This window comes from Larkinella sp. VNQ87 (assembly GCF_049445795.1).
In the GTDB taxonomy this organism is placed as follows: Bacteria; Bacteroidota; Bacteroidia; order Cytophagales; family Spirosomataceae; genus Larkinella.
The window spans coordinates 1-57671 of sequence record NZ_JBMSDT010000022.1; the positions used below are offsets into that span (position 1 = coordinate 1).

Below are 57671 nucleotides of genomic sequence, written 5' to 3' on the forward strand. Positions count from 1 at the left end.
AGCACGATGGCGCTAAATCTGCACCGCAAGGCAGGCCACAACTCGATTACCGAGGGGCAACTAAAATTTGGCAGTAATGTCAAAGAACTCATCAAACTCATCAGAACTTAACACCCCTGCCCTAAAGGGGGTTGGGGGTAAAGTATCTAGGCCCGCCCCAGGTACAGGCCCGCCAGCGAGGCCAGCAGACACAGCACCACGTTCAGCACCACATTGGACGCTGCGGCCAGCCAGCGCCCGGTTTGCAGTAACAACAACGTCTCCGTACTGAAGGTCGAAAAGGTGCTCAACCCGCCACAAAAACCGACCCCGATCAACAGCCGATACGTTTCCCGTTCGGTGGCGCGGGCCGTCAGCCAGCCCATCAGAAAGCCCAGAACCAGGCTGGCGATCACATTGACCAGCAGCGTCGAAGCCGGGTAAGCGGTTTTGAACAGCGGCTGCACGTAGCGACTCACCGCAAACCGGGCCACGCTCCCCAAACCGCCCCCAAGAAAAACCAGCCAAAACGGATTCGTCATCATTTCTGCCAAATGAAGCTGTAAAAATAGCCGGTTTTTGGCGGAAAAGCCTATTATTGTGGAATGACACCTCCCGAACCCAACCGTTCTTCCCAACTCCTGCGTCTTTTGGGCGTCGGTTTTGGCGTCGCCGTCACCATCGGTGGCACCATCGGCACCGGTATTCTTCGCCGACCGGGTACCATCGCCCAGGAGCTGGGGCAGCCTTCGCTGGCGTTGCTGGTGTGGGCGCTGGTGGGTGTTTACGCGCTGATCGGTTCGTTGCAGGTGGTTGAACTGGGCACGATGATTCCGAAAGCCGGGGCCTGGTACGTGTTTGCGCGCCGGGCGTTCGGTGATTACGTCGGGTTTGTGATCGGCATCAGTAGCTGGCTGGGCAGCATTGCAGCGATGGCCTTCGGCGCGGCTGTCATGGGTGAATACATTGCACTGCTGGTTCCGGCCTTATCGAATTTTATCAAGCTAATGGCGATTGGTATCCTGCTGGTCTTCACAGCCTTTCACCTGATTGGTGTCCGGCTGGCGAGTCGCGCGCAGGAAGTCATGAGTTTCATCAAAGCCATTGGTCTGCTGGCTTTTGTGATTGTCTGCTTTGCCTATACGCCCGACGAGCCGCTCAAGTTTTCCGGCGATAACACGATTCCCATCGAAGGATCGCTTTTTCTGGGCATTCTGGCGGCTTTGCAGTCGGTTTTTTACACCTACGATGGCTGGCACACGGCGGCTTATTTCACGGAAGAAGATATCAATCCGAACAAAAACCTGCCGCGCTCGATGATGATCGGGGTGCTGCTGATCATCGGAATTTACCTGCTGGTCAACCTGGCCCTGTTTCACGTTCTGCCCATCGAACAACTGGCCCAATCCAAACTCCCGGCTGCCGACGCCGTTCAGGTGCTTTTCGGACCGGCCAGCGCCAAGGTCGTGACACTTTTGCTAATGATTTCGATCATGGGGATTATCAACGCCCAGATCATGTTCAACCCCCGGGTGTTGTTCGCCATCAGCCGCGACGGGCTGTTTTCGCAGTATTTTACGCAGGTCAACGCGGGTGGCACCCCGGCCCGGGCCATGTTTCTGACGGCTGGTATGTCCATTCTGATGATCATTACCGGTACCTACAGCAAGCTGTCGGACGTGGCTTCGTTCTTTTTCGTGCTTTGTTACGCAGCCGCGTTTGCATCGCTCATTCGCTTACGCAAAACCGCCCCCGACTTGCCACGCCCGGTGCGGGCCTGGGGTTACCCGCTCACGACCTGGCTCATGCTCCTAGCGTCGCTGGCCTTCCTGGTCGGCGTCATTTACAGCGATTTGTATAGCAGCGCCTACGCTGTCGGGTTTATTGCACTAAGTTATCCGCTGTTTTTGTGGGTCAAACGGTTGAATCAATAACTGATATGCTGAAAACCTTGAAAACATTGTTTGCCCGTGACCTCGGGCGGTTACGGCGCGAAATTGAGCTGTATCAAACCGAATCGAACCTGTGGGCCATCGACCAACAGATTGCCAATTCGACCGGGAACCTGTGTTTGCATTTGGTCGGCAACCTAAATACCTACATCGGAGCGGTTTTGGGAAAAACCGGGTACATTCGGCACCGCGAACTGGAATTCTCGCTCCGGGATGTGCCGCGCGACGAATTACTCCGGAAAATTGACGAGACGATGGCCGTTGTTCAAACTTCCCTGAATCAAATCAGTGAAGAGCAACTTCCGGACGAATACCCGATGCTGGTCTTCGACGAACCCACCACTACAGAGTTCCTGCTCGTCCACCTGACAACCCATTTAACCTATCACCTCGGCCAGATCAATTACCATCGCAGATTATTGGATCGCAAGCTTTTCTGAACGCGTGAATCTCCGTTTGTTTTTTCCTGCCTGGCGAACGGTCAGCGCCAGCACCGACCAGGCAATCAGGGAATAACCGTTGGAAACGTGTAACCCAACAGCGGTTTGGCGTAAGGCCATCGATAGGGGAAGCCAGAGCCCCACGGCCAACGGCACCCAGCGTTGCAGGCCGCTTAACCGATGGGCTCGTAACACCGCAATGCCCAATGGAAGCATCAGAAGGTTACTCAGGGGCCAGGCTGTGTCGAGAATCCAGAAGAAGTCCGGCTTATAAGAAGGGGCGACTAACTGCCAGACGTTTGACGCGTTAGCAACGATTAACCCGATCTGGATACTCCAAACATTGCCAGTCCCAAAGCGATCGGTGCCTGCTAACTCCAAGCGTCGCAGGGCCTCCAGACTGCCCATCCAGCCCGTACAATACAGCAGCCCCCAAAGACCCGTCCACCAGGAACTGCTCAACGCAGGGAAATAAACTTCGGTGTATACGCCAACGGCCAGAAAGGGAGCGCCCAGGAAGGCGATTATGGTTAAAAACTTCAAATTCATGACGATAGCTGCCAAATGGTGATAGAGGGTTAAACAGGTTCGATGTCCCTATGGAATCGTGCTCGGCACTCCCCGAAAGCGGGCCGACACGGCAATAGAATTTTTGCGGTCATCGAAGTAACTACCGGCTATCGTACCGCGCATCGCTTTGCCAGGGCCACCATATTCGGTAATGGTCAACGTGATATTTCCGGAGACCCAGAAGTTACCCGGAAATTCCCAGTAACCCTGCACGTAGCCCGTTCCCGACGGAACTGAAGCAACGGTTATATTGGGACCCTTCTGCGGAAAATCATACGTGCCTTTGCCCTTGAAGTTTTCAACCGTGAATGTAACCATCGGGCGTGCTGTCGGCGAAGCCGACATAATGGCTCCCATCAATTTGGTTCCCATGACCGTAAGGGCTACGTTCGGATTGGAGTCGACGATTCCGCCCACGCTTAGCATCGCCACCGACTCAATCCGAATGGTCTTGACAACCGTCAACCGCCCAAACGATTTTAGGTCGAGTTCGGCCCCAATGGCGACGGGGTTGCTGTCCGGCTCACGGCCCGGGGCGTCATAGGTACCTTTGGCCCACGTACGGTCTTCGGTGATTTGCCCTACGTTGGCGTAGTTATCGCCCTGGGTTGTGCCATCGGTGACGCCATTGATGGTCCAGCGCACCAACCGACTGGCCGAAACGACTTCCAGCGGAGTCAGGGGTGCGAGCAGGTCATCGTCGTCGGCACTGCCCAGTTGGTAATAAACCGTCAGCGCAGCCTGTTCGAGGGGAGCCATGACATTCTTGTTGCTTCGGAGGGTAAACTGTTCGTAGAAGGCGTATGGGGCTAGCCGGTCGATCGGCACGGTGACGGTTTTCTTCGCTTTGTCTAACTGAACCTTCTTCCTACCCTGCCACACGCCTTTCTGGTCTTGGTAAGCAATGCCAAGTGCTTCCGGTGCCGACCCATCGATGTCGTCAGGCGTGTAGGTCAGGGTTAGTTGAGCTTCGGTCAGCAGGGGCGGCTCACCGGCCAGCCGTCCGCCCGGTACGGATGCATTGAGCGCGTAGGCCAGACCCGTGCCACCGTGTACTTTATTCTCGACGGGCTGGGCCGTAATGGGCGTTTCGTTCGACAGTGCCCCAGCGGGTATAACCAGTTTAAACCGGCCATCGGGGGTTGCAAGTGTCCCACCTGCGGGGCCAATGGTTTTGGTAACAGGCGCACCGGCGGGTTGTCCTCTTTCGGTCGGTGTGCCCACAGCGGGGACCGGTGGGGTGGTCGGGTCGGTGGGCGTGATTTCCGTCGTGGATTTGCTACAGGCCAACAGGCCGAAAAGGAGTAAAGGCAAAAAGCGGGATGTGTTCATGACGTATTGTTGTTATCTGGTTGTTGGCAGCAGGGTAAGCCATCAGCAAGTGAAGCTCATCCCTTTGCTGGCTCAAAGTTGATCGCCTGGCTCCGCGTTAAAAAGATGAATCAGACTGGGTTGTGGGTTGCGGTGCATCAACTGTAGGGGACTGAGTTTGAGTTGTGTTGCCTACAGGCGCACACAGCCAAGGAAAAGCAGATAAGCAACTATTAATACGGGGAACATCATTCGTCTCGTACCATACGACACTAAACCGGCAGATTAGAAGGAATAGGCGGGAGAAGGAATACTGACCTACTTCAAACCCCAGGCGGCCTTTTTGGCGTTACAGCCGTTCGTTTACCATTTTCAAAATGCGTCATGAAATAGTAAATCAGAATTTTAATGGATGGGTAGGACGCGCCTGGTGGTTGATTTTTGGTTTTTTGAGCAGGATAAAATCGTTACCGACGATGGTAGTGAAAATCCCAAAACCATTATGACGCTCACCGCTTTCAGGAAAAAGGGGACCTGACAATCAAATCTTCTATCGCGAAACCTTTGCCTTTTTAATAAGCGTAATTTAGGAAGCGTAGAATTAAGTTATGCTAGTGTGTAATAGTTTATCCCGTTTACCTTGATTTGAGCCAATCGCCGATTTTTAACGGGTACAGACTAAGCGTTGTCGCACCGGTTGGTTGGTGGAAAGCATTTTTGCAATTCAATCCGGATGCTCTCATGTCCCGTGCTAAATCGGACATTCAATGGCCTATAAAAAGCGAAAAGGCCATACTTCCGTATGACCTGTCCTCTTGGGTAGCGGGAGCTGGACTCGAACCAGCGACCTTTGGGTTATGAGCCCAACGAGCTACCAACTGCTCCATCCCGCGATGTTTGGACTGCAAAGGTACGACGGTTTTCATAAAAAACAATTACCTTTGTGAAAAATTTTACCCCTCCCGCTAAAAATAACAGCCCGGAGGGGAGTTTTTTTCTGTAGTCCCTGGTTATCAAGTCCATGAATAGCTCCATTGAAACCTATGCGCCGGATCACAAAGCCGGGTATGTCAGCATCGTCGGTAAACCGAACGTTGGGAAGTCGACACTGATGAACCAGTTGGTGGGTGAGCGGCTTTCCATTATCACCTCGAAGGCCCAAACCACCCGTCACCGGATTATGGGCATCCTGAACGGGGTACATAACGGACAGGAGTTTCAACTGGTCTATTCCGACACGCCGGGCATTATCAAACCGCAATACCGCCTGCACGAGTCGATGATGAGCTTCGTGCGCGGTTCGCTGGAAGACGCCGACGTGATTCTGTTCGTGACCGACATTTTCGAGAAGCACGACGAAAACGACGTCATCGAGCGGTTACAGAAAACGCAGACGCCGGTTTTGTTGCTGATCAACAAAATCGACTTGGCCACGCCCGAGCAAATCGAGGAAAAAATCCAGTACTGGCAGGCGAATTTCAAAGCCGAAACCATCCTTCCGATTTCGGCCCTGAACGCCCAGAACATTGACCCACTGTTTGAAGCGATCGTAAACCGCCTGCCCGTACACCCGCCCTATTTCCCGAAAGACGAGCTAACCGACCGGCCCGAACGCTTCTTTGCGTCGGAAATCATTCGCGAGAAAATCTTTCTGAATTACAAGAAAGAGGTTCCGTACAGTTGTGAGGTAGTTATCATCGGTTTTAAAGAAAAGGACGACATCATTGTGATTCAGTCGGAAATTCTGGTCGAGCGGGCGACGCAACGGGCGATTTTGCTCGGTGAAGGCGGAAAAATGATTAAAAAAACGGGCATTATGGCCCGCGAAGAGCTGGAACGCTTCTTCGGAAAAAAGGTGTTCCTTGAGCAATTTGTAAAAGTTGAACCGGAGTGGCGCACCAAGGAACGCGCGTTGAAACGGTTTGGGTACGAAGAATAGCGATGGTCCGGAAACCGGCTGAACGAGGAATGGCGAACAATGCTATCCGTTCCTGCTGAAAACCGGCTTTTACGACCGCCCTGTTCTCCTCTTTTTTTGATTATGGCAAATATTGTAGCAATTGTAGGCCGCCCGAACGTGGGTAAATCGACGCTGTTTAACAAACTGGTAGAACAGCGCCAGGCCATTATGGATAATCAGCCGGGGGTCACGCGCGACCGCCATTACGGTTACGCGGATTGGACGGAGAAATATTTTACGGTGATCGATACCGGCGGTTATGTGGTCGGCTCGGATGACGTATTCGAAGAATCGATTCGGGAACAGGTTCAGATTGCCATCGACGAAGCTTCGGTTGTTTTGTTTATGGTCGATGCTATGAGCGGCTTGACGGACCTGGACAAGGATTTTGCCGATGTGCTGCGTCGGTCGAAGAAACCGGTTATCGTCGTAGCGAATAAATCCGAGACGGTTTTGCGGCAGAATTCCGTAGGCGAATTTTATGCCTTAGGGTTGGGCGATCCGTTCCCGATTTCCTCGCTGACCGGTACCGGCACGGGCGATTTGCTCGATGAAGTGGTAAAACACTTCCCTTCGCCGGGCGTCGAAGACCCCAATGCCGGGATTCCGCGCATCGCCATTCTGGGCCGTCCGAACGTGGGCAAATCCTCGTTTCTGAACGTGCTGATCGGCGAAGAACGCAGCATCGTGACCGACATTGCTGGAACGACGCGCGACGCCATCGATACGCGGTACAAAGCGTTCGGCAAAGACTTTATTCTGACCGACACAGCCGGTATCCGGCGTAAATCGAAGGTGAAGGACAACATTGAGTTTTACTCAGTGATGCGGTCCCTGAAGGCGCTGGAGGAATCGGATGTGGTCATTGTGATGCTGGATGCCACCCGGGGTCTGGAAGCGCAGGACATGAATATTATCGGACAGGCGGTCCGGGCCAAGAAAGGCGTCGTGCTGATGGTCAATAAATGGGATGCCATCGAGAAGGATTCCAAAACCGCCGATCAGTGGAAGAAGGAAATCGTGCAACGCATGGCCCCGATCGATTACCTGCCGGTCATTTTTGCATCAGTCCTGGAGAAACAGCGGATTTTTCAAGTGATGGAAAAAGCCATGCAGGTGTTCGAGAACAAAACCATGCGCATCCCGACTTCGAAGCTGAACGACGCCATGCAGCCGGAAATTAACGCGTATCCGCCCCCGGCGACGAAAGGCAAGCAGATCAAGATCAAGTACATGGTTCAGTTGCCGACGCCCTCGCCGACGTTTGTGTTTTTCTGTAACCTGCCGCAGTATATCAAAGAACCGTATAGCCGGTATCTGGAGAATAAAATCCGTGAGCACTTCGATTTTGAAGGAGCGCCGATTACCTTATTTTTCAGACAAAAATGATGAGTACAGGTTCTACCTCGTCCTCCCGGGTGCGGTATTGGATCGGAGCGCTGCTGGTTTTTCTGGCAGCGTTTTGTTTTGCCCTTAAAGGTGTGCTGATCAAATTGGCTTACCAGTATGCTGTCGATTCAATTTCGCTGCTGACCTTACGGATGGTCTTCGCCCTGCCGTTTTATATTGTTATTGCTATCCGTTTATCGCATCAGCTTCCTCCGGCCCAATTATCCCTGCAAAAATGGTTGAAACTGGCTATGCTGGGAATCACGGGCTATTACATCGCCAGTTTTTTTAATTTTCTGGGCCTGGTTTATATCACTGCCAGTTTGGAACGAATTCTACTGTTTGTCTATCCAACCTTTGTCCTCTTGCTGGGTACGGTAGTATTTGGTCGCCGGATCAGCCGGTTACAGGGCGTGGCCCTGTTGCTGACGTATGCCGGTATTTTACTCGCTTTTGTACCTAACATTCAGGCCGGACAGCATAAAGACGTATTTCTCGGGGCTGTTTGGGTCATTCTGAGCGGTTTGGTATACGCGGTTTATCTGGTCGGCAGCGATACCATGATTGCCAAAGTGGGATCACAACGCTACACGTGTTACGCTATGATAGCCGCAACGGCCGTTACGGTAGTTCATTGCGCCGTAGCGAACGGTCTGGATCTGTTTCGGTTTCCGGCTCCGGTGTATGGACTGGCGTTGCTAATGGCGATTGTCGTTACCGTAATTCCAACCTTTTTTATGGCCGAGGGGATCAAACGAATTGGATCGGGGAATACCTCAATCGTTGCCAGCATCGGTCCTATCTTTACCATTGGGCTGGCAACGACGTTTTTGAACGAAACCATTTCGTTATTTCAGTTTTTGGGAACGTTCCTGGTTTTGCTTGGCGTCTTCTTGATTGGATGGAAAGGTCGTAAATAAAGAAAATTTTGCACATTCTTAACCAGAAAATATACTTATGTGCTACAAATTGCTACCGTTTAATTTAAATAATTTAATATATCAATCTTAGCATTGACATTTTTTTGCATAATATTTATAAATAACTAAATTTCAGTTACTTTACGAACCTAAAATGCACTGTGAATCATGAACAAGGAAACATTGACTACCGACGAAAAAAAAATCGAGCGGGCGGCCTATGTCTTAAAGGCCGTTGCTCACCCTTTGCGCATTAAAATCATTCAAATGTTAAATGAGCAAAAGGAACTAAATGTATCTACCATCTATAAAAACCTAAACGCGGAACAGTCATTGATTTCCCATCATTTGATCAATATGCGGGACAAGGGGATTCTGGAAATCCGCCGGAGTGGCAAAAATATTTACTACTTCCTGGTCGACGATTCCATCGCTGAGATCATTGATTGTATTTATCGCAGCAAAGTGCTGGCGTAACAGAAAAGGGAAGCTAAAGCTTCCCTTTTTCATTTTTTATGAGAACAACTCCCCATCCCGATACACAGGAACTACTCCCAGATGTCGATACGCTTTCTCTGTGGCTTCCCGTCCGCGTGACGTACGCTTCAGATAACCCTCCTGAATCAAAAATGGCTCGTACACTTCTTCAATGGTTTCGGCTTCGTCACCACAAGCTGTTGCAATCGTCGACAAACCGACCGGCCCACCCTTGAATTTATCGATAATGGTCGTCAAAATCCGGTTGTCCATCTCATCCAGGCCGTTCTGGTCCACATCAAGCGCCCGCAAGGCAATTTCGGCAATCTCGACCGTAATGATTCCCTTTCCTTTCACCTGGGCAAAATCGCGGGTCCGGCGCAGGAGGTTGTTGGCAATCCGTGGGGTTCCCCGACTCCGGCGGGCAATTTCGTAAGCGCCTTCTTCATCGATGGGCGTTCCGAGAATCGCCGACGACCGCTTGACAATCGAGGTCAGCAAGGCCGCATCGTAGTACTCCAGCCGGGCGTTGATCCCGAACCGGGCCCGCAGGGGCGACGTCAGCAGACCGGCCCGTGTCGTGGCTCCAATCAGCGTAAACGGATTCAGTTTGATCTGGACGGTCCGGGCATTGGGGCCGGAATCCAGCATGATGTCGATTTTGTAATCCTCCATCGCCGAATAGAGATACTCCTCCACCACCGGGTTGAGCCGGTGGATTTCGTCGATGAACAGCACATCGTTCTCCTGCAAATTGGTCAGTAAACCGGCCAGATCACTGGGCTTATCGAGCACCGGCCCGGAGGTCATTTTGATGCTGGCGTTCAGCTCGTTGGCGATGATGTGCGAGAGGGTGGTTTTGCCCAAACCCGGAGGGCCGTGGAGCAGAACGTGATCGAGAGCCTCCCCGCGCTGGGTTGCTGCCTGCACGAAAACCCGCAGGTTTTCAAGGACTTTTGCCTGGCCCGTAAAGTCCTCGAACGACAACGGCCGTAAGGCGCGTTCGATCTCCTTTTCCGTCGCGGTCATGCCCTCGCCGGTTCCTTTCAGAATATCTTTCCGCATGGTTCTTTGAATGAACGTATTTGTTGTTTTTCACGCAAAACCGTATTGATTTTCAATCGGTTACACAAACACTGATTTCATTCAAATATACACATTTCCAGGCATATTTCCGCTATCGAATCAGCAGAATCGAACCCCGTTTTACGGTTTTTGGCCGATCTGGATAATACAGGCTTTTGTAATTGATTATATACGGATACAGCATCGACGGGTAGGCCTGGCCCCGGTATTTTCCGTCCCATTTTTGTTCCGGATCGTTCGAGACAAAGATCACCTCGCCCCAGCGGTTGAAGACGCGAAGTTCAAAATCCGTCACATAGGCCGTAAACACATCCAGCAGGTCGTTGTTCCCATCACCGTTGGGCGTGAAAGCATCCGGTATCAATACACGCGGTTCGCACTTATCCACCACCAGGGCCGTATCGATTACTGTACACCCGTTGGCACCGGTTACCCGCACCGGATACTGGCCAATTTCCAGTACCGTAATTTGGGGCGTCGTATCACCCGAGCGCAGCCATAAGTAGGACTGGTTGGTGCTTCCCGACACTTGCAGTGTTGCCCGGCCATTATCACCCACGCAGAGCGGCACTTCACGGGTCAGACTAAAAGTGGGTAACGGCAGGAAGGTCAACCGAACCTCGTCATTGACCGTACAGGCCCCGGATCTGGCCACGACGGAGTACGTACCCGAAACGGTCGGCTGAATGGACGAAGTCGTGGCACCCGTCGACCATTGATAGGTTGCACCCGCCGTAGCCGTTACTTCCAGCCGGAAGCCCGGCGTTGGGCACAAGGTCGTATCGGGGCCCAGACTCACCGTCGGCGGCACCTGAACGAACACAATTTTCCGGTCGGAAGCCACGCAGCCGCCCTGTGAAGCCGAATACGTCAACGCAATGGGGTTTATACCTGCCAGGCTATCTGCTGGCGTAAAACGGCCCGTGCTATCAACACCCCTACCTGTCCAGAAACCACCCAGCGGAGTAGCACCCGTCAGCGTGACTACGGGGGAGTTGGCGCACACTTCGAGCGGAGGTCCTGCTTCGACCGCCGGTGGGGGGTTAAAACTCAGCACTACTTCATCCGAGCCCTGGCAACCGGTCAGCGGATTCCGAACCGTCAGCCGGTATGGCCCTGCCGTTTCTACGATAATCGAAGGCGTAGTTTGTCCGGTATTCCACTGGTAAATATCGCCGGGCGTTTGCACCAGCGCCGAAAGTTGAATCGTATCGCCGATGCATTTGCCCCGGTCTGGCCCAAGCGATACAAAACCGGTGGTATCGACCGGTATCCGCACATTGTTCAAGGTATCCAGACAACCGCCCGCATCCCGTGCTTCGACGCTATACACCCCACCGTTGACGCCAGTGAGTCCGGAGCCGTTCCCGACCACAGCTCCGCTGGCATCGCGCCAGATGAATTCCGTCGGTCGCCCGCGCACAATGTTTAGTCGGATGGAACCACTCAGCGGAACCGTACACAAGGCAGTTTGTGGTTGAGCTTGTATCTCAATACTGTTGTTGGATCGCAGCGTCAGGGTGGTATCTACCGTACAAGCATTGCTGCTGATGATGCGCACCGTGTACTCACCATCCCGAATTCCCTGCAACAGAGCCGTCGTATCGCCGATGGGCTGTCCACCCTGGCTCCATTCGTACCGTTGCACCGTTGCCGAACCCACGCTGAGCCGAATGCTGCCATCGGTGGTTGTACAGCCGGAGGGGGGCGTCATGAAAGCTGTCACGGCCGGTTTTGGCAAGGCAACCACGGCAATGGTATCGGTATTTTCACAACCGTTGGCATCCCGGACAATCACCGAATAGGTACCGGCCTGCGCAACCGTCGTCGTTCGTTCGGTTGAACCGTTGCTCCACTGGAAGCTGGTCCAGGCATTGCCGCGCGCGGTCAACGTAATCGAGCCGTTCAAACAAACCGTCGTATCGGGCCCCAGCGTAAAATTCGGCGGGGTGCGCAGCGTCACGTTGATGGTGTCGCTCTGAAAACAGCCGCCATTGGCCGCAATCACGATGAACCGTCCTGGGGTAATGCCGTTGTACCCCGGCCTACCCGGGGTCGTTACGGTCAACGTTCGTTCGTTAAACCCTCGAAGTACCTGGCCATTTCGGAGCCAGATGTAGGTGCTGGCCTCCACTTTGGCATCCAGGGTGTGCGTATTCTTACATTCGCTTACATCCGGCCCTAATTCAATCGGATCCGGCGTTCGAACAATGGTTACATCCTGAGTAATCACCGTGTCTTTACAAACACTCCCATCCGAGCGCAGCGTCACAATCCGCAAACTGACGGAATAGGTGCCGGGTTCGTTGTAGGTATGCGTGGCTTGAGTGGCCGTCGTGCTGAACGGGGCACTGCTGTCGCCCCAGTTCCAGGTGTAATTATCCTTCAACGGCGGACACATGGGCGTGGCCGTAAACTGGGTTGGCGAACCGGCGCAGGTGTCGGCATAGGAAAAACCGGGAGAACTCGACGGCTCATTGAAATTGGTTACCATGTTCGGCAAGCCTAATTGGCTGGTATTTCCGCCCAGATCGACCCCATTCGGATCGAAGGTCGCCGGAGCTAGCAGTTCGTCGTTCGGATTTTCGATCACGCCCAACGTCGGCGAGTCTTTAATGGCGACATAAATTCGCCCGTCTGAGCCGATCTGTAAGGCTCCGTATTCTTTCCCTTGCGTACTATCCAAAACCGTCTTGGAGGCTTCGATGGCGGCTGGGTCAGGGTTGCTGATGTCGTAAATTAAAATCTGGGACGCATGGGCCGAGTCACCCTGCAAGGTGACATAAAGTTTCGATCCATCCGGCGAAAACTCGACCCCGTAGGCCTTGGGCGGGGCCGGGCCGACGTCGATGCGTGGTCCGGCTGTCATTACGCCCGTAGAGTCGTTAAAGGTAAAAAGTTCGACGTAGTTGGTCGGCGGACCGGGGACGACCACGGCGAGCGGGCGGTTTCCGTTGCCGGTGGTATCAGCCGGGCCGATTTTCATGTATCCTTCGCCTTCGGTAGTCGTATCGTGGGGCATCCCGAGCGCATATTCCTCCGGCCCTTCTACCCCGGCTTTCGTGACGTGGTAAACCTGAAACTTGTTGTTGCCATAATCGTGCGAAATCACCCAATACGTTGTATCACGGTCGTTCCGAACCGACGCCAGCCGCTCGGTCGTCGTTGTATCGACCAGGGTATTTTTCTCCACGATAGCCCCGGTTCCCTGGTTATAGCGCATATCGACAACACTGACGCTCAGGATTTGTTGCCCATTGATTTCAGAGGTGGTATACACCCGGTAGAGGTATTCACAACCACGACAGGTTGGTTGGGGGACAATCAAGGCCGACTGGGTCGAGTTCTGACTTCCCTGCAACTGGGCTGTATCGGCCGGGTTGAGCGGTTTCATCGGGTTCCCGTTCTTGTCGTAAATGGTAATGCCTTCGGTGTAGAACAGCAACTCCCCTTTAGTATTGGAGATGGACGATGAGCCTTCGATGGTATTCAGCTTGCCATCGTCAAGGGCCGTTGGGCTACCGCCCGAGAAGTCGAGCCCGGCATTGTTTCCGAAATACCATTTAGCACCCTGCTGCTGCGGCCTCTGCCCGCAGACCTGCACATTGATGCGGTTTTCGACCGAACAGGCATTCTGCTTGTCGGCCTGGGTACCGAACCATACTTCGACGGAATAACACCCGGCGCTATCGACCTGAATGGTTTGGGTCGTGTCACCTTTCGGATACCAAAGATAACTGACGCCCGGAGGAGCCCCGTTCGGGTACGGATCGAGCGTGATTTTCTGGCCGTTACAGAGCATTGTATCCGTCCGCCAGTTCTGAAACTGATCGGGCGGTGTACCAATCGTAACCGATTCCGTGGCCGTTTGCGTCGTTCCGTCTTGTAAGGTCCGGGTAAGTGAAACTGTATAAGTACCGGGATTTGTGTAGGTATATTGGGGTTTTGTTGCCGTGGACGTATCCTGGTTACTGAATTGATCGCCAAAATCCCAGACACGCGATCGCACATTTGGGACCGAATCTTCAAACGTAAGAGCCGTTGCGTTCTCGCAGGATGGATCGGGCACACATCGCTTTCCACTAATCTTGATACCCGACTGCGCGTGGGCCATGCCGGCAAAGAGCCCCCAACACAGAAGCATCCACCCCAACCGTCGTACCATACCTGTATAGGTTGTCATTTGCTGCTAATAAAACCGAGTACGTTGCCGACATGCTTTTCGTTGCATACTGTATAAACTAATAGCCGGGCAATCCGTTACATAAACGAATAGGTTGCGGTAAAAATTTTATCGGTAACGTTTCAGGCGATCATTGTTGGCTGCTATCTTTATACAACCCGGTCAATGCAATTTTACGTCAAAAAATCGTTTATGCTTTAGTGTTTGGCCGGAACAAATTTGGCAGGTTGTTTGCACTGAAAGATACAGTTATGTTGAAGCGTTACTTTTTTCTCTTCCTCGGCTTGCTGAACGTCATCACGGTTTGGGCACAGGACCCGCAATTTTCGCAATTTTACGCGGCTCCCCTGTATTTGAACCCGGCTTTTGCCGGTTCGGCCCTGGCGCCCCGGGTGATGGTCAATTATCGTAACCAGTGGCCCGCCGTGACCAATTACGTCACGTCGATGGTGAGCGTCGATCATTACTTCGATCGCTACAACAGTGGCGTGGGTTTGATGCTTCAAAGTGATAATCAAGGCCAGGGGCGTATTCGTTCTACCGATATTGGCCTGCAATACGCGTACCAGATTCAGGTTGCCGAACAGGCTTTTGTTCGGTTGGGTGTGCAGGCGTCGTATGTAAACCGCTCCCTCAACTGGTTTGGCCTGACGTTTGGCGATCAATACACCAATGGCGGTTTTACCGGCAACCCAACGACGGACCCGGTAGTTTCCCAAGGCTCTCCCAGGCTCTCTTACCTGGATTTCTCGACGGGCGGTTTGTTGTATTCCGACTGGTACTGGATTGGTGTCGCAGCCCACCATCTCAGCCGCCCCAATCAGGGCGTATTTGTCCTGAGCGACGAAAGCCGTCTTCCCCTGAAGGGAAGTGTACACGCCGGATTACGAATTCCCTTTGCCGGTTTTACGGGCCTGGGCGACGAATGGGACCGCGAAAAAACGATTTCTCCGGCTGTCAACTACCGGTTTCAGGGCAAATACGATCAACTGGACCTGGGCGTTTACATGACGTATTCACCGATGGTCGTGGGACTTTGGTACCGCGGGCTACCGTTGAAGAAATACGCTCCGAACATTACCAACCGCGAGTCGCTCGTGGCGCTGGTCGGTTTTCGGCAGGATGCGTTCTCCATTGGATACAGTTATGATGCAACGATTTCCTCACTCGGACCCGGCAGCGGAGGGGCTCACGAAATCTCCTTGTCGTATACGTTTGAAAACTGGCCTCCCGGCAAACCCAAAAACCGCAAAGCCCGCAAGCAACTCTCCTGCCCGAAATTCTGACGTATCCACGGACTTCAGTCCGTGTTTTGGGAGCTTAACCACTCTGGATGTTGATACTAACTCACACGGACTAAAGTCCGTGGGTACTAACTAACCTAAGTCTTTCACAACGAGTTGCACCGTATACCGGCTTTTCTGCTCAACCAGCAGCTTTTTATTGACCAATACCCGGTCGATGGTTTTCTCGTCGTAATGGCGGATAGTAATCAGTTCCAGGTCTGCATTGTAGGTGATTTTAAATTCCTCCCGCAACAAAGGCATCAGCTTTGCCAGCCGCTCCGATTGCGTATCCACCACGACCGAGAAGCTGATGGCGGTATTTTGCATCAGGTTGATCTTGACGCCATATTCGGCGAAATGCCCGAAAATTCTGCTCAGATTTTCTTCCGCAATAAACGAAAAGTCTTTGGGGTGGAGCGAAATCAGGGTCTGTTTCATCTTGAAGATGAACGACGGAATCGGCAGGTGTTTTTCAAACTGACCAATCACCGTTCCCGGTTCCTGCGGATGCAGAAACGACCGGACGTACAACGGAATGGTACGGTTTTGCAGCGGTTTGATGGTCTTCGGATGAATCACCGTCGCGCCGTAATAAGCCAGTTCGATGGCATCCTGATAGGTTAGCTGGTCGATCTTGACGGTTTCGTCAAACCACTTCGGATCGGCATTCAATACACCCGGAACATCTTTCCAGATGGTAACTCCCTCCGCCTGAAGGCAGTGGGCAAAAATAGCCGCCGTGTAATCCGAACCGTCCCGGCCCAGCGTCGTCGTGTGCCCTTCTTCCGTACTGCCGATAAAGCCCTGGGTGATGACCACGCTGTTTTCCAGCAACTCCGCCAGCGAGTCAGTAATGTATTCGCAGGTTTGTTCCCAATCTACTTTCCCTTCCCGGTACGTATCGTCGGTTCGAACCAGCCGCCGGGCGTCTACCCAATACGAATCCAGTCCGGTATGGTTCAGGTAGGCATTCACGATGCGGGTCGACAGGAGTTCGCCATACGAAACCAACCGGTCGTATACCTGATCGGGCAGGCTGGATGCATCGGGCTCTTCGTTCAAAACCGCTTCAATGTCGGCCAGCAAATCATAAACCGGCCGGAACGGTTCCTGATCCGAACCGGTTAGTTCATACATAATTTGCTCATGATAGGCCCGAATCTGCTCCCAAAGCTGGCTTTTGTCGCCCTGCCGACGCAGATACGCCCAGGTCAACTGTTCCAGCGCATTCGTTGTCTCGCCCATGGCCGAAATGACAACCAGCAATTGACGGGGACTGTGAGCCTGAATAATACCGGCCACATTACGAACACCCTGAGCACTTTTTACGGAGGCTCCACCGAATTTAAATACGTGCATTGGATACTTTTCTACTGAACAACAGCGCGGTCGGTTTGCTGGTGGTTCCGGGAAGCGAAGCGGTTTTACGCTTGTTGCTCACCCAGCCACCGACAACCCGACCGCGCCTTCTGTTCTAAATTCTTACGCTGTTACGGTTCGTTCCGTATAGATCAGTTCGCGAACGGCATCGGCAATCCCCTGCGGGTCAAAACCGCATTCCCGGTGCAGATCAATCTGTTCGCCATGCTCAATGATGGCATCCGGAATACCCAGACGCTTCACGCGGGCCAGGTAACCGTGGTCAGTCATGAATTCGAGCACCGCGCTGCCAAAACCGCCCATCAGACAACCGTCTTCCACCGTCAGCACTTTGTCGTAGCGCCGGAAGATTTCGTGCAGCATGGCTTCATCGAGCGGCTTCACGAAACGCATGTCGTAATGCGCCGGTTGAATCGTCTCTTTTTCGAGCAATTCGCAGGCCGTCACGGCATAATTCCCGATATGACCGATGGTCAGAATGGCAACTTCCTTTCCATCCCGGATTTTGCGGCCTTTGCCGATTTCGATTTCTTCGAGCGGAGTCTTCCAGTTCGGCATGACGCCTTCACCGCGCGGATACCGGATCGTAAACGCCTGCTTTCCGTTCTGAACCGTATCTGACTGAGCCGTAAACATGAGGTTACGAAGCTCCTGCTCATTCATGGGGCTTGCCACAATCATATTCGGAACGCAGCGCATAAAGGCCAGATCATAGGCTCCATGGTGCGTCGGTCCGTCGGCTCCGGCAAAACCGGCCCGGTCGAGGCAGAAAACAACCGGCAATTCCTGAATACAAACGTCATGAATCACCTGATCGTAAGCCCGCTGCATGAACGTCGAGTAGATGTTACAGAACACCACCTGACCCTGCGTCGCCATGCCGGCGGAGAACGTGACAGCGTGTTGTTCAGCAATGCCCACGTCGAACGCCCGGTCCGGCATGGCCTTCATCATGATATTCATCGACGAACCGGAAGGCATGGCGGGCGTTACACCCACAATTTTCTCATTTTCCCCGGCCAGTTCCACCAGCGTATGCCCGAACACATCCTGGTATTTGGGTGGCTGGGGCGTGTCGTAGACTTTTTTCTTGATTTCACCGGTCACCTTGTCGAACAAACCGGGCGCGTGCCACTTGGTCTGGTCTTTTTCTGCCGGGCCGTAGCCTTTGCCCTTCACCGTCAGGACGTGGAGCAGCTTTGGCCCCGGAATATCCTTGAGGTCATTCATGACGCTGACCAGATGATCGATATCGTGGCCGTCGATGGGACCGAAATAGCGTAGGTGCAGCGACTCGAACAGATTGCTTTGCTTCAGCAGTGACGCTTTCAAACCGGTTTCCAGCTTTGAAACAATCTCCTGGGCACTTTTGCCGAAGTTGCTCATTTTGCCCAACAGGTTCCAAACCTCGTCTTTGACCTTGTTGTAGGTCGGCGAAGTGGTAATATCGGTCAGGTATTCGCGCAACGCCCCTACGTTGGGGTCGATCGACATGCAATTGTCATTCAGAATAATGAGCAGGTCGGCTTCGGTAGAACCGGCATGATTCATGCCTTCAAAAGCCAGCCCAGCCGTCATCGCGCCATCGCCGATGACGGCAATATGGTGTCGTTTCGGATTGTTTTGCAGTTGAGAGGCCACGGCCATTCCCAGGGCCGCCGAAATGGAGGTCGACGAATGGCCCACACCAAACGAATCGTACGGGCTTTCCTTCCGCTTCGGAAAACCCGACAGTCCTTTGTAAAACCGGTTGGTATGGAAATTATCGCGCCGTCCGGTCAGGATTTTGTGACCATAGGCCTGGTGGCCCACATCCCAGACCAGTTGATCATCCGGGGTGTTAAAAATATAGTGCAGCGCCACCGTCAGCTCAACAACGCCCAGACTCGCGCCAAAATGGCCTCCGTACACCGAAACGTTGTCAATAATGAATTGCCGGAGTTCGGCGCAAACTTGTGGAAGTGCGGTTTGATCCAGATTTCGGAGGTCGTCCGGGGTGTTAATCTTGGCGAGTAATTTGCCGGGCGTGATCAACATAGTGAGTCGGATGGTCTAAATATATTTCCCATAAACTGCCTGTACGAACAAACTGTTTTACCGGTTTTGTTCATGGGAGATTTGACGCGCAAAAGTACAAAAAAAATAGCAACTGCCTATTGCTCACCCCAATTCTACGGCACGCATTATCCTTCTCCTAATAGGCAAAAAACACGCCGAACCGGGTTTCCAGCGTGCTTTTTTTAGTAATAATCTCTCTATTATTTTTTTCGCAGTTTCTTTTGGCAAAGCACTGCCGCAAAAAAAATACAATTTAACAGATTCAACCCCGCTGGCTGGCCCGAAACAATTTCTGTTTTTCTTCCCGGGTCAGGCTTTCGTACCCCGAACGCGAGATCTTATCCAGAATAGCATCAATTTCGTCCTGATCCGGCATCGCTACGGCCGAGGAGGAAGACGTAGCCGCATACGATCCGGCGCTCATGCTGGCGCTACTGCGTTGCCGGTACGAGACTTTCACCGGCGGTTTTTTACGGAACAGGCTCTGCCAGCCGTCCATGACCCAATAAATCGGTTGTCCGAGGTCCGTGCCATTCTGGAGCATCTTTACAAACAGAAAACCGACCAAAGCTCCCCCCAGGTGCGACAATTCGCCCCCGGCATTCGGACCAATTGACCGGGCCAGGGACAAAACGATGTAGAAAAAAGCAATGTATTTGATCCGGACCGGACCAAAGAAAAGAAGATGAAAGGTATAATTGGGCAACAGCGTAGATGCCCCAACTGCTACGGAAAAAGCGGCTGCCGAAGCGCCCAGCATTCGGGAAGAGCCGACCTGCCCGTGAAAATACGGGAACAGATTGTAAATTGCCATATAGGCCAGACCGCCCGCCAATCCGCCGAGCATGTACAAGGCCACCAGCCGCCGATTGCCCAGGTATTCGTCCACGAGCCGCCCGAACCAGTACAGGAAGAGCATGTTGAACAGAATGTGAAACACATCTTCGTGGGTAAAGAAGTAGGTGATCATGGTCCACGGCTTCGTAATGAAAGCACCCAATGAAGCAGGCAACTGCAGTTGACTGACAATTAACCCATAAACACCCGACATCTCGGCTACTGTCAGAACCACTTTCAGAATCAGCAGCAGCAGGAAGACAATCGTATTAATCAGAATCAACTGCACCAACGTGTTGTTGGGCTTGTTGAATTCGCTTCGGAAGTCGTCTAACAGTCCACTCATTACTCAATAAAATTTATTTCGTTGCTTCCCCCAATATTTGACCAAAATAAAAGCAAAGAGCATCCCGCCAATGTGCGCAAAGTGCGCGACGTTGTCGGACTGGGCCCGATAGACACCTGAATACAATTCATACGCACCATAAAACGCCACCAAATACTTGGCTTTGATGGGAATCGGTGGAAATAACAGGAAAAGTTCGGTATTTGGGAATAATAATCCAAATGCCATCAATATTCCAAAGATTGCCCCCGAAGCACCGACCATTGGTATACTGATCTGTTGCTGGTAATAACCACTTACCAGTTGTACCGCTGTTCGGATATACGAAGGATCTTTCGGGTTTTCTTCGTAAACACTCAGAAAATTGTCGACCTGGCTCAGCAAACCCCGATCCGACATAAATATTTCCAGCGACTCCGGCGAAGGGCTACTTTGAAACGCAACTACCTGATCTCGTAACTGACTGGCTTCAAAATAGTTTACACCCGAAAATAATAAACCGGCTCCAATTCCGGTAAAAAAGTAAAAAATTAGAAATCGCTTACTTCCCCACACCTGTTCAAGCATCGGGCCAAAGAAAAATAACCCAAGCATGTTACTAAAAATATGCCCGAATCCCGCGTGTAAAAACATGTGCGAGACCAACTGATGAGGAGCAAAGGCCGGTGAAAGAAATGAATATAATCCAAATGTGCGGATAAGGTCAATTCCCGACAATCCGACAAGGTACAAACCAATATTGACTAGCAGGAGGGTCCTGACAACCGGCGTAAGCATCATAAATTCGTAACGTTTTCTTGCATAGTAACTATTCAGGACCGAAACAAGCCTGCTAACTTATCCAACGTCAATACCGTCATAATCGGTTCACCGCTGGGAGTATAAGACGCATTTGACGAGGCCAGGACCTGTTCGACCAAAGCCCGTTGCTCGGGTTCGGTCAGTTGTTTCTGCTGCCGGGAGGCCGAACGCCGGGCCAGCGACCGGGCCAGCACTTCAGCCCGCTCCAGCTTCAGTCGCCCTGTATCTTCCCGAAGCTGAGCCAACAGATTGGCAAACAGTTCCTCCTCGTTTTCGCCTACTGACAAGGCCGGAACACCCCGGATCAGAAAAGCATTCTGGCCGATTTCGTCGAACAAAAAACCCAGGCTCGTCAGATCCTCCCGCAATTCGAGCGCCAGGTTGTAATCCACGGGCATCACCGTAACGGTTTTTGGAAACAGTAACTGCTGGGATACGCCATTCCGCTTCGTCAGGGCGGTCTGGTATTGATCGTACAGAATCCGTTCGTAAGCCCGTCGCTGATCGATGACCAGGACCCCGGCCTGAACTGTCGTCAGCAAAAACCGGTTTTGTACCTGAATAACCGGGCCGTTTCCTTCCCAGGCCACCGCCGATGTTTTCAGTTTATTCACCCGGCTTTCCAAAGTTACGGATTCCGTTTCGGGGCTATCGGTTGCTTCTTCCCGATCAAATAAAGTAACAGGCGGTTTTTCGGGCGTGTCAAGTCCTTCAAACAGGGCTTGCCAATTGGCAGCCGACTTTCTGGGAAAATCAAACGGAATAGGTGCCTTGGGTTCGACGGTTTCGGTCGACCAGCCTGGGTTCATAGAACGCACGGAAGACCGGCTCCGGTTTTCAGGCACCCGTTCAGTTGTCTGTTCTTCTGACGTACGGCGGGGGGCCGGGGTCACCGGCAGAAAATTCACATTGGAATCAAAATCGAGCGACGGCGTCAGGTTGTAGACCCCCACGGCTTTCCGAACTGCCGCCATCACGATGGCATACACCGAACGCTCATCGTCAAACTTGATTTCGGTTTTGGTGGGGTGAATATTGATATCGATGTGCGAAGGATCGATCTCGATGAACAGCACATAAAATGGGTGAAAACCGTCCTGAATAGTCCCTTCGTAAGCCCCGACGACGGCGTGGTGCAGGTAATTGTGCTTGACAAATCGCGTGTTGACGAAAAAAAACTGCTCCCCGCGCGTTTTGCGGGCAAATTCAGGCTTGCCAATGTAGCCGCGCACATTGACATACGGCGTTTCTTCTTCACAAAAAGCCAGTTGTTCGCGGTATTGTTTGCCAAAAAGATCGACAATCCGGCGACTCAGTTTCCCGGCCTGGAGGTTATATACTTCCGAGTCGTTGTGATACAATGAAAACGCAACATCCGGATGGGCGAGGGCAACCCGCTGGAATTCATCCAGAATATGCCGCATTTCGACCGAATTCGATTTCAAAAAATTTCGCCGGGCCGGAACGTTAAAGAACAAATTTTTGACGAGTATATTCGTTCCGGGCAGGCACGAAACCGACTCCTGGGTTTTCAACTCAGAGCCCTCAATTCGGATTAAGGTGCCGAGTTCATCGGTTCCCGAAGCAGCATCCGACCGGCGGGTACGTAGCTCGACCTGAGCTACGGCCGCAATGGAGGCCAGTGCTTCGCCCCGAAAACCCATCGTCCGGATGCGAAACAAATCATCCGACGATCGGATTTTAGACGTTGCATGGCGCTCAAAGCTCATCCGGGCGTCGGTTTCCGACATGCCAGCACCATCATCTATGATCTGAATCAACGATTTACCGGCTTCCCGTATAATAATTTGTACGGTTTTTGCTCTAGCATCAATCGAGTTTTCCAGTAATTCCTTGACCACCGAGGCCGGTCGTTGCACCACCTCTCCGGCCGCGATCTGGTTAGCGATTGAATCTGGTAATAGTTGAATAATATTCAACATTTTGTATTTATCTAATAATTTTAAGCTGTACCAGTCTAACAAATTACGCTTTTTTCGCAACAATAGAAAAAGCAAATGGAACAGTCTGGCTAATTTTGTAAATCTTTTTAATCAATTGTTTGTTATTGAAATAATTCAAGAGTAACTTTAAATATAAGGAGATATTCGCTCGTTTTCTCTTTATAATAATAATGGTCACTTTTGGTGCCAAATGCCTTGAATCAGTAGAAGTTATCCATATTTTACCCTAATACCGAGATGAAGAAGGTCAAATGGAACATGATTTTGCATTGGGTGGTTTTCTTTCCCATTATTCTCCCCCTTTGCATGGTATTCGGAGCCGTTCAGGGCGCGGTTCAAATGGCGGAGCGTGTTATCAACCAAATCTGGGCTGACCTGGCGTCTTCTTCCGTTGAATGAGACTCGGTTTGTCTGATTATTGGGTAATTACAAATTGCCATCTAATGCTGCGTTAACTCTCACTGCTGTCCTGCTTCAATAAATAAAATCCAGATTTTTATCTTTGTAGTCTTCCGGATCAAGGTCCAGGAATTCTTCCCAAAAGGGATTGTTGGGAACACCCGCTTTGCAGATCAACGGTTCTTTTTTGACCGGGTGGATGAAATACAGCCGCCGGGCGTGCAGGTTAATGCTGCTGTCCTGGTTAGGCCGCGGAAAACCGTATTTGATGTCGCCCCGAATCGGACAACCCATGCTCGCCAGTTGCACCCGGATTTGGTGCGGCCGGCCTGTGATCGGATTGACTTCCAGTAAATAATGGTCGTTGACTTTCCCCAGCAACCGGTACGTTAGCTCCGCTTTTTGCGAACCGGGCACTTCGTACTCGTACGCTTTGACAGTATTGGTTGCTTCATCCTTGAGCAAATAATGGATCAACCGGCCTTTTTCTTCCTTCGGCTTGCGGGCCACTACGGCCCAGTAGGTTTTCTGAACCTGCCGCTTCCGGAAAATTTCGTTCATCCGGTCCAGCGCCTTTGAAGTACGGGCAAATACGACCAGCCCACTCACCGGACGGTCGAGCCGGTGGACGGTTCCCAGGAATACATCACCCGGTTTTTCGTATTTCCGCTTGATATAGTCTTTCACCAGATCAAGCAACGGCACATCACGTGTTTTATCCGCCTGCACCAGCACGCCCGGTTCTTTGTTGACTATAATTAAATGGTTGTCTTCGTAGACAACGACATATTTCTGTTTCATTCTTCTGGTACGGGTTCATCAGCCCGCCTTTTGCATCAACCGAACGCCCTCAGTAGGCTTCTTCCTGCGTTGGGAAAGCCAGATCCTTGACATCATCGACATAGTGGCCAATGGCCTGGGTGATGATACCATGTAGATCGGCATACCGGCGCAGAAAACGCGGTTTGAATTCTTTATTGATTCCCAACAAATCGTGTAAGACCAGAATTTGTCCGTCGGCATCTGGCCCGGCCCCAATTCCGATGGTTGGAATCGTCAGGCTTTGCGAAACTTGCTTTGTCAGAACCGCCGGTATTTTTTCCAGCACAACGGCAAAGCAGCCAATGTCTTCCAGCATTTTGGCGTCTTCCAGCAACTTCTGCGCTTCGGTTTCTTCTTTAGCCCGAACGGCGTAAGTGCCAAATTTGTAAATCGACTGGGGCGTCAGGCCCAGGTGCCCCATGACCGGAACACCCGCACTCAGCACCCGGATGATCGACTCCCGCACCTCCAGACCACCTTCCATTTTGACGGCATGGGCCCCCGATTCTTTCATGATTCGGATGGCCGACCGCAGGGCTTCCGACGAATTACCCTGATACGACCCGAACGGCAGATCGACCACGACCAGCGCCCGTTTAACGGCCCGTACCACCGATGTTGCGTGATAAATCATCTGGTCGAGCGTAATCGGCAGGGTGGTTTCGTGCCCCGCCATCACGTTCGAGGCCGAATCACCCACCAGAATCAGTTCGACACCGGCCATATCGACCAGACGGGCCAGCGAATAATCGTAAGCCGTCAGCGCAGAAATTTTTTCGCCTTTGTTTTTCAGTTCCTGAATAACGTGGGTCGTAACTCGTTTGATGTCGGGATTATGTACAGACATGCTTTCTAAAACCGTTTAAGCGATCGTGAGAGGATGGGCCGGTTCTGAACCGTTCGTTGTATGCAAACAACCAAGATGCGGTCAAAATGATTCTGTCTGCCAAAGGCGGTTTTCGGTGCGGGCGGAAATCAGCGATCCATGAGCCACGACTCGGGATTCAGACGGCTGGTGCTTTTCCAGACCTGAAACTGAACCTCGGCAACCCCGTCTTTGTCGGTAGCCACGACCCCAATCGGTTCGCGGGCCTTCAGGCGCTGGCCCACCTGCACCGAAACGCTTTTCAATTTGGCATAAACGGTGTAATAATCACCGTGTTGAACCGCCACGATGTTGTGCATTCCGGTCACGTAGGTGGTATACTGCACGACGCCATCGTAAACCGCCCGGACGACTTCACCGGGGTTGGTCTGAATGTCAATTCCCGGATTATCCTGCATCACGCCTTTCAAAACCGGATGCGGTTTTACACCGTAGTGGTCGGAAATAAAGCCTCGGGAGACGGGCCAGGGTAACCGATTGCGCGAAGCGGCAAATGACGACGCCAGAGCCGCTTCTTCGTCGTTCAGCAGGGTATTCCGGCGCTCGTCGGGTTTGCGGGCGGCCACCCGTTCGGCAGCGGTTTCCGTGGCTTCCGAGGGTTTGGCTTCGGCAACCTCGGCTTTTCCGGTTTCCGCTTCGTCGGCATTCGCTTTTTCGGCTTTCGCAGCGGCTGCTGCCGCGGCTCTTTCGCGGGCAATCCGCTCACGCTCGGCTTTTTCACGCGCCAGACGAGCCAGCCGTTCCCGTTCCTGACGCTCCCGGATTTCGCGCCGAATCATTTCCGTAATTGCCGATTCCAGGCGATTGACGGCCTTGCGACTTTCGGCCAGTTCGGTACGCAGTTCCTGTTCTTTGGCGCTCAACTCCTGCGCAACCCGGTTTTTCTCTTCTTTCAGCCCTTCCAGCCGCTTCGATTCGTTCACCTGAACGGCCAGCGTTCCCTGTTGTTGTTTCTTCTTCTGCTCGACAGCCTGTTGTTTAACGAGCATTTCCCCCCGAATTTTTTCAATCTGCCGCACCTGACCTTTCCGGGCTTCGGCGTATTGCTGGAGGTACTTATACCGCGCAACCAACTGATTGAAGCTCTCGGCCGAAAACAAAAACCCGAGCGGATTGACCTGCTGGCGACGCTTGTCGGCCGAGTAGACCATCTCGCCGTATTCTTTCTTGAGTTTTTCGAGGTCTTTCTGCAACTGGTTGGAGGTCCGGCGCAGCTCCTGGATTTCGCTCGTCATCAGCCGGACGTCCTCCTGAAGAAGATTAATTTGCTTCGATTGAACGGCAATCTCCTGGTTCAGCGCTTTCAACTGGCCCAGTGTCGCCTGTTTCTGTGAAGACGTTTTTTTCAGAATGGTCCGAATCTGCGATACCTTCTCAATGTTTTGCCTTTTTTCCTTTTCCAACTGCTGACGACTCCGTTGTTGAGCCATTGCCTGCCCCCCCACTAACCAACTCAGAGTTAGCAAGGTGATCAATGCTCGCCAATCGGTAACCCAATCCACTCTATACATCATAAGCCTGTTGCCGGTCTGTCACGGTCTCCGCTGGTACTTCGGCGGAATGCTGAACGGAAAGCCCGGATTTTTATCGGTAAGCTCTACTTTATTGTGCCGGATTCGCAAGACGGTCTGGTACGGTTGCCCGTCGTTTTTGGATTTGTAATCGACCGTTACCAGACTGGTATATGGAAATAGAAAATTGTTCAAAACTGTAAAATCCTCGTAGTCAAGCGTCAATGAATTCTTGGTTGGCTGCTCGACCACCAGCAGCTTTTTCAGCTTCCGGTTTTCTTCCCCAATGTAATTGTCGATCAACACCTTGCCTTCCTGTTGCCGTAGCAGCAGAAAGTCTTTTTCGTTTTTGACGCGCTGTGCCGGTTCCTGCGGCAAGGGTAGATTGCCGATCAGTAAGGACTGGATCAACCCGAAATTCAGGTTAAAATTAAACCGCTGGCTTAAGGAAGCATAATCATAAACCGAATATTCCCGGTGAATACGATCCATGATCACGACCGAATCCTGGGTAATCAACGCCCGGGCCACCTCCACGCCCACGCCCGAAACCGACAACCAGATCAGGCTGTCTTTATCAATACGAAGGTTCACATTGGCATTGTTGATATCCTGTTCTTTACTTTTGAACGAGACTTTTGATTTGGCGGTCAGGTACGCAAAATCCACCTGATCAACGGTTGCATTGGGATCAACGGAGGGCATCGGCGCTGCCGCAACACTGTCCGGACGGACAGATGGCTGTACGGAGACGGTATCGGACCGCACAGGAGGAGGGGGCGCATTGCGAAACATTTTCCGCCGACCACATCCTTCGGATGTGAGCAGCACAACGATGCACACCCATCCAAGAAAGTATTTACTCATAAATTTTTCCGGTGGCTATTTTCCTGTCCAACCGTTCGGTCGTTTCGCCTTTCTGTTTTGCTTTTTTCCACTGCTCAACGGCTTTGTCACGTTCGCCAAGCTGGTACAACACATCGCCGTAATGTTCGATAATGGTGCCGCTCACGTTCTTATCGGCCTGAATGGCTTTCTCCAGATACAACCGGGCTTTGGCGTAGTCTTTCATGACGTATAACACCCAGGCATAGGTATCAAGATAAGTCGCGTTGTTCTGATTTTTCTCGACCAGACGCTCGGCCATTTGTAGGGCCAACGGCAGTTTTTCTTTCCGCAGCGACAGGAAATAACTGTAATTGTTAAGCACATGGTCGTTGTCGGGATCGATTTTCAGCACTTCTTCATACGCTTCATCCGATTTCTGGTGCTCGCCCATGCCGTTGTAAACATCACCCAGTTGCGCCGTAACACTCTTCATCAATTCAGCGTTGGCGGCTGATAATCGGCGGCTTTCCTCGTAGGCTTCGACAGCTTCTTTGTAGCGTTTCTTGAAATAATTAGCCGACCCGTTGAAGGCCCAGATGACACCCTGATTTGGAAACACTTCAAGCGCCTGCTCCGAATGGACCAGCATGCTATCAATTTGATTCAGTTCACCGTCGAGTTGCAGGATAGCGCCCCACATTTCGTAGGTTGCCTTATCCAGCCGGGCGGCTTTCACGTAGTAGTCACGGGCTTCGGCTTTCTGGCCCTGCTGGACGAGCAAATCGGCATAAATAGCCAGCGAACGGGCATCGCGGGGATGGGCCGTCGCCAGTTCTTTGGCGAGTTTGAGCGCACTTTGTCTCGCCGTTTCATTTTCACCGCCTACTTTGATGTAACTCGATAAAATCCGCGCTTTGAGATCAGCTTCCAAATTGGGGTTGGAAAACACCTTATCCAATTCCTGACTGCATTTTTCCAGATTACCCTGTTTGCGGTAAATATCGGCCAGCATGACGTGAGCCTGTGGCAGGTCCGAATTGACTTTCAGCGCCCGCTGGAGCCAGTCGACAGCCTGGTCGTTGCGGTCGTTGGCAATGAGCAACTCGGCCCCTTCGAGCAGGTAGTCGGTTTCGCCCGGTTCTGATGCGGCTAGTTTCTCAGCTTCCTGAATGGCTTTGTCAACTTTATTCTGTTTCAGATAAATCCGCTGCTTTTGACGGATAATTTCCTCGTTCATCCCCGTCGCTTTCTCCACCTGGTCGTACATGGCAAGCGCCTTGTCGGGCTTATCGTCGAACAGATAAATAGCCGCCAGTTCGACCCCGTACTCGATATTTTCGGGGCTTTTCTTGATCAGTTCTTCGTAAAGATTCTCGGCATCGGCGTAGCGTTTTTGCTTGACCAGCAATTCCGCAAGTTGCAGTATATAATATTTATTCGTGCCGTTATCGAGTTGAACGGCTTTCTGCGCAAATGGCAGCGCTTCATCGGCCTTGTTCTGCTTCATCAGCGCCTGAGCGACTGCATAGTGCGCGGCCGGATTTTCGGGATGCAACTGAATGACTTTCTGGAACTGAGATACGGCTTTGGCGGGCTCGTCCATCATCATAAATTTCATTCCCTCAGTAAACAGCGACTCTTCGACGCCCCGTACCCCTTCGGTCGGTTTTTGCTCTTTTTCCCTGCCTTTACGCTGTGCCTGAGCGGGGGTGATCAACCACACCATCAGGCAACCCATAACAGCCACCAGCCATTTTCGCCAAGTGGGTTTTACCAGCTCGTGCATTTGTGCATCCATGTTAAAATGAATCGAATTTGTGACCATCTGTCCGCGTTCCTTCTGTTCAAACGCGTAGGGTACAGTCTCTATTGCAGCCGAAGGCTACCGTTGGTCACAATATACAAAGGTAGTGGAAAACATCGGATTAGCCATCCGATTGAAGAAGGAGACAATAGGAAACGAAATGGCGAATAATGAATACTGAACAACGAATAGCGAAGTAAGCAAAGCCGTTTCAACATTCGTTATTCAATATTCGCTATTCATTATTCATTGACATTTCTTCACCCCGGCCGGGTTGAAAACCGGTCATTTACTTCATCCGGATGCACCTGCAAGACATTGGCCAGCACAAGTAGTACCAGCGTTCGGGAAGCCATTTTGCGGGGAATCTGCGCAATATTGGCAAACAAATCAACGGTAATACTCTGGTTATGAGCTAGGTGCTGCATCAACGCCCGTTCTTTGTCGCCGTACGTAAACCGGATATTCCGCTCGGCCGCTTCGCCTTTCAGGATCTCCCGAACCTCTTTACTGGCCTGAACGGCCTTGTCTTCGACCCGAATGTAGGCCCGCCGAAAATCATTGATGGGATCGTCGACGTAATGCGGTTTTCGGTCGCTTTCCGGTACGGTGATTACCAGTACATCTCGCTCGTTGGCAAGGGGCACGCGTTCCATGGTGTAGTCGATGGTCGGTGTGCAATACCGTTCGATGGCGCGTTCCAGCAGGTATTCATCTTCATCGACGTGTTTCAGTCCCTGAATACTTTTGTCGTCACCGATGCCAATCAGCAACTTCCCGCCCTCTGTGTTGGCAAACGCGACGATTTCGCGAATGATCCGTTCGGGGTGATTGGACTTTAATTTGAATTCAAGATGCGTTCCCTCACCCTGTCGAACCAGTTCCTTGAGCGCCCTGTAGTCCATCCGTCAGTCGGCTATGTAGGTGTCAGAAAGGTCGCCACCCTTCCCTTGCTTTTAAATATAACCGTTTCAATCCATACGAACCAAGGGTTTTCCCAACTATTTTACCGGGAAAACCGTTATTTTCGTGTCGGTTTCTTCGTATCGATCGATTCGCCGATACGATGGTTTACCGTTTTGTTCGTACCCAACTAATTAACGAAAAAATGCTGTTAAACGTTGTCATTGCACTGGTTACGTTTGTAGTCATGGAAGGCGTTGCTTGGTGGACGCACAAGTATATCATGCACGGTTTCATGTGGCGCTGGCACCATTCGCACCACAATCACCATGACGGTTTTCTGGAGCGAAACGACTTGTTTAGCGTCCTATTCAGTGTGTTCGCCGTTGGGCTTGTGGTAGTCGGGTTTGAAGTCGATGCGCTTTGGTTTTTGGCCCCCATCAGCATCGGGGTGACGCTCTACGGCATTTTTTACTTCATTTTTCACGATATTATCGTTCACCGCCGGATCAGGATCAAATTTAAGACCAACAACCGGTATCTGAACCGCATCATCCGGGCGCACTATGTCCACCACCGGGTGCATAAGCGAGCCGGAGCCGAAGCGTTCGGCTTTTTGTATGCTCCGAAGAAATACGAGCCAAACAAGTAATTGATTCGCGGGCATCAAACAGCAAAACCCATAAAGATACAACCGCGTGGATTCTATCCGCGCCACTGTCGCTTTATGGGTCAACTTAGCGGTCAGACCGGCTAGTACTCGTCTTCGTTGAAGAAAAAATCGTCTTTGGTTGGGTAATCAGGCCATATTTCCTCGATACTCTCGTAGGGCTGACCGTCATCTTCCAACTCCTGCAGATTTTCAACCACTTCTAAAGGAGCGCCAGAGCGGATCGAATAGTCGATCAATTCATCTTTGGTAGCCGGCCAGGGGGCATCTTCCAGGTAAGATGCCAATTCGAGTGTCCAATACATAGGCGTTGCAGCTAAAAAATGACAAGTTATTGTCGTAAATTGTGCAAAAGTAAAAAAATATAAATATCCTATACATCTCCCTGAAAATTCTTTCAGGATCGTTCAGAAGGGTGTTTAGGCCAAATAACCGAGCCATCATTGAAAATGTTTATCCGGCTTCCGTAAGTTTGCCTTTTGATTAAAATTTTCGAAGAAATGGACGTTGAAATTTGTGCCTTTTCGCTCGAATCCTGTCAGATTGCCCAGACCAATGGTGCGACGCGCATTGAGTTGTGCGGTGGGGCAGGGGAGGGCGGTACAACTCCCAGTTATGGCCTGATCGAACTGGCCCGGCAGGCGCTCACGATTTCGCTGTATGTCATGATCCGTCCCCGGGGTGGCGATTTTCTCTACAATACAACCGAATTGGCTGTTATGCGCCGGGACATCGAAACCGCCAAACAGGCCGGTGCCGACGGCGTAGTCTTTGGCCTGCTGAATTCCGATGGCACCGTCGATGAAGCCCAAACTGCCGAACTGGTTCAACTCGCCCATCCGCTGCCGGTTACGTTTCACCGGGCCTTCGACCTCACGCGCGATCCACTGGAAGCCCTGGAAGCCGTCATTCGGACGGGAGCCAAACGCATCCTCACCTCCGGCCAGCAGGCCAGCGCCGAAACCGGTATTCCGTTGTTGAAACGATTGGTTGAACAGGCCGCCGGGCGAATCGAAATCATGGCGGGCGCGGGCGTCACGGCAACGAATGCCGGTCTTTTGGCGGCAACGGGCGTCGATGCCCTGCACTTGACGGGCAAGCAGGTGATGGAAAGCGGCATGATCTTCCGCAACCCCGACGTGCCGATGGCATCGGTAGCCCTGGGCGAATACGAATGGCTCAGCACCAGCAGCACCACGGTACGGGCGGTAGTACAGATCGCTATTCACCGATAAATTGTTACACAGAGTTTATCAGAGGACATCAAAGTCTTCTCTGATCAACTCTGATGTCCTCTGATAAACCTTGTGTAATAGCTCTTCTTACCAGAAATACGCGTACAGGAACGTAATCACGGCAATGATCACGATCGCGCCGAGCGTAAAACCGGTCGTCGTTTTGAACATGCTGGCGTCGATGGCGAGGCCTTTGTTGCTCGGTTTTTGCAGCCCCAACACAATCATCACGGCCACGCAGATCAGGAACACAAAGCCCATCGTATCGAGGAACGGAATCGTGTACACGCCGTCCGGGTTCGGCACGGCGAAACCCAGCGGAGCCAGGAAGCTCAGGTCAACCAGATCCGGCAATACATATTTGAAGAACAGTGAGAGCAGAAAACCGCCCACAATCGCGAACAGGGCTCCGTTAGAGTTCGTCTTCTTCCAGAAAAAGCCCATGATGAACGCGGCAAACACGCCCGGCGACACCAGCCCGGTCATTTCCTGAATGAACTGAAAACCGCCTTTTTTGTCGATGCCCATAAAAGGCGATACCAGAATCGCCATCAGCATCGACACCCAGATCGTCACCCGGCCTACCCGCACCAGGCGTTGTTCGGTAGCGTTGGGCGCAATGTATTTTTTGAAAATATCGAGCGTAAAAATAGTGGAAATGGAGTTGGCTTTCCCGGCTAAAGAAGCCACAACCGCGGCCGTCAGAGCCGCAAACGACAAACCTTTCAACCCGGCAGGCAGCAGGTTGAGCAAAACCGGGTAGGCGTGGTCCTTGTTCACTTCGCCGGTTGCATCGAGCATTTCCTGCTGAAACAGGCCGTTTTGGTACAGCGTGTAAGCCGCAATACCAGGCAATACCACAATAACCGGCATCAGGAGTTTCAGGAAGGCCGCAAACAGGATTCCTTCCCGGGCGGTTTTCAGGTCGGCACCGAGCGCGCGCTGCGTAATGTACTGATTACAACCCCAGTAGTTCAGGTTCACAATCCACATCCCGCCAATCAGCACCGTCAGGCCGGGTAGTGACGCATAATGTGGGTGCCCTTTCGGGAAAATCATGTGAAAGTGGTCTTCCGATTGGGTCAGCATTCGGTTGAAACCGTTCAGAATACCGGTTGTGCCATTTTCCGACGAAACCAGGTTGATGGCCAGATAGGTGGTCGCCAGCCCGCCGAGGATGAGGAAGAACACCTGAATCACGTCCGTATACCCGATTACTTTCATCCCGCCCAGGGTAATGATCACCGCAAAAACCGCCAGCCCGAGCATACAAACCGTGAAGTTCAGGCCCGAGATGGTCGAAACCGCCAATGCCCCCAGGAACAAAATGGAGGTCAGGTTGACCAACACGTACAGAAACAGCCAGAAAATGGCCATAATCATGGCCACCGTGTTGTTGTACCGTTGCGTCAGAAACTGCGGCATCGTGAAGATGCGGTTTTTCAGGTAAATCGGCATGAAGAAAACCGCCACCACGATCAGCGTGGCAGCCGCCATCCATTCGTAGGTGGCAATCGCCAGTCCCATCGCAAAACCGTCGCCCGACGCGCCGATGAACTGCTCGGCGGAGATGTTCGAGGCAATCAGCGAGGCACCGATGGCCCACCAGGTTAGTGACCCTTCGGCCAGAAAAAACTCGGTGGAGGATGCTTCTTTGGTCTTTTTTCGTTGGTAAATCCAGTAGCCGTAGCCCGCGACGATAATGAAATAAATGAAGAAAACAACGTAGTCGATAGTCTGTAATTTTTGCATGACAACGGCTTAAAAAGGATACAATACGAGCGTAGGATTATTTTGGCTCGAAAGATAACGATTTAGAGGACATTTTCTGCCGTTCGGATGACTTGGAATTTCATTATTATTTAGGCAAAATACCGTTTCCCAGTTCAATTTTAATCTGCTCCGGAACGGCTTTCTGAATTCGCGGGCTTACCCGAAATCGCCGGGCCACCGTAAACCGGTAATTCCCCGTATGAATCGTGTACTGGTAAATCGGACTCATAACCGAAACCGCACCGTTAACCCAGCCGAGGGTAACACACCACTGATTGCTGTTGTAGCCAGCCACAACCCTGAACATTAAATCCGGCCGGACGTTGCTATGGGGTAAATAGCCTGTTTCGAAATTTTCCTTGCTGAAAGTAATGTTCAGATTCGTGGTCAGCGAACCCGTGGCAAACCAGTGCTGCCGGTATACGTACGTGTAGGCGTAGCCCAGGCCGGGGCCAAATTTCAGCAGCCTCAGGCGCTGGACGGCTTCAACCGGAAAATCAGCCCGAAGCAGGCCCGGCACAAAGACACTGTCGCCCCGTACTACGCCGTAATAGAGTTGAAAACCGGCCAGCCACGTTCCTGCCGAGCGCTTCTGCCACTCGTTTTGCACCCAGGCTGACCGGAACGAAAACCGCCGGAAATTAAACACCCGCCGAATACCCCCCCCCACCAGGTTGACCCGCAAATCCGGGCGCAGGTAAAACCGGCCGGGGTCGTCGAGACCGTTTCCACGGGGAGCCAGGTAGTAGCCGGTATAAAATTGCCCGAAGCCATCGAGCACCCATTTGCGCATGTACACATGGCTTTGCAGGTCAATATCGCGGGTTTTGCCTTTTGCGGGATTGTTCAGAAACGAAAGGCCGGAAGCCAGGTTCAGCGTCAGGGCGTTGAGCGTTCCGCCAATACCAAAATCAAGCGCTGCGTTGGGTCGGTAGCGCAGAAAAGGGCTATTGGCGGCTGGTGTTGTCAGAAAAAAAGAGGTGTATTTCTGGGAAAGGAAGGTCCGGCCTGTGAGTTTTCCCGGAAACATCCGGATGTACGTTGTATCCACTTCGGGCCGAATACGGGTCCGGACCTGCGCTTTTGACTTGCTACCGGCACACAACCCGATCCCTAGCGTGATGATAAGTGGCCAGACCCAAAACACCGGTTTTCGGGAGCCGACCAGCCCACAGCCTGTTCTAAGCAGTTGTTTCATCGAACGAACGTGGTGTCGATCCGCTGCCGACTCAATTCTGCCCGCCATTCCGAATGCAGCGACTCTTTGTGTGCTTCAAAGTCTCTCCGACCGAATAATTTCATGCGGTATTTTCCCAGATCACGATGTAACAAAAGATGATTTTTCAGCCCGCCAGTCATCCGGGTTGAATCCGCTTCCTGAATTTGCCGGATCCGTCGTTTGTTATTGCCAAACAGTAAATCCGTCAGACTGATTTCGACCAGAAAAGCGGCTTTTTCGTTCAGCGTGTAATCGCCGTTCAGGTGAAGATAGGAAAGATTACTGGATAGATTCAGATCCGGCATCAGAATCCGGTTGTTGTGCAGTAAAAACCGGGCGTCGACATCTTCAAAGTAAATATGGCTGGTTTTGGACTTGGGCAAAAACCGGAGGGCCTGCTGAATGGGCTGCACTTCAATCAGTTCCATTTCCCGGATGGACGCCTTGCTGTAGGCGGTTACTTTTTTGATGTCCGGCAGAAAGTCATTGTTGAGCTCTGTCCGTACCATCATCGAACAATCGACCCGGCCCCGAATGTTTTCGCTTTTCAGCACATCGATGTTCATCTCTTCGGCGGCCCGGAAAAGCTGGTACAGATCCATTCGCTGAAGCGTCAGGTTGAGTCGGGCCGGAAAACCGTCCGGATCACCCAGCGTCATGACGCCATGCGCCCCCAACCGGCCCCCAAAAGCATTCATAGTCAGTCGTTCCAGCCGGGCAGTCTGATCCCGAATCACGGTTTTCAGACCAAAATCGTTACCGCGCAGGGTTTGGTAATCCAGTTTGTGGGCCTTCACCTCCACATCGAACCGGTAGTCGCTCAGACCGGTTTTCTGCTTCCGGGAAGTCGGTCGATTATACGTAGCCTGCATGCTGTTCAAACCGGCCAGCAGACTTACCAGCCGTTGCAGATTCAGTCGTTCATACGACAGTTGCAAGGCCGCGTAGGGCTCCTGAATACCATCCTGATTCAGTTGGAAATGCCCTAACCCGGCGATTTTACCGCCCAACGTTGTCCGGCAGAGGAGTTGCGTAACCCGGACCTGCTCACCCTTTTTCTGAAACCGGAACGACAGATCACTCAAGTCCTCCTGCGAAGGCAGCCGTATCCGGTCAATCTGAACCACCGCCGAATATTCGGTTCCAAAGAGCAGCCCGGCCACCAAACTATCCGTCGCCGACGGTCGCTTTTCCGGTGGAGCCGGGCGGTTTTGGGAGGGCTTGGGTTTCGAAAAATCGAGTTCCTGCCAATGCGCAGCCAGTTTCGTCCGAACCGGGTACGTCGTCTGGCTGGCCCCAAGTACATACCGAAGCAAGTTTGTCACGTCGCCGTTGATCCGGAACGCCTGGCCGTCCAGTTTCCCGACGACTTCCCGAATTTTCAATTGATTATTTTCCGGAATAAACTGAATATCAGCATTCAGGGCCGTGCAGCGCCCCGACGGTTTTGGAAGAATCAAGCACCCGTCGTTAATACGCAGCGAGCCTTTCCAATACGGTTCGATGGGGGAGGGCTGGGGAACATTCGAAAACAGCAACGGGCTCCGAACGGCCAGATCAATGGCCGCCGTGCCCCGGTACAGCGAATCGCCTGGCCAGTTCATCAACTGCGCCAGTTGCAACAGCGACAGATTTCCCTGCATGGTAGCATCGATCACGGGCGACACAAGGTTATTCAGTTTGCCGCGCACGGTCAGGGTGTCTTCGCCGGATTGCAGCCGAAACTGGTCCAGCGTCAGTGTCGTGGTTTCGCGGGAATTACGGTCGCCGTTGTTCCAATTGCCCCGCACCGCCACGGTTTGAAAAACCACTGGCGTTTTGGGCCAGTGATAATTTTGGGCCTGAAGCCGGAAGTCGATCCAGTTGTGGGGCCGAACCGTCGGGCTCGTTACGCCCTCCATTCTAAAATCAAACACGACATCGCCTTTCAGCGCCGAATCACCCGCGTAACGCTTGAGCGAATCCGGTAGCATGGCCTTCAAAAAATCGTGGGCCGGTTGGGTGCCGCTCAGGTTCAATTTCAGTTCCGTGCCGGTTTTTTCGGGTAATTTTCGATGACTTCCGGCCAGTTTCACCGGCAGCCCATTTACCAGCAGTCGGCTCCGGCTGAAGGTGCCGGTTTTCGTCAATTGATCGTACACATATTGCACATCGGCCGTAAACCACTGCGTTTGAAACAGCTTCAGATTTCGATTTTGAATATAGTCGACCGCACCATCGAGCTGACCGCGCAGGTGCAGCTTCGACTGACGAAGCTGCCCGGTCAGGTCGGCTTCCCGGATCGTCATCGCAAAACCGTTCTTTTTGTATTGGTTTTCGATCAATATACTAGCGTTCTCGATCCGAATTTCCGGAATCGCTACGGAGTGCTGGTGGCTGGTGTCGGCGCGGCCTTCGCCTTTCCAGGCAAACCCGGTTTTTCGCCCGGTCGAATCCACCCGTTGATGATACCGAACCCCTTTCAGAAAAATTTTCCGGACCGTCTGGTTATCTCGAAACAGATCGGCGGTTCCAATGACCAGATTAGCCTGATCGATCCCGACGATTTCCATCGGATTAGGTCCCCGGTTGTCGTGAATAGAAATATTCGAAAGCTGAACCGCCAGGTTCGGGAAGTGACTGATCAGCGAGAAGTTAACGCCAAAATCGGCCAGGCGCTGCTCCGAATGGCTGGCAAATTCCTCCCGGACGGCCTGAATGACCCGGGTTTTGTAAACCGTGGTCAGCAAGAGCGGAATCAGCAAGCCCAGCAGCAGCAAAACCCCCGCTACAACCAGCCCTAATTTTATCCAGTGAGCAAATCTCGCCATTGCCTTGACCGACCGATTGATAACAGTTCAAAACCGGCGGATGACCGGCCATACCTAAAACTCCCATCGATGCTCCACTGTTCAACCTTACAGAATGATGGTCCGGTTCTGATGAATAAAAACGCGGTCGTTGAAGACCAATTTCAGCGCCTGTGAAAGCACAATTTTTTCCACATCCTTGCCTTCCGTCGCCATATCGGCCGCCGTGTGACGATGATCTACCTCCTTGATATTTTGGGCGATAATCGGTCCTTCATCCAGGTCATTGTTCACAAAATGGGCCGTTGCGCCGATGATCTTGACGCCCCGCTCGTAAGCCTGCCGGTAGGGATTCGCTCCGATAAACGCCGGTAAAAACGAGTGGTGAATGTTCACGATCCGGTTCGGGAAATTTCTGACAAATTCGGGTGTCAAAACCCGCATGTACTTGGCCAGCACAATGTACTCGGGTTCATAAATAGACAACGTCCGCAGAATGGCTTCCTCGTGTTCCTCGCGGGTGATGTGTTCGTGCGAGATGTAATGAAACGGAATGCCGAACTTGCCCACCAGGGGCTGGAGCGTGTTGTAATTGCTGATTACGGCCAGGATGTCGGCATCCAGCTCATTGAAGGCGTAACGAATCAGCAATTCGGCTAAACAATGATGCTCCTTTGTAACAAAAACAATACTTTTTTTCTTTTTTTTGGGATTAATACGGAGATTGATGCCCCTCGGTAAAGTCTCCCGTAATTTGTCAGACAAAACCGTTGAATCATAGCTACCTTCGAATTCGGTACGCATGAAAAACTGCCGATCGGGGCTGACGTATTCGTTGTTTCGGATGATGTTCAGATGGTGATGGGCCAGCACGCCGGTGACGCGGTGAATGAGGCCGGTACTGTCGGGGCCGTCCATTAACAAAATATGACGATTTTCGGCGGGCATGAACGAATTGATAATTTGAAAGTTACTGTAAATGTAGTAAAATCACCGCGCGAATCGCCTTTCCCGGACTGAATAGAACACTATGTATTCTGTTTTGAGTACTATAGTGCTGTCTTTCAACCCGCAAGAACACCGCCGGACCGGGCGGGAAAGGTGGGCTAGCCACCCCTAACAAATCGTATGGCATTGGAATCTCTGCTCGCTGGAACGAAGCGAAAATTGCTTATTGAAATAGCCTGGGAAGTTTGTAACCAGGTAGGCGGTATTTATACGGTTATTCGGTCGAAAGTCCCTTCGATGGTTGAGAAGTGGGACAATGACTACATCCTGCTCGGTCCGTACTTTCCGCAACGGGCCGCCGTCGAATTTGAACCCATCACGCAAGATGACGGTACTGAAATCAGCCGCGTGGTTCAGTTGATGCGCTCGCGCGGTCTGGAAGTACAATATGGGTACTGGCTCATCACCGGCAAACCCCGCGTGGTGCTGTTTGGCATCCAGAGCCTGGGCGCCGGCATCGATCAGGTCAAATACGGCCTTTGGGAACGGCACGGGATTTCGACGCTGGGGGTTGAGGACCTGGTCAATCAGGTGGTCGGCTTTGGCGAGATGATCCGGATCTTCCTGACCGAACTGGCCGCCGACAGTGCCCGGCACATCGACATTACGGTTCATTTCCACGAATGGATGGCAAGCAGTGGCTTGCCGGACCTGCGCCGGGATAACGTCAAAGTTGCGACGGTTTTTACCACCCACGCGACGATGCTGGGCCGGTATCTGGCGATGAACGAATCCGGTTTTTACGGCAAACTGCCGTTCTTCGACTGGAAGCGGGAAGCCAAACACTACAACATCGAAGCCCAGGCGATGATTGAACGGCTTGCTGCTCAGCAATCGCACGTCTTTACGACCGTCAGCGACGTAACCGCCCGGGAGTGTGAGGTTTTTCTGGGGCGCGTCCCGGACCTGATCTTGCCGAACGGCCTGAACATCATGCGTTTTACGGCCGTGCATGAATTCCAGAACCTGCACGTCAAATACAAGGAACGGATTCACGAGTTCATCATGGGCCACTTTTTCCAGAGCTATTCATTTGATCTGGAAAAAACGCTTTACTTCTTTACATCCGGCCGGTTTGAGTTCAGCAACAAAGGCTACGACCTGACGCTCGAAGCCCTCGCCCGGCTAAACTGGAAGATGCGGGAAGCCAACATGGATATGACCGTGGTGATGTTCATGATCACCAAGCAACCGTTCAAATCCATCAACCCCGACGTGCTGCACAGCCGCGCCCTGCTCGACGAAATTCAGGAGACTTGCAAAGCCATTGAAAATCAACTCGGTGACAAACTCTTTTTGAACGCAGCCTCCGGCGAAGACATCAACCTGCCCGACCTGAACCAGTTTGTGGATGAATACTGGCGGCTCCGGCTCCGGCGGACCATCCAAAGCTTCAAAACGAAGCAACTACCGCCCTTCGTCACGCACGACCTGGTGAACGAAGATGATATGGTGCGGTTTATCCGGCAGGTTAAACTGGTGAACAACTCCTACGACCGCGTCAAGGTGGTGTATCACCCGGATTTTATTGCGTCGACCAACCCGCTTTTTGGCCTCGATTACGGCCAGTTTGTCCGGGGCTGTCACCTGGGGGTTTTCCCGAGTTACTACGAACCCTGGGGTTACACGCCATTGGAATGTGTCGTGCGGGGTATTCCGACCGTCACGAGCGATTTGTCCGGTTTTGGGGATTTTATCATGCAGATCATGCGGGATTACGAAAACCGGGGTATTTACGTCGTCAACCGCAAAACGCAGACCTTCAACGAAGCCGCTGAGCAACTGGCGAACATCCTGTTCCGGTTTGTCCGCCTGTCGCAGCGCGACCGGATTACCCAGCGAAACCGCGTCGAGAACATCGCCGAAGTGTTCGACTGGACCAACCTGCGCTCTTACTATGATACCGCCCACGACCTGGCCCTGAAACGCCGGAAACCGTGAAAGAGACGTTAAGAAAAAAGACAAGAGACAATAGATTCCAGAACGGTTTCTATTGTCTCTTGTCTTTTCTCTTTCTTCTAAAAATCAGTATTGATTCAGTTCTTTGTTGAACTCGTTCAGTATCTGTTCCTTCATTGCGATTTTCCGCTTTTGGGTGTTGATTTTGCTCAGCATCATCTTGTCCATCTCCTCGTTGCCGCTGCGGCCGGACGTATCCATGCTGCTCATCGACATGGCCAGATCGCTTTTCTCGCGCCGAACCAGGTATTCGAGTTCCCGAACTTTGGTCCGGATTTGCTCCGAGCGGCTTTTCAACTCGAAAGCCGGATATTTGCGCATGATGACGCGTTCAAGGTAATTCAACTCAAAAATCTTGTCGCAGGCCGAGCGGAACCGGTCCGAAACGGTTTTGTCGACAAGTTTAAACGGAATTTTGATCTCTTTCCACTGGTTCAGTAACTGTTTGGCGCGTTCAGCCGCTGCCGGAATGTCCGACTGTTTCGCCAGTTTTTCGGCTTCGTCGGCCATTTTCATCTGCTGTTCGACGCGCGGGTCGATCCGAACTTTCGGCTGAATACCCCGCGCCAGGTTGTAGCGGTCGAAAATGGTTTTGGTGGCCCGGCGGTATTTTTTCAGGATTTTGCCCGACTTCTTGATCGGTACTTCGCCCACCTCTTTCCATTCGTTGTTCAGGTTCCGGATGAGGTGATAGGCTTCCGTCAACACTTTCATATACCGCTCTTCGGCGATATTGGCCCGTTCGAGTGCTTCGCCTTCCAGGTTGTCGCGCTTGAAGGGGCGGCTCCGGTCGGCTTCGTAAATCGTCCGGACGGCGCGCTCGGCCTGAGCAATCAGGCTATCGTACTTATCCAGACGTTCCTGAATAACCTTGTTCTGTTCATTAAAGAATTCACGCCGACGCTGGAAAAACCCGTCGAGCGTTTCGGCAAACCGGGTTTCGATGTTGGCATCAAGTTCCTTATCGACCGGCCCCGTTTTAATCCATTTTAACTTGACCTCCTGAAGTTTTTCGGCCGTTTCTTTCCAGTCCGAATTACTCGCAATCGACTCGGCTTCGGCCAGCAGGGCCTGCTTGATTTCCAGGTTCTTGAGCTGGTTGGTGCGGATGAGCTCGACCAGAATCTGCTCCTGCTCATCAAGTCGATTCAGCAGCGGAATAAAGTTGCCGATCGCATCGAAACTCAGTAATTTTTTCCGCAGTTGAACGAGTTTGGTCAGGTAAGACCCTTTGTTCTGGGCTTCCTCAACTTCCTGCTCTAGCTGGTTTACCTTATTTTCGGCAATCGTAAACCTGTTTTTGAAATAATCGAGCGCTTCCTGTTCTGTGCGTTTCACTTCACCGATTTGCCGGTCCGGATAGCTGAGGTAGCCCGATAAGAATACCTTTCCGTCTTTGACGTAACCGTATTCGTCTACCAATTGAGCTTGTTCCATTATTTTACTCTTTAAGACTGAGCTATGGGTTTAATTGTTGATATTTGCCACCTATAACAGTAACCAAACCAATGAGTCAGGAAACGATTATATTCTCCATGGCGGGTGTCAGTAAAATTATTCCGCCGAACCGACAAATCCTAAAGAATATCTACCTTTCCTTTTTTTACGGCGCAAAAATCGGCGTTTTGGGCTTAAACGGTTCCGGAAAATCGACGCTCCTGCGCATCATTGCCGGTATCGACAAAAACTACCAGGGCGAGGTTGTGTTCTCGCCAGGTTATTCAGTGGGCATGCTGGAGCAGGAACCACAACTCGATCCGGCCAAAACCGTGAAGGAAGTGGTGGAAGAAGGCGTACAGGAGACGGTGGATTTGCTGAAAGAATTTGACCAGATCAACGAAGCCTTCGGCGACCCCGATGCCGACTTCGATAAGCTAATTGCCAGACAGGGAGAGGTGCAGGAAAAGCTCGATCACCTCAACGCCTGGGAACTGGATAACCGGCTCGAAAAAGCCATGGACGCGCTCCGTTGCCCACCTTCCGACGCGAAGGTTGCCAACCTCTCGGGGGGTGAAAAACGCCGGGTCGCGCTCTGCCGCCTGTTGCTGCAACAACCCGACGTGCTGCTACTCGACGAACCGACCAACCACCTCGACGCCGAGTCGGTTTTGTGGTTGGAAGAACACCTCCGCCAGTATGCCGGAACGGTTATTGCCGTCACGCACGACCGGTATTTTCTGGACAACGTAGCGGGCTGGATTCTGGAACTGGACCGGGGCGAAGGGATTCCCTGGAAAGGTAACTATTCCTCGTGGCTGGAGCAGAAACAAAACCGGCTTGCCAAAGAAGAAAAGCAGGAATCGAAACGCCAGAAGACGCTGCAACGCGAGCTGGAGTGGGTCCGGATGGCTCCGAAAGCCCGTCAGGCCAAGTCGAAAGCGCGGTTGGGGGCTTACGAAAAACTCTTGAGCGAAGACAACCGCCAGAAAGAGGAAAAGCTGGAAATCTTCATTCCGGCCGGGCCGCGTCTGGGTTCGAAAGTGATCGAAGCGCACGACGTGGCCAAAGCCTTCGGCGACCGGCTGCTGTTCGAACACCTGAATTTTCAGTTGCCGCAGGGCGGTATTGTCGGCATTATCGGACCGAACGGCGCCGGAAAAACGACGCTGTTCAAACTCATTACGGGCAAGGAGCAACCCCAAACCGGCTCGTTCGACGTGGGTGAAACCGTGAAATGGGCCTACGTCGACCAGGGACACGACGGCCTGGACCCCGATAAGACGGTTTTTGAAACCATCTCGGGCGGCAACGAGTGGATCATGCTCGGCGGGAAGCAGGCCAACGCCCGGGCGTACGTCAGCCGGTTTAATTTTACCGGTTCGGATCAGGAAAAGAAAATCGCCAACCTCTCGGGCGGGGAGCGCAACCGCGTTCACCTGGCGATGATGCTCAAAGAAGGCGCCAATTTGTTGCTGCTCGATGAGCCGACCAACGATCTGGACGTGAACACTTTGCGGGCGTTGGAAGAAGGCTTGGAAAACTTTGCGGGTTGCGCCGTGGTCATCAGCCACGACCGCTGGTTCCTCGACCGCGTCGCCACGCACATCCTGGCGTTTGAAGGCGATTCGCAGGTCTACTGGTTTGAAGGCAACTTCTCCGAATACGAAGAAAACCGCCGGAAGCGGCTCGGCACCGATGCCACGCCGAAGCGAATTAAGTATAAAAAACTCGTTTAAACCGTCCTGAACTGGGATTACACGGATTAAGGGATTAACTCGGATCTAAAATAAAAGATTGCGGCAGCAATCCCAGTGAATCTTTTAATCCGTGTCATCCAGGTTCAGAAATTGGATGCTTATGTACGGCTATTTCAACGGCTCCATCCTGCCCGTCGAACAGATTGCGTTCGGCGTGACGGACCTCGGCCTGCTGCGCGGCTTCGGGCTTTTCGATTATTTCCGGACGTACAACGGTCGGCCTTTTCAGTGGGACTGGTATTGGGAACGGTTTGCCAATTCGGCGGCCAAAATGCACCTGCCGGTTCCGATCAACAAGGAAGAAGCCTACCGTGTGGTGATGGAGTTGGTCACGAAAAGCCGACAGCCCGACATTGCCGTCCGGTTTGTGATGACCGGCGGCTACAGCCCCGACAGCATCAGCGTCGTGAACCCGAACCTGCTAATCATGGCCGAAGAGATTCACCCCACCCCGCCGAGCCAGTATGAAGAAGGCATTAAGGTGATTCTGGATGAATACGTTCGCGAAATGGCCGAAGTGAAAAGTACGGACTACAAACGAGTCATTCTGCTGGCGCAGGCCATCCGGTCGGCGCGGGCGTCGGACGTGTTGTACCAAAAAAAGGGGGAAATCAGTGAATTGAGCCGTAGTAACTTCTTTATTTTTAAAGGCGACCGGCTCATCACGCCCAACCGGCACATCCTGCACGGCATCACCCGCCGGACCGTCATGCACCTGGCTCAGAACGATTTTACGGTAGAAGAGGGGCGCGTGATGCTTTCCGACCTTTACGACGCTGACGAAGCCTTTACGACCAGTTCGACCAAGAAAGTGCTGCCCATCGTCCAGGTTGGCGATTTGACCATCGGCGACGGAAAACCGGGCAAACGCACCCAGTTTTTGCTCGATCAGTTTAACGAGTTGATTGGAAACTGGTAGAAAAACCGGTTTTCACCTTTCGTTGTGCAGCTTGAACGGCTCGTCTTTCGTCAGCCACGACAGCCACTTGCCCTGCGCTTTCATGACCTGCTCGATCACATCCCGCACCGCGCCCCGGCCCCCCGGCACCGGCGAAATGTAGTCGCAGACCGCCTTGATCTCGTCGGCGGCATCGGCGGGGCAGGTGCTGAGCAGGTTTGGGCGGGAAAGCACCTGCAAATCCGGAATGTCGTCGCCCATGTAGAGGACTTCGTTTTCGTTGATCAGGTCGCGGTTCAGAAAACCGAGGTACGCGTGAATCTTCTGCTCGGTGGGGCCACCCATGAAAATATCCTTGATCTTCAGAAATTCCAGCCGCTTCCGGACGCCCACCTGACTGCCCGCCGACAAAACCGCCACCCGGTAGCCCGAATGGACTGCCCGCTCAATGGCGTAGCCGTCGCGGATGTTGAACGTCCGAAATTGCTCACCCGATTCGAGGGCGTTCACGCTGCCGTCGGTCATGACGCCATCGACGTCGAAAATGAAGGTGGTAATCTGTTTGAATCGTTCCTGTAAGGCCGTCATGGTAATCGGGTTAAATCGGGGATAGGAACACGGATCGAACGGATGAAACGGATTTTAACGGATAAATCAGTTTTGATCTGTTAAATCCGTCCAATCCGTGTTCCTATCAGCGCGAAAATACGCGTTCAGGCGGTTTAATTTCCATTTGCTCCGATTTTCTTATAGTTTCGGGAAGCCAAACGAGTGCCGATTTCAATGGATTTTAGTAAGCTGGCTGCGCAGTATCAGGAGAGCCTTTTCCGAACCATTATCCCTTTCTGGACGCAACACAGCCGCGACACGGTTTGCGGAGGGTATTACAATGCCCTGACCGAACAGGGCGAACCGTTCGATACCGACAAAGTCATCTTGCTTCAGGCCCAGCAAATTTGGGCGTTTGCGTTTTTGTATAATCAGGTGGATGCCATTCCGGCCTGGCTCGAACTGGCACAGCACGGTGCCGATTTTCTGCGGCAACACGGCCAGCAGGAAGGCCGTTGGCTGGGCGTGGTCGACCGGCGCGGGCGTCCGGTGGCTCCAGCCCAAACCCTCGAACCGGCCTGCGCGGCTGCGATGGCGTTGGCCCAACTACACCGCGCCACGCAGGACGACGAACTCGGGCTGATCGTGCAGGAAACCGTCGAAACCATCCTGGCCGACCGCCAGCAGCAGCGCGAAGAATGGGAAGCGCAATTGGGCGGTTTTCGAGTCTTAAAGTCACTCCGCGAACCGATGTTGTTGCTTAAAGCCTTACTCGAAACCCGTTCGTTACTCGACCCGGATTTGTATAAACAGGCTTACGATGCGGTGTTGAGTGAGATTCAGAGCGAATTTTTCGACAAACGCATTACGGTTTTGCGGGAACATACGTTGCCGGGCGGTTCGTTCTGCGATAGCGCGGCCGGTCGGCGGTTGCACAGCGGTTACGGTTTCGAAACGGCCAGTTACCTGCTCGATGCGGCCGAGATGACCGGCAACCGGCGGCTGACACAGCAGGCGGTTCAGATGGCACTGCATCTGGCCGAGATTGGCTGGGACGAGGGGGCTGGCGGTTTTTTTCAGTATTCGGATTTAAAGGAGCGGCCCAGCATCTACAGCGAATGGGATCGCAAGCTGTGGTGGGTACACTCGGAAGCCCTGGCGGTTTTTTCCCGGGGCTACATCCATACCCGGCAGAACGATTGTTTGAAATGGTATCGGAAAGTCCACGACTACACCTGGGAGCATTTCCCGGACAAAACAAATAAAGAATGGTTCGGCGTACTCGACCGGAAAGGCAAGCCGGTTTCCACCAGTAAAGCCAGTCCGGAAAAGGGCTGTTATCACCTCATCAAAGGACTGCACGAAACCTGGCGGGCGCTGGAGCAAATTGCGGCCCTGACGGCTAGAAACCGCCCGGAAACGCGGCTGACCCGGTTTTAACTCCGCTGCTGGATGCCGTCGGATAGCAATCGGTAGACTTGCAGCAAGGTCGGCTTGTCTGACAAATAAGACTGGTGCAGACGCAGCGTATTCAAATCGCCACGCCGGGCCGGGCCGGTTTGCACCAGGGCGGGGTGCTCGGCATCCAGCGCTTTCTGCACGGTTTCTTCGATCAACGGCCGCAACAGATCAAACTCCAGATCTTCGGCATCGGTCAGGTCTTTTGCCAGTCCGAGCAGGTAATTCGTGAAGTTGCAGGCAAAAACCGCAGCCACGTGCAGGACCTTCCGTTCGTGCGAGTTGACGAGGTACACAATCTGACTCATGCTCTGGCCCAACGCTACCAATTCCGTTTCGGTTTCGGGATCGCTGGCTTCAATGCACAGCGGAATGATGTCGAAACTGAGCGGTTTGATACCTTTGCTGAACGTTTGCAGCGGGTAAAACACACCCGTCCGAACCGGTACGTCGCTGTAAATATCCATCAACCGGCGCAGACTTTCCAGCGATTTGCTGCCCGAGGTGTGCACTACCATCGCGTTTTCGGGCAATACCAGTTGGGCCGTTACCTCATCAATCGCATCGTCAGGAATCGCCAGCACGAACAATTCCGCTTCACTTTCGGCAAAATTCAGGTCCGGACTCGGCCGGGCATCGTACAGCATCGAAATCAGTTGCCCGGCGTGTTGGGGGGTGCGGCTGTACACTTCGCAGATGTAATGCCCGGCGTTTTCGAACGCCATTGCCAGATGCCAGGCCAGATTTCCGGCTCCAATGAAGGATAGTTTCATGCGATAAAGATATTTCTCCGCAGCAAACAAAAAACAGGTCGGGCGGTTTTTCCGGAGTTATGTGAGGGGAGAAACAGACCATGGAAGCGTTCGTTTTAGCGATGTACAGTTTTGTTCTGCTGTTGTTGTTTGCCTACAATTGCGGACAATTAAGCTTAATTATCAGTTACCTGAAATCAAAGCGACGGCCTGCCACCTTTCGGCAATACACGGAAAACCAGCCCGATGCCCCGCCCGTTACTGTTCAGCTTCCTATTTACAATGAACTTTACGTAGCTGCCCGGCTTATCGACGCCGTAGTCCAACTGAAGTACCCCCGAACCAGACTTGAAATTCAGGTGCTCGACGACTCAACGGACGAGACCGTGGGCATTATTGCCGAAAAAGTGGCCGAATACCAGCGGCAGGGGCTGGACATTCAGCACATTCGCCGACCCGAGCGCAAGGATTTCAAAGCCGGGGCACTGGCTTACGGGTTGGAACGGGCCAAAGGAGAGTTCATCGCCATTTTCGACGCGGATTTTATGCCGGAACCGGATTTTTTGCTCAAAACCGTCCCGCATTTCGAAAACCCGAAAATCGGGATCGTGCAAACCCGTTGGACGCACCTGAACGAAGATTATTCGGTCCTGACGCAGCTTCAGGCTTTCGGGCTCAACGCGCATTTCTTCATCGAACAGGGCGGGCGGAATGCCGATGGTTATTTCATGAACTTCAACGGCACGGCAGGCGTCTGGCGCAAAACGGCGATTCTCGACGCCGGAAGTTGGAGCAGCGATACGTTGACGGAAGATTTAGATTTAAGTTACCGCGCCCAGTTAAAAGGCTGGCAATTCGTCTACCGCGAAGACATTGGCTCCCCGTCCGAATTGCCCGTAGCGATGAATGCGCTCAAATCGCAGCAATATCGCTGGATGAAAGGGGCTGCTGAATGCGCCCGGAAATTAATGGTCAAGGTCATTGTGGCTCCGCAAATTCCGTTCCGGATTAAAGTGCACGCGTTTTTCCATCTGCTCAGTAGTTCCACGTTTATTCTGGTGTTTTTGCTGGGTGTTCTGAGCGTGCCGGTTTTATACATTCGAATCCGTCACCCCGAATACCAGTCGGTTTTCTACCTGCTCGGTTTTTTTCAGTTCAACCTGATCATCCTGTTGCTCTTTTACGGCATCCCGTTCTGGCTCGATCGCCGGGGCAAACTCGAACAGTTGGGGCTTTATTTTCCGATGTATTCGTCCCTGATGATGGGCTTGTCGCTGCACAACACGATTGCGGTGGTGGAGGGGTTTATTGGCCGTAAAACGCCCTTTATCCGAACGCCCAAGTTCAACGTCAAAACCGGCGATAAAACCTGGCGGGCTAACAAATACCTCCACCTGGACCTGAATCCGGCCATCAACTGGCTAACGTTTACGGAAGGCTTGCTAATGCTGTATTTTCTGTTCGGCATTGGTTTGGGGTTTTATTTTCACCAGTACAACATGCTGGTTTTTCACGTCATGCTGGCCATCGGTTTTGGGCTGGTTTTTATTTACAGTCTCTTTCACGCCCGGTTTATGAACCGGTGATAGGCTAGTCAATAGTCGCATGTTTGCACATCTAACGATGTTAGGCTTTTAACTTTTTACTGAGAATCAGATTGTTCGTAAAAGTTATTGCTGTTTAGTAGGCACTTACTGGTTAATTAAAGTCATTTGCGTTTGAAAAGAAGGCCCAGAAGGAGTTTCCCCACCTAACACTGTTAGATGTACAAGCACTTGTCTGTACCACTGTCAGGGTATTCGACCGCTGACAGCGGCCGGCGGTTTTCAAGGGTACATTTTCCTTCCTCAAAAGCAAAAACCCGCAGCGCTATCAGGAGCCCTGCGGGTTAAGACGTATAAACCTGACTTACTTAATTTGAGACACAATTTCGGATTAGTTGCCGGAAGGCTTCGGCCACGTAACGGCCTTTTTCGATATCATCAACCTGAATTTTCACGGTGTGGACGTAGTCGGAAGGCTTGCCGTCTTTGTAGGTTTTGACCAGCTTTTCCTTGCCTTTAGTCACCAGACTGACGTACACGTTCCGACCATCGACATCAAACTGGGTCGCGTCGGCATTGAGGTCTTTTAAGGCCAGATCATAAACGAGTTCTGACACTTTCTTGCCACCCTGTGCTACGGTCAGTTTCAGATCGCAGGTGCCGTTGTCAGCGGCCAGGGCATACGAAAACGGTTCTTTTTCGCCCAGATCTTTCGGCAGTTGCTCTTTGATCCAGTCGAGCCGCGCCTGCTGGCTACCAGTCGGCACCGGGCTTTTCCGGGACTGCGCACAGGCCTGAACGGCTTTCTCAAACGCCTGCGACATATACCGAACATTCTCCAGGTTATCGGCCGCCAGCTCGATTTCGGAGACGAAGCTCTGCCGAACCCCGTTTTTGGTGTAGCCAATAAACCGGCGGTTGTCGCGGGTTTTGAGTTCGATCGTATATAGTTCTTTGTCGACACCAAGTTTGGCGCCCTTCTCGGCCAGATCGGCCAGGTTGAATTCGTAGACCTCCTCCGTGTTGTTTTTGTTGTAGGTTTCCCGCCGGGTGTACGTACAGATGCAGTCCGGTTTCAGCGTTTGCTCGATGGTCCGGTCGTTCGTTTTGGCCGGGGTCACACTCGATTCCAGGTATTTCTGCGCCCCCGCCATGTTGGCAAACGCCGGCTTCCGCGATTCGAGTTGCCTGATCGCCAGCGGGATCAGTTTACGCCAGGCGGCTGCAATGTCCCGGACCTTGTCGGGATCTCCGCTGATGATTTCGAACGACTGCACGACATTATCCAGCTTGCCGTTTTTCGCGTAACCCATTAGCTTTTGTTTCTGCTGAACCACCAGCGACAGTTCCAATCGCTTGCCTTTCGCTTCGATTTGCAGACCCTCCAGGCCCAGGTCGCCGAGGTTAAACGAGAACGTTTCCGACGAAGCCGATCCTTTCGCGCCCACTTCGCTCCGCCGAAAAACCGCCCGCAACGGGTTGTCGTAGTCGAACGTCAGGGCCTGTTCGTATTTGTCAGAACCGATGGCTTCGTTGCCGATGTTGGTTTTCAGCCACTGCCGCAATTCGTCGAATGTTTCCGGGGTTCGCGTCGGTTTGTACGCTTTTTCGGCCGCCAGAATCACTTTCTTCAGCGATTCGACCAGCGCCTTGGCAATATCCGGGTTGTCGGCGTAGAGCTTTACACGGTCGGTCAGGCTCTTGAGCTCGCCGTTCTCGCTGTAGCGGACAAATTTGCGGTGTTGCTTGGTATCGGCCAGCACGGCGATCACATCCCGTTCGACCTTGTACGTCACTGTCGATACGTCCAGGTCCGACAAGTTCAGAAAGTACGTGTTTTCATCGCCTTTGCCTTTGTCACTGGTTTTGGTGACCGAAAACGTCGCGCGGTAGTTCGGCTGGGCGGCTTCCAGCTTCTGGACAAACTGGGCGTTGCCGGTTTTGACGGGCTGGAGTTGTGCCGATACGCCGGCCAGGGGGCCGGTCATGGAATCCTGGGCATTGGCGGCCACGCAAAACGTAGCAGCCAACCAGAGCAGTACTGGTTTTTTCATGAGGTTCAGTCAGTAGTTGTTGTTCGCAGGTGGTCTTGAAAACCACGGTTCAAAAGTAGCTACACGACCTTCGGACCGAAAGCCCACTGGTCAGCAACCGGAAATTCAGCCTTCTCAACTGCACATTTTACCGATTGAACCGTAAACAGAAAACCCGCAGGAGTTGGCTCGCTGCGGGTTTCCGGTAGTAAGTAGGCGACTGAGTTAGAGGTGAATGGCTTCGCCGTAAGCCGCTTCCGTCGCATCTTTGATAGATTCGGAAATGGTGGGGTGGGGGTGAACGGCTTTCAGGATTTCGTGACCGGTCGTTTCGAGTCGGCGGGCCGCAACAACTTCGGCAATGATTTCCGTCACGTTGTAACCGATCAGGTGCGCGCCGAGCCACTCGCCGTATTTTTTGTCGAAAATGACTTTTACAAAGCCTTCCGGTGCTCCGGCGGCTTTGGCTTTCCCCGAAGCCGACAGCGGGAACTTGCCCACCAGAATGTCGTAACCAGCTTCCTTCGCGGCTGCTTCCGTGTAGCCCACCGACGCGATTTCGGGCGTGCAGTACGTACAACCCGGAATGTTGTTGTAGTTCATCGGCTCGACGTGATCCAGCCCGGCGATTTTCTCCACGCAAATAATGCCTTCCGCCGATGCCACGTGCGCCAGCGCCTGGCCTTTCGTGCAGTCGCCGATGGCGTAATAACCGTCGACGTTCGTGCGGTAGAAATCGTCGGTAACAATTTTACCCCGCTCAGTTTTGATGCCGGTTTCTTCCAGTCCGATGTTTTCGATGTTGGCAACCACCCCGGCCGCCGACAGTACGACATCCACGTCGAACGTTTTCTCACCGTCCGGCGTCTTAACGAACACCTTCGCGCCTTTGCCGCTCGTATCGACCTTCGTTACTTCGGAGTTCGTGTAAATATCGACGCCCAGTTTCTTGTACTGCTTGGCGAGTTCTTTCGAGATTTCCTCGTCTTCAACGGGTACAATACGCGGCAGAAACTCCACGATGGTCACTTTCGTACCCATCGAAGCATAGACGTAAGCAAACTCGACGCCGATGGCCCCGGAACCAATCACAAGCATCGACTCGGGTTGTTTTTCCAGCGACATGGCCTTGCGGTATTCAATTACTTTTTGGCCGTCGATGGGCACGGCGGGCAGTTCGCGGGCGCGGCCGCCAGTCGCAATGATAATGTGTTTGGCTTCGTATTCGGTGGTTTTACCGTCTTTATCGGTTACATCGATTTTCTTACCCGGTTTTACTTTCCCGTTGCCGAGCAGCACATCGATTTTATTCTTTTTCATCAGAAACGTGACCCCCTTGCTCATGGAGTCGGCCACGCCCCGGCTGCGCTTGATCACCGATCCGAAATCGGGCTTGGCTTCACCGCTGATGGTAATTCCGTAATTCTCCGAATGTTTGATGTATTCAAAAACCTGGGCGCTTTTCAGCAGGGCCTTGGTCGGAATGCAACCCCAGTTCAGGCAGATTCCACCCAGACTTTCACGTTCAACAACGGCGGTTTTGAAACCCAGTTGCGACGCGCGAATAGCAGCAACGTAGCCTCCGGGGCCGCTGCCGAGAACAATTACATCATATTGTGATGCCATAGTTGAGGAATGTTAATAAAAATAGGAAGACTAAACCGCTCGGACATTCCCACGTTCGGACAAGCCCGAGTCTACTCCATCAGGGGAACGCAAAGTTAGTTTGAAAAGTTGATTTCCCTACGTCTGTTCGACCGTGGCGCTTTCGATCCTGTCGGTTTCCGGGATGACTTTGCAAGCCATTCTCCGTCTAAGGACAAAAACCGTGTTGGTATGGCGCAGGATTACGACAAGATCTTTCGGGAAAACCTGGCCGGAATTGTTCTCCCGCTGGTTCGCAAGACCGTCGGTCTGAATCCCGTTCACATCGAAAATCTGCCCGAAAAACTGCAGCGAACCGTCGAGCGGATTCCGGATTTTCTGAAAAAGGTGGTTGACCCTGACCAGGAACCGTACATCCTGCACGTCGAGATTCAGACCACCGATACGCCGGACATGATATACCGGATGCTGGAATATGCCGCCATGACGTTGCGGAAGTACAAACTATTGGTTCGGCAATACGTTTTTTACATCGGGGATGGCCACGCCAAAATGCCCGTTCAATTAAACATCGGAACGGTGCGCTACAGCTATACGCTCATCAATCTGAGTGAAATTCCGTACCTACAATTTCTAAACACCAATCAGCCGGAAGAGTTGATTTTAACGGTTTTGGCCGATTTTCAACGCGAAAAACCGCGGGAAGTTATTGGCGAAATATTACAGAAACTGCACCGGCTGGCACCCGACCATTTGCAGTTAGGCAAATTCATTCGTCAGTTGGAAATTTTGTCACAACTCCGTAATTTTCAATCAATCGTTACAGAAGAAGCAGAAACCATGGCACACGGATTCGACATCACCATCGACCGGCTCTATATCAAAGGCCGTGAAGAAGGAATCAAAGAAGGGGTTCGGGAAGGAATGGAAAATGGCGTTAAAATTGGCGAAACCCGGGCTCAACGCCATTTAATTCTCTCCGCCCTTCGAAAAAATTTACTATCCATTGAGCAAATCGCCGAGCTACTGGACGTTCCGCTTACGCTGGTTCTTGACGTCCAACAAAAGGGCGCGTAACCGGTTTCTATAAAATTGTAGAGCGGATGAATCCATCCGCTTTTTTTGTTGCATTCGGATAGCCGTTTGCAAAACCGTATCTTTGCGGGCTGATTATCAGAAATTTTACCATAAATCATTGTTTCACGCATTATGACGACCGACCAATTAAAGGACGTGAGGGCCAGAGTAGAGGCCCTGAGGGGGTATCTTTGACTACGATAGCAAGAAAGAACAACTCGCTGATTTAGAAGACCGAACCGCCCAGCCCGAGTTCTGGCAGGACGCCGAAGGAGCCGAAAAAACCATGAAGCAGGTCCGCGCCCTGAAAGGCTGGACCACTGGCTATGAACACGTGGCTTCGCTGCTCGGTGACCTCGAAACGCTGTACGAATTTTACGAAGCTGGTGACGTTTCGGAAGAGGAAATCGATGCCGAAGGCGAAAAAGTAAAAGCGGCCCTGGATGACCTGGAGCTGAAAAAAATGCTCAGCAATGAAGAAGACCAACTCAGTGCGGTGCTGGAAATCAACTCCGGCGCGGGTGGCACCGAAAGCCAGGATTGGGCCGACATGCTCTACCGGATGTATTTGATGTGGTCGGAAAAGCACGGCTACAAAGTCAAACAGGTGGATTACCAGCCCGGCGACGGTGCGGGCATCAAGTCGGCCACGCTGGAAGTGGATGGACCGCTGGCTTACGGTTTTCTGAAGTCGGAAAACGGCGTTCACCGGCTCGTGCGGGTTTCGCCGTTTGATGCCAACGCCCGGCGACACACCTCGTTCGCGTCCGTTTACGCGTACCCACTGATCGATGATTCGATTGAAATTGAGGTCAATCCGGCTGATATTGAGTGGGATACGTTTCGGTCGGGGGGCGCGGGTGGTCAGAACGTCAACAAGGTGGAAACCGCCGTGCGGCTGCGCCACAAACCGTCGGGCCTGATTATCGAATGTCAGCAGGAGCGGAGCCAGTTGCAGAACAAGGAAGTGGCGATGCGTCTGTTGAAATCGAAGCTGTACCAGATCGAGGTTGAAAAGCGCAACGCGGCCCGGGCCGAAGTAGAAGCCAGCAAAAAGAAAATTGAGTGGGGCTCGCAAATCCGGAGTTACGTGCTCGACGACCGGCGGGTGAAGGACCACCGAACCGGTTTTCAGACTTCGAACACCGACGCGGTCTTGAACGGCGATCTGGACGGTTTTATCAAGTCGTATCTACTGATGCAGGATTAACGGTTTTTGTCCCCGGCGGTTGACCACTTGCCGGGGACAACTGTTTCTTGTATGTTTGGCTATGCTCCCGGTTTTCAAACTGTCCGACGGCCCCGTTCCTTTACTGGCGTTTCACGGCATCGGTCAGGATCACCGGGTTTTTGAATCGCTGGCACAGGCCTTGTCCGGACGCTATACCGTTTACGCCTTTGATCTGTTTTTTCACGGAAAACCGCCCGTCCAAGCTCCCGGCGAGGTATTAACCAAACCGGTTTTCCAGGAAATCATCCAGTCTTTTTTACGTCAACATCAGCTTGAACGCTTTGCCGTCCTGGGCTTCAGCATGGGCGGCCGGTTTGCGCTGGCAACGGCCGAAGCGTTCGCGGACCAGGTTGACGAACTGATGCTGGTCGCGCCCGACGGCATCACCATCAGCCCGTGGTATACGCTGGCTACCGGCAGCGGTTTCGGGCGAGGATTGTTTCGTTATTTTCTGAAACACCTGCCGCTGTTACACCGATTCGGGCAGTTTTTTATCGCTATTGGCCTGATCAACCGCAGTGTGCTGCGTTTTGCCGAAAACATGCTGGTCACCGCCGAGCATCGAGAAATGGTTTACAACTCCTGGATTTATTTCCGGAAGCTCAGCTTCAATCACCGACATCTGAGCGACGTTTTTAACGAAAAACCGATCCGCATCCGGTTTTTCACCGGCCACTTTGATCAGGTGTTGCCCACTTCCTACCTCAATCCTTTGATAAACCGCCTGCACACGTATGACCTGACGGTGCTGAAAACCGGACACAACCGGCTGATTGAAAAAGTCGCCCGGCGGCTTTAACGGTTTACTGACCGGTTCAGAACAGAAAACAAGCCCGCGACTGAGGCCAGCAACAACACGCCGATGGCGATCTGGGTCCAGCTCCCTGAATTGGGATTTTCGATCAGCGTCCGGATTTCTTTACCCTGCTGGGCCGTCCAAACCGCTAGCAGCGTTCGCGGAATCATGCCCAGAAAACCGCCCAGCAGAATATTCCGCAACTGTGCTCCCGACAGCGCAAACACCAGATTCGTCACGGCAAAGGGCAAAACCGGCGATAGTTTGGTGTAAAAAATTACTTTCAATTCCTGATCCCGAATGCGTTCAAGCACATTCCGGGCTTTGGGGTTTTGCTCGATAAACCGCACAAACCGGTCCTGATCGAACCAGGTTACGATCCGGTTGACCAACAGAATGCAGATCATGTTGAGCGCAAACAGCGGCAGCAACGCATTCCAGCCCAGAAAATAGCCAAAAATGAGCGCCAGGAAGGTCGGCGGGGTGAGTGCAAATGCGGAGGTAATACAACAAACGATCGTCAGGCCCAGCCATTCCCAGGCGTTGAATTGGGCAATGAGCGGTTCGTAGGCCAGCGTCAGGTAGGTCAGCACTGAACTGAACAGAACGGGAGCCACTGACAGGGCAAGGCCCGCCAACGCCGGACCGGATAAGGTATTGAATGGGGTACTTTTCACGCGGCAAATTTACCCCATTTCCTAACAAGGTCTGGCACGATTTCTAAAACCGTGTTACATTCGGGAATGAAATTCGCCACGAAAGCCATCCACGCCGGCGTTGAACCGGACCCCACCACGGGAGCCATCATGACGCCCATTTACCAAACCTCGACCTACGTGCAGGAATCGCCGGGGAAGCACAAGGGCTATGAGTACGCCCGGACGCAAAACCCGACCCGAACGGTTTTGCAAAACAACCTCGCTGCGCTCGAAAACGGCAAACATGGTATTTGTTACGCATCCGGCCTGGCCGCAACCGACGCCATTCTGAAGCTGTTTAAGCCCGGCGATGAGATCATTGCCAGCAGCGATCTGTACGGCGGCACGTACCGGATTATGGTCCGGGTTTTTCAGGAATTCGGCCTGAAATTCAAGTTTATCGGGTTGGAGGATCCGTCGGCGCTGGAAACAGCCATCACGCCCGCAACCAAAATGGTCTGGATTGAAACGCCCACGAACCCGCTGCTCCGGATTGTGGATATTCAGGCCATTGCCGCCATCACGAAAGTCAAAAATGTGCTGCTTGCTGTCGACAACACGTTTGCATCGCCGTATCTGCAAAATCCGCTCGATCTGGGCGCCGACATCGTGCTGCATTCCGTCACGAAATACCTCGGCGGTCACTCGGATACGGTTATGGGCGCGATTGTGCTGAACGACGACGACATGGCGCAGCGATTGGCATTTATTCAGAATGCCTGCGGGGCCGTGCCGGGACCGCAGGATTGCTTTCTAGTCTTGCGGGGCATCAAAACGCTTCATCTCCGGATGCAGCGTCACTGCGAAAATGCCCTCAAAATTGCTCACTACCTGAGTCAGCATTCCAAGGTCAGCCGGGTGAATTACCCGGGTCTGGAAAACCACCCGCAGCACGAACTGGCCAAGCGACAGATGCGCGGTTTTGGCGGCATGGTGTCGTTCGAACTGCACGGAGACTCGCTGCCGGAAGCCGTGCGGGTGATGGAAAGCTTTCAGGTCTTCTCGCTCGGCGAATCGCTGGGCGGGGTGGAGTCGCTCTGTACGCACCCGGCTTCGATGACCCACGCCAGCATTCCGAAAGCCGAACG

The 57671-nt window shown here is 52.6% G+C and carries 46 protein-coding genes and 1 tRNA gene (1 of these 47 running past the window's edge); 19 read left to right on the top strand and 28 right to left on the bottom strand.

Annotated elements, in window-relative coordinates:
* Positions 1 to 146 precede the first annotated feature (146 nt).
* Positions 147 to 521 carry a fluoride efflux transporter CrcB gene (crcB, locus tag ACO2Q8_RS27625; RefSeq protein ID WP_423348137.1) on the bottom strand — a complete coding sequence of 125 codons (375 nt, stop codon included), beginning with the start codon at positions 519 to 521 and terminating at the stop codon, positions 147 to 149.
* Between the two features lie 63 nt (positions 522 to 584).
* Between crcB and ACO2Q8_RS27630 the strand changes: the two genes are divergently transcribed.
* Both ACO2Q8_RS27630 and ACO2Q8_RS27635 read left to right on the top strand, forming a co-directional pair.
* Positions 585 to 1913, top strand: coding sequence for an APC family permease (locus ACO2Q8_RS27630; RefSeq protein WP_423348138.1), 1329 nt, complete (start codon positions 585 to 587; stop codon positions 1911 to 1913).
* A gap of 5 nt (positions 1914 to 1918) precedes the next feature.
* Positions 1919 to 2371, top strand: a complete 453-nt coding sequence (locus ACO2Q8_RS27635; protein WP_423348139.1) for a DinB family protein — start codon at positions 1919 to 1921, stop codon at positions 2369 to 2371.
* Here ACO2Q8_RS27635 and ACO2Q8_RS27640 read toward each other — a convergent pair.
* The 3 genes from ACO2Q8_RS27640 to ACO2Q8_RS27650 form a co-directional block, all read right to left on the bottom strand.
* Positions 2348 to 2920 carry a hypothetical protein gene (locus tag ACO2Q8_RS27640; protein ID WP_423348140.1) on the bottom strand — a complete coding sequence of 191 codons (573 nt, stop codon included), beginning with the start codon at positions 2918 to 2920 and terminating at the stop codon, positions 2348 to 2350. The two genes, ACO2Q8_RS27635 and ACO2Q8_RS27640, sit on opposite strands and share 24 nt — an antisense overlap.
* 48 nt (positions 2921 to 2968) lie before the next feature.
* Positions 2969 to 4273 carry a hypothetical protein gene (locus ACO2Q8_RS27645; RefSeq protein WP_423348141.1) on the bottom strand — a complete coding sequence of 435 codons (1305 nt, stop codon included), beginning with the start codon at positions 4271 to 4273 and terminating at the stop codon, positions 2969 to 2971.
* Positions 4274 to 5072: 799 nt separating this feature from the next.
* Positions 5073 to 5145, bottom strand: a tRNA-Met gene (locus ACO2Q8_RS27650).
* Positions 5146 to 5273: 128 nt separating this feature from the next.
* On the opposite strand from ACO2Q8_RS27650, the gene era reads away from it, so the two are divergent.
* The 4 genes from era (at position 5274) to ACO2Q8_RS27670 (ending at position 8998) form a co-directional block, all read left to right on the top strand.
* Positions 5274 to 6191: a GTPase Era gene (gene era / locus ACO2Q8_RS27655; RefSeq protein ID WP_423348142.1), complete on the top strand. Its 918-nt coding sequence runs from the start codon at positions 5274 to 5276 to the stop codon at positions 6189 to 6191.
* A gap of 102 nt (positions 6192 to 6293) precedes the next feature.
* Entirely contained in the window at positions 6294 to 7601 is a 1308-nt protein-coding gene (gene der, locus ACO2Q8_RS27660) for a ribosome biogenesis GTPase Der (protein WP_423348143.1), read from the top strand.
* Complete coding sequence (locus ACO2Q8_RS27665; RefSeq protein ID WP_423348144.1) at positions 7601 to 8521, top strand: DMT family transporter; 921 nt, start codon at positions 7601 to 7603, stop codon at positions 8519 to 8521. Before der ends, ACO2Q8_RS27665 begins: the two co-directional genes overlap by 1 nt.
* Positions 8522 to 8689: 168 nt before the next feature.
* Positions 8690 to 8998: an ArsR/SmtB family transcription factor gene (locus ACO2Q8_RS27670; protein WP_423348145.1), complete on the top strand. Its 309-nt coding sequence runs from the start codon at positions 8690 to 8692 to the stop codon at positions 8996 to 8998.
* 36 nt (positions 8999 to 9034) lie between these two features.
* On the opposite strand, the gene ruvB is transcribed toward ACO2Q8_RS27670, so the two are convergent.
* Positions 9035 to 10063, bottom strand: a complete 1029-nt coding sequence (ruvB, locus tag ACO2Q8_RS27675) for a Holliday junction branch migration DNA helicase RuvB (RefSeq protein WP_423348146.1) — start codon at positions 10061 to 10063, stop codon at positions 9035 to 9037.
* Between the two features lie 112 nt (positions 10064 to 10175).
* Positions 10176 to 14249, bottom strand: a complete 4074-nt coding sequence (locus ACO2Q8_RS27680; protein WP_423348147.1) for a PKD domain-containing protein — start codon at positions 14247 to 14249, stop codon at positions 10176 to 10178.
* Positions 14250 to 14518: 269 nt separating this feature from the next.
* Here ACO2Q8_RS27680 and ACO2Q8_RS27685 point away from each other — a divergent pair, with 269 nt between their 5' ends.
* Positions 14519 to 15553, top strand: a complete 1035-nt coding sequence (locus ACO2Q8_RS27685) for a PorP/SprF family type IX secretion system membrane protein (protein WP_423348148.1) — start codon at positions 14519 to 14521, stop codon at positions 15551 to 15553.
* Between the two features lie 90 nt (positions 15554 to 15643).
* Here the strand turns inward: ACO2Q8_RS27685 and ACO2Q8_RS27690 are convergent, their stop codons facing one another.
* From ACO2Q8_RS27690 to mutL, 5 genes are all read right to left on the bottom strand, one after another.
* On the bottom strand, positions 15644 to 16912 hold the full coding sequence (locus tag ACO2Q8_RS27690) for an aspartate kinase (RefSeq protein ID WP_423348149.1): 1269 nt from the start codon (positions 16910 to 16912) through the stop codon (positions 15644 to 15646).
* A gap of 123 nt (positions 16913 to 17035) precedes the next feature.
* Positions 17036 to 18970: a 1-deoxy-D-xylulose-5-phosphate synthase gene (dxs, locus tag ACO2Q8_RS27695; protein WP_423348150.1), complete on the bottom strand. Its 1935-nt coding sequence runs from the start codon at positions 18968 to 18970 to the stop codon at positions 17036 to 17038.
* Positions 18971 to 19253: 283 nt separating this feature from the next.
* The gene (locus ACO2Q8_RS27700) at positions 19254 to 20174 is read right to left on the bottom strand and encodes a rhomboid family intramembrane serine protease (RefSeq protein WP_423348151.1); all 921 of its coding nucleotides are present in this window, start codon (positions 20172 to 20174) and stop codon (positions 19254 to 19256) included.
* 3 nt (positions 20175 to 20177) lie between these two features.
* Positions 20178 to 20951 carry a rhomboid family intramembrane serine protease gene (locus ACO2Q8_RS27705; protein ID WP_423348192.1) on the bottom strand — a complete coding sequence of 258 codons (774 nt, stop codon included), beginning with the start codon at positions 20949 to 20951 and terminating at the stop codon, positions 20178 to 20180.
* Between the two features lie 35 nt (positions 20952 to 20986).
* Positions 20987 to 22918, bottom strand: a complete 1932-nt coding sequence (gene mutL, locus ACO2Q8_RS27710; protein ID WP_423348152.1) for a DNA mismatch repair endonuclease MutL — start codon at positions 22916 to 22918, stop codon at positions 20987 to 20989.
* Positions 22919 to 23176: 258 nt separating this feature from the next.
* On the opposite strand from mutL, the gene ACO2Q8_RS27715 reads away from it, so the two are divergent.
* Positions 23177 to 23338 carry a hypothetical protein gene (locus ACO2Q8_RS27715; RefSeq protein ID WP_423348153.1) on the top strand — a complete coding sequence of 54 codons (162 nt, stop codon included), beginning with the start codon at positions 23177 to 23179 and terminating at the stop codon, positions 23336 to 23338.
* A 75-nt stretch (positions 23339 to 23413) separates the two neighbouring features.
* Here ACO2Q8_RS27715 and ACO2Q8_RS27720 read toward each other — a convergent pair whose 3' ends face one another.
* The 6 genes from ACO2Q8_RS27720 to ACO2Q8_RS27745 form a co-directional block, all read right to left on the bottom strand.
* Positions 23414 to 24139 carry an RluA family pseudouridine synthase gene (locus tag ACO2Q8_RS27720; protein WP_423348154.1) on the bottom strand — a complete coding sequence of 242 codons (726 nt, stop codon included), beginning with the start codon at positions 24137 to 24139 and terminating at the stop codon, positions 23414 to 23416.
* Between the two features lie 49 nt (positions 24140 to 24188).
* Complete coding sequence (gene panB, locus ACO2Q8_RS27725) at positions 24189 to 25007, bottom strand: 3-methyl-2-oxobutanoate hydroxymethyltransferase (RefSeq protein WP_423348155.1); 819 nt, start codon at positions 25005 to 25007, stop codon at positions 24189 to 24191.
* Between the two features lie 128 nt (positions 25008 to 25135).
* Positions 25136 to 26512, bottom strand: coding sequence for a murein hydrolase activator EnvC family protein (locus ACO2Q8_RS27730; RefSeq protein ID WP_423348156.1), 1377 nt, complete (start codon positions 26510 to 26512; stop codon positions 25136 to 25138).
* A gap of 66 nt (positions 26513 to 26578) precedes the next feature.
* On the bottom strand, positions 26579 to 27424 hold the full coding sequence (locus ACO2Q8_RS27735; RefSeq protein ID WP_423348157.1) for a DUF4292 domain-containing protein: 846 nt from the start codon (positions 27422 to 27424) through the stop codon (positions 26579 to 26581).
* Entirely contained in the window at positions 27417 to 29171 is a 1755-nt protein-coding gene (locus ACO2Q8_RS27740; protein ID WP_423348158.1) for a tetratricopeptide repeat protein, read from the bottom strand. The genes ACO2Q8_RS27735 and ACO2Q8_RS27740 overlap by 8 nt, the downstream gene beginning before the upstream one ends.
* Positions 29172 to 29449: 278 nt before the next feature.
* Positions 29450 to 30094 carry a helix-turn-helix domain-containing protein gene (locus ACO2Q8_RS27745; RefSeq protein WP_423348159.1) on the bottom strand — a complete coding sequence of 215 codons (645 nt, stop codon included), beginning with the start codon at positions 30092 to 30094 and terminating at the stop codon, positions 29450 to 29452.
* Positions 30095 to 30297: 203 nt separating this feature from the next.
* Between ACO2Q8_RS27745 and ACO2Q8_RS27750 the strand changes: the two genes are divergently transcribed.
* On the top strand, positions 30298 to 30744 hold the full coding sequence (locus tag ACO2Q8_RS27750) for a beta-carotene hydroxylase (RefSeq protein ID WP_423348160.1): 447 nt from the start codon (positions 30298 to 30300) through the stop codon (positions 30742 to 30744).
* Positions 30745 to 30845: 101 nt separating this feature from the next.
* Here the strand turns inward: ACO2Q8_RS27750 and ACO2Q8_RS27755 are convergent, their stop codons facing one another.
* Positions 30846 to 31067 (bottom strand): DUF2795 domain-containing protein, encoded by a 222-nt coding sequence (locus ACO2Q8_RS27755; protein ID WP_009284883.1) that lies wholly within the window; start codon positions 31065 to 31067, stop codon positions 30846 to 30848.
* A gap of 195 nt (positions 31068 to 31262) precedes the next feature.
* On the opposite strand from ACO2Q8_RS27755, the gene ACO2Q8_RS27760 reads away from it, so the two are divergent.
* A complete protein-coding gene (locus ACO2Q8_RS27760) occupies positions 31263 to 31997 on the top strand; it encodes a copper homeostasis protein CutC (RefSeq protein ID WP_423348161.1) in 735 nt (244 codons plus the stop codon).
* Between the two features lie 87 nt (positions 31998 to 32084).
* Here the strand turns inward: ACO2Q8_RS27760 and ACO2Q8_RS27765 are convergent, their stop codons facing one another.
* The 4 genes from ACO2Q8_RS27765 to purU all read right to left on the bottom strand — a co-directional run bounded on the left by ACO2Q8_RS27765 (position 32085) and on the right by purU (position 38726).
* Complete coding sequence (locus ACO2Q8_RS27765) at positions 32085 to 33749, bottom strand: sodium/sugar symporter (RefSeq protein ID WP_423348162.1); 1665 nt, start codon at positions 33747 to 33749, stop codon at positions 32085 to 32087.
* Positions 33750 to 33855: 106 nt separating this feature from the next.
* Positions 33856 to 34968, bottom strand: coding sequence for a DUF4421 domain-containing protein (locus ACO2Q8_RS27770; protein WP_423348163.1), 1113 nt, complete (start codon positions 34966 to 34968; stop codon positions 33856 to 33858).
* Positions 34965 to 37799 (bottom strand): AsmA-like C-terminal region-containing protein, encoded by a 2835-nt coding sequence (locus tag ACO2Q8_RS27775; RefSeq protein ID WP_423348164.1) that lies wholly within the window; start codon positions 37797 to 37799, stop codon positions 34965 to 34967. The genes ACO2Q8_RS27770 and ACO2Q8_RS27775 overlap by 4 nt, the downstream gene beginning before the upstream one ends.
* 87 nt (positions 37800 to 37886) lie before the next feature.
* Complete coding sequence (purU, locus tag ACO2Q8_RS27780) at positions 37887 to 38726, bottom strand: formyltetrahydrofolate deformylase (protein WP_423348165.1); 840 nt, start codon at positions 38724 to 38726, stop codon at positions 37887 to 37889.
* A 180-nt stretch (positions 38727 to 38906) separates the two neighbouring features.
* Here purU and ACO2Q8_RS27785 point away from each other — a divergent pair, with 180 nt between their 5' ends.
* Positions 38907 to 40727: a glycosyltransferase gene (locus tag ACO2Q8_RS27785; RefSeq protein WP_423348166.1), complete on the top strand. Its 1821-nt coding sequence runs from the start codon at positions 38907 to 38909 to the stop codon at positions 40725 to 40727.
* Between the two features lie 84 nt (positions 40728 to 40811).
* On the opposite strand, the gene ACO2Q8_RS27790 is transcribed toward ACO2Q8_RS27785, so the two are convergent.
* Positions 40812 to 42182, bottom strand: coding sequence for a DUF349 domain-containing protein (locus tag ACO2Q8_RS27790; RefSeq protein ID WP_423348167.1), 1371 nt, complete (start codon positions 42180 to 42182; stop codon positions 40812 to 40814).
* A gap of 71 nt (positions 42183 to 42253) precedes the next feature.
* Between ACO2Q8_RS27790 and ettA the strand changes: the two genes are divergently transcribed.
* Positions 42254 to 43921 (top strand): energy-dependent translational throttle protein EttA, encoded by a 1668-nt coding sequence (ettA, locus tag ACO2Q8_RS27795; protein WP_423348168.1) that lies wholly within the window; start codon positions 42254 to 42256, stop codon positions 43919 to 43921.
* A 115-nt stretch (positions 43922 to 44036) separates the two neighbouring features.
* On the top strand, positions 44037 to 44861 hold the full coding sequence (locus ACO2Q8_RS27800; protein WP_423348169.1) for an aminotransferase class IV: 825 nt from the start codon (positions 44037 to 44039) through the stop codon (positions 44859 to 44861).
* A gap of 12 nt (positions 44862 to 44873) precedes the next feature.
* On the opposite strand, the gene ACO2Q8_RS27805 is transcribed toward ACO2Q8_RS27800, so the two are convergent.
* Positions 44874 to 45428 carry a KdsC family phosphatase gene (locus ACO2Q8_RS27805; RefSeq protein ID WP_423348170.1) on the bottom strand — a complete coding sequence of 185 codons (555 nt, stop codon included), beginning with the start codon at positions 45426 to 45428 and terminating at the stop codon, positions 44874 to 44876.
* Positions 45429 to 45623: 195 nt separating this feature from the next.
* On the opposite strand from ACO2Q8_RS27805, the gene ACO2Q8_RS27810 reads away from it, so the two are divergent.
* Positions 45624 to 46829 (top strand): AGE family epimerase/isomerase, encoded by a 1206-nt coding sequence (locus tag ACO2Q8_RS27810; RefSeq protein ID WP_423348171.1) that lies wholly within the window; start codon positions 45624 to 45626, stop codon positions 46827 to 46829.
* Here ACO2Q8_RS27810 and ACO2Q8_RS27815 read toward each other — a convergent pair.
* Complete coding sequence (locus ACO2Q8_RS27815) at positions 46826 to 47620, bottom strand: Rossmann-like and DUF2520 domain-containing protein (protein ID WP_423348172.1); 795 nt, start codon at positions 47618 to 47620, stop codon at positions 46826 to 46828. The genes ACO2Q8_RS27810 and ACO2Q8_RS27815 overlap by 4 nt on opposite strands.
* Before the next feature lie 80 nt (positions 47621 to 47700).
* On the opposite strand from ACO2Q8_RS27815, the gene ACO2Q8_RS27820 reads away from it, so the two are divergent.
* Positions 47701 to 49185, top strand: coding sequence for a cellulose synthase family protein (locus tag ACO2Q8_RS27820; protein WP_423348173.1), 1485 nt, complete (start codon positions 47701 to 47703; stop codon positions 49183 to 49185).
* 326 nt (positions 49186 to 49511) lie between these two features.
* On the opposite strand, the gene ACO2Q8_RS27825 is transcribed toward ACO2Q8_RS27820, so the two are convergent.
* Together ACO2Q8_RS27825 and lpdA are read right to left on the bottom strand one after the other, a co-directional pair.
* Positions 49512 to 51197, bottom strand: coding sequence for a hypothetical protein (locus ACO2Q8_RS27825; RefSeq protein ID WP_423348174.1), 1686 nt, complete (start codon positions 51195 to 51197; stop codon positions 49512 to 49514).
* A gap of 204 nt (positions 51198 to 51401) precedes the next feature.
* On the bottom strand, positions 51402 to 52802 hold the full coding sequence (gene lpdA / locus ACO2Q8_RS27830; protein ID WP_423348175.1) for a dihydrolipoyl dehydrogenase: 1401 nt from the start codon (positions 52800 to 52802) through the stop codon (positions 51402 to 51404).
* A 210-nt stretch (positions 52803 to 53012) separates the two neighbouring features.
* Here lpdA and ACO2Q8_RS27835 point away from each other — a divergent pair, with 210 nt between their 5' ends.
* From ACO2Q8_RS27835 to ACO2Q8_RS27845, 3 genes are all read left to right on the top strand, one after another.
* A complete protein-coding gene (locus tag ACO2Q8_RS27835) occupies positions 53013 to 53858 on the top strand; it encodes a hypothetical protein (protein ID WP_423348176.1) in 846 nt (281 codons plus the stop codon).
* A 132-nt stretch (positions 53859 to 53990) separates the two neighbouring features.
* A protein-coding gene (gene prfB / locus ACO2Q8_RS27840) for a peptide chain release factor 2 (RefSeq protein WP_423348177.1) occupies positions 53991 to 55068 on the top strand; the annotation gives its coding sequence in 2 pieces (ribosomal slippage) (positions 53991 to 54050 and positions 54052 to 55068; 1077 coding nt in all).
* Positions 55069 to 55129: 61 nt separating this feature from the next.
* On the top strand, positions 55130 to 55888 hold the full coding sequence (locus tag ACO2Q8_RS27845) for an alpha/beta hydrolase (RefSeq protein WP_423348178.1): 759 nt from the start codon (positions 55130 to 55132) through the stop codon (positions 55886 to 55888).
* Here the strand turns inward: ACO2Q8_RS27845 and ACO2Q8_RS27850 are convergent.
* On the bottom strand, positions 55885 to 56562 hold the full coding sequence (locus tag ACO2Q8_RS27850) for a TVP38/TMEM64 family protein (RefSeq protein WP_423348179.1): 678 nt from the start codon (positions 56560 to 56562) through the stop codon (positions 55885 to 55887). The genes ACO2Q8_RS27845 and ACO2Q8_RS27850 overlap by 4 nt on opposite strands.
* 66 nt (positions 56563 to 56628) lie before the next feature.
* On the opposite strand from ACO2Q8_RS27850, the gene ACO2Q8_RS27855 reads away from it, so the two are divergent.
* Positions 56629 to 57671 carry the 5' portion of a cystathionine gamma-synthase gene (locus ACO2Q8_RS27855; RefSeq protein WP_423348180.1) on the top strand. Its footprint extends 100 nt past the window's final position, so the window shows 1043 of its 1143 coding nt (coding positions 1-1043); the start codon lies at positions 56629 to 56631; the stop codon falls past the right edge of the window.

What these genes read in the sequence shown, in the direction of transcription:
- crcB (WP_423348137.1), bottom strand. Translation starts at nt 521, where the DNA reads ATGACGAATCCGTTTTGGCTGGTTTTTCTTGGGGGCGGTTTGGGGAGC.
- ACO2Q8_RS27630 (WP_423348138.1), top strand. Translation starts at nt 585, where the DNA reads ATGACACCTCCCGAACCCAACCGTTCTTCCCAACTCCTGCGTCTTTTG.
- ACO2Q8_RS27635 (WP_423348139.1), top strand. Translation starts at nt 1,919, where the DNA reads ATGCTGAAAACCTTGAAAACATTGTTTGCCCGTGACCTCGGGCGGTTA.
- ACO2Q8_RS27640 (WP_423348140.1), bottom strand. Translation starts at nt 2,920, where the DNA reads ATGAATTTGAAGTTTTTAACCATAATCGCCTTCCTGGGCGCTCCCTTT.
- ACO2Q8_RS27645 (WP_423348141.1), bottom strand. Translation starts at nt 4,273, where the DNA reads ATGAACACATCCCGCTTTTTGCCTTTACTCCTTTTCGGCCTGTTGGCC.
- era (WP_423348142.1), top strand. Translation starts at nt 5,274, where the DNA reads ATGAATAGCTCCATTGAAACCTATGCGCCGGATCACAAAGCCGGGTAT.
- der (WP_423348143.1), top strand. Translation starts at nt 6,294, where the DNA reads ATGGCAAATATTGTAGCAATTGTAGGCCGCCCGAACGTGGGTAAATCG.
- ACO2Q8_RS27665 (WP_423348144.1), top strand. Translation starts at nt 7,601, where the DNA reads ATGAGTACAGGTTCTACCTCGTCCTCCCGGGTGCGGTATTGGATCGGA.
- ACO2Q8_RS27670 (WP_423348145.1), top strand. Translation starts at nt 8,690, where the DNA reads ATGAACAAGGAAACATTGACTACCGACGAAAAAAAAATCGAGCGGGCG.
- ruvB (WP_423348146.1), bottom strand. Translation starts at nt 10,063, where the DNA reads ATGCGGAAAGATATTCTGAAAGGAACCGGCGAGGGCATGACCGCGACG.
- ACO2Q8_RS27680 (WP_423348147.1), bottom strand. Translation starts at nt 14,249, where the DNA reads ATGGTACGACGGTTGGGGTGGATGCTTCTGTGTTGGGGGCTCTTTGCC.
- ACO2Q8_RS27685 (WP_423348148.1), top strand. Translation starts at nt 14,519, where the DNA reads ATGTTGAAGCGTTACTTTTTTCTCTTCCTCGGCTTGCTGAACGTCATC.
- ACO2Q8_RS27690 (WP_423348149.1), bottom strand. Translation starts at nt 16,912, where the DNA reads ATGCACGTATTTAAATTCGGTGGAGCCTCCGTAAAAAGTGCTCAGGGT.
- dxs (WP_423348150.1), bottom strand. Translation starts at nt 18,970, where the DNA reads ATGTTGATCACGCCCGGCAAATTACTCGCCAAGATTAACACCCCGGAC.
- ACO2Q8_RS27700 (WP_423348151.1), bottom strand. Translation starts at nt 20,174, where the DNA reads ATGAGTGGACTGTTAGACGACTTCCGAAGCGAATTCAACAAGCCCAAC.
- ACO2Q8_RS27705 (WP_423348192.1), bottom strand. Translation starts at nt 20,951, where the DNA reads ATGCTTACGCCGGTTGTCAGGACCCTCCTGCTAGTCAATATTGGTTTG.
- mutL (WP_423348152.1), bottom strand. Translation starts at nt 22,918, where the DNA reads ATGTTGAATATTATTCAACTATTACCAGATTCAATCGCTAACCAGATC.
- ACO2Q8_RS27715 (WP_423348153.1), top strand. Translation starts at nt 23,177, where the DNA reads ATGAAGAAGGTCAAATGGAACATGATTTTGCATTGGGTGGTTTTCTTT.
- ACO2Q8_RS27720 (WP_423348154.1), bottom strand. Translation starts at nt 24,139, where the DNA reads ATGAAACAGAAATATGTCGTTGTCTACGAAGACAACCATTTAATTATA.
- panB (WP_423348155.1), bottom strand. Translation starts at nt 25,007, where the DNA reads ATGTCTGTACATAATCCCGACATCAAACGAGTTACGACCCACGTTATT.
- ACO2Q8_RS27735 (WP_423348157.1), bottom strand. Translation starts at nt 27,424, where the DNA reads ATGAGTAAATACTTTCTTGGATGGGTGTGCATCGTTGTGCTGCTCACA.
- ACO2Q8_RS27740 (WP_423348158.1), bottom strand. Translation starts at nt 29,171, where the DNA reads ATGCACGAGCTGGTAAAACCCACTTGGCGAAAATGGCTGGTGGCTGTT.
- ACO2Q8_RS27745 (WP_423348159.1), bottom strand. Translation starts at nt 30,094, where the DNA reads ATGGACTACAGGGCGCTCAAGGAACTGGTTCGACAGGGTGAGGGAACG.
- ACO2Q8_RS27750 (WP_423348160.1), top strand. Translation starts at nt 30,298, where the DNA reads ATGCTGTTAAACGTTGTCATTGCACTGGTTACGTTTGTAGTCATGGAA.
- ACO2Q8_RS27755 (WP_009284883.1), bottom strand. Translation starts at nt 31,067, where the DNA reads ATGTATTGGACACTCGAATTGGCATCTTACCTGGAAGATGCCCCCTGG.
- ACO2Q8_RS27760 (WP_423348161.1), top strand. Translation starts at nt 31,263, where the DNA reads ATGGACGTTGAAATTTGTGCCTTTTCGCTCGAATCCTGTCAGATTGCC.
- ACO2Q8_RS27765 (WP_423348162.1), bottom strand. Translation starts at nt 33,749, where the DNA reads ATGCAAAAATTACAGACTATCGACTACGTTGTTTTCTTCATTTATTTC.
- ACO2Q8_RS27770 (WP_423348163.1), bottom strand. Translation starts at nt 34,968, where the DNA reads ATGAAACAACTGCTTAGAACAGGCTGTGGGCTGGTCGGCTCCCGAAAA.
- ACO2Q8_RS27775 (WP_423348164.1), bottom strand. Translation starts at nt 37,799, where the DNA reads ATGGCGAGATTTGCTCACTGGATAAAATTAGGGCTGGTTGTAGCGGGG.
- purU (WP_423348165.1), bottom strand. Translation starts at nt 38,726, where the DNA reads ATGCCCGCCGAAAATCGTCATATTTTGTTAATGGACGGCCCCGACAGT.
- ACO2Q8_RS27785 (WP_423348166.1), top strand. Translation starts at nt 38,907, where the DNA reads ATGGCATTGGAATCTCTGCTCGCTGGAACGAAGCGAAAATTGCTTATT.
- ACO2Q8_RS27790 (WP_423348167.1), bottom strand. Translation starts at nt 42,182, where the DNA reads ATGGAACAAGCTCAATTGGTAGACGAATACGGTTACGTCAAAGACGGA.
- ettA (WP_423348168.1), top strand. Translation starts at nt 42,254, where the DNA reads ATGAGTCAGGAAACGATTATATTCTCCATGGCGGGTGTCAGTAAAATT.
- ACO2Q8_RS27800 (WP_423348169.1), top strand. Translation starts at nt 44,037, where the DNA reads ATGCTTATGTACGGCTATTTCAACGGCTCCATCCTGCCCGTCGAACAG.
- ACO2Q8_RS27805 (WP_423348170.1), bottom strand. Translation starts at nt 45,428, where the DNA reads ATGACGGCCTTACAGGAACGATTCAAACAGATTACCACCTTCATTTTC.
- ACO2Q8_RS27810 (WP_423348171.1), top strand. Translation starts at nt 45,624, where the DNA reads ATGGATTTTAGTAAGCTGGCTGCGCAGTATCAGGAGAGCCTTTTCCGA.
- ACO2Q8_RS27815 (WP_423348172.1), bottom strand. Translation starts at nt 47,620, where the DNA reads ATGAAACTATCCTTCATTGGAGCCGGAAATCTGGCCTGGCATCTGGCA.
- ACO2Q8_RS27820 (WP_423348173.1), top strand. Translation starts at nt 47,701, where the DNA reads ATGGAAGCGTTCGTTTTAGCGATGTACAGTTTTGTTCTGCTGTTGTTG.
- ACO2Q8_RS27825 (WP_423348174.1), bottom strand. Translation starts at nt 51,197, where the DNA reads ATGAAAAAACCAGTACTGCTCTGGTTGGCTGCTACGTTTTGCGTGGCC.
- lpdA (WP_423348175.1), bottom strand. Translation starts at nt 52,802, where the DNA reads ATGGCATCACAATATGATGTAATTGTTCTCGGCAGCGGCCCCGGAGGC.
- ACO2Q8_RS27835 (WP_423348176.1), top strand. Translation starts at nt 53,013, where the DNA reads ATGGCGCAGGATTACGACAAGATCTTTCGGGAAAACCTGGCCGGAATT.
- ACO2Q8_RS27845 (WP_423348178.1), top strand. Translation starts at nt 55,130, where the DNA reads ATGCTCCCGGTTTTCAAACTGTCCGACGGCCCCGTTCCTTTACTGGCG.